The organism is Kribbella sp. NPDC056951 (assembly GCF_042674205.1).
Taxonomy (GTDB): Bacteria; Actinomycetota; Actinomycetes; order Propionibacteriales; family Kribbellaceae; genus Kribbella; species Kribbella yunnanensis.
In genome coordinates this window covers 1-56,420 of record NZ_JBHUQZ010000017.1, presented here as the reverse complement: position 1 = coordinate 56,420, position 56,420 = coordinate 1, and the positions used below count along the sequence as shown (strand labels likewise).

The window sequence follows — 56,420 nt, the reverse complement described above, 5'->3', positions numbered from 1 at the left end:
GCCGAAGCTCTTGCCGTCACCCCAGTTGTCACTCAGTACGCCGTCGGTCGCCTCGTTCCCCGAGTCCGGGAACCGCCCCGAGGGCGCAGTGTGGGTCGTCGCCTTGCCACCTGCGATGTCCTGCTGCAGCAGCAGGTTGCCGGCCACCTCAAGCGAGAGCAGCTGGTACGGCGTCGCACCGCCACTGGAGGCGGTTGCCTCGACCCGGACGTACCGCGCCTTCGCATTGAGACCGACGAAGTCATCTCCACCGGGCTTGGCCTTGTCGTCCTTCGGGTTGTCGGCGCGCGTTCCGGCCTCGGTCCACTTGGTGCCGTCGAACGAGGTCAGCACCCGGTACTTGCTCGCCCAGGTCGCACCCCACTGCAGCCGGACACCGTCCACCTGTGCCTGCCGGCCGAGGTCCACCTGCACCCAGTTGGTCCCACTGCCCGAGGTGGGCTGCCACGCCGTCGTACTGTCACCGTCGACAGCCTTGTTGGAGTCACCGCTGGAGGCAGCGGAGACGCGGTTCCGCGCCAGGTCCTTGGCGATCACCGGCAAACCACCGGCAGCGTCGAGAGCAATCCGTCGTACCCGCTGCATGTAGTCGACGTCCGGCGTGTAGGTGTCGCTCGCCTGCACCACAGCGTTGGCCAGGTCGTGTGCCAGCCCTGGATTGGTCTTGCCGAGCTTGTTGAGGACCTCCCAGTCCTCCATACCGTCCCGCAGCGACTCGTAGCGCGTCGACGACTCGATGGTGTGGTTGGCCTTGTCGGGCCGCACGATGTAGCCGTCGCCCTTGACGTCCTGAGCGTTCATGTCGAACTGCCAGTTGCCGTAGGCCCAGTGCAGGTAGCCGGTTGCACCCTTGTTGTAGGCCAGCCACATGGTCTGACGCTGACTCCACTGCGGCTGGTCGATGAACCTGTTCAGGTGGTTGCCGGCCGGGATGTTGCAGTTGTAGAACCACAACGGCTTCCCGCCCCGCCGGTCGTCGTCGAACAGGTTGCCGCCGTCGGGCTGGGTGACAGCGGTGTAGGTGTGCAGGTTAGGGATCACGATGTCGGTCTGGTCGGCTACGTGCTCGGCCTGCGCGTTGACCACCGCGTCACCGACCTTCGCCTCCGGCCAGTACTGCTTCAGCTTCTTGTAGATGCCGTCCCAGCCCTCGATCCCCGGGTTGGGCTCGTCACCGACGTGAATCCAGGACTTGTCCTGCCAGCCCTTGTCGATCATGTGCTGCCGCACCGCCGGGTAGAACTGCGCGTACCAGTTGTCGGCCTGAGGCGTGTTCCAGTACGGGTAGTCCGGGACCGCCTGGCTCGGGTTCTTCGGGATCACCTCGGTCATGTACCGCGGGTACTCCGGATTGTGTGCTGGATCCTTCGGGCCGGCGCCGGTGAAGAGCTCGAGCGTGTGCACGACGTCCTTGTCCAGGAAGCGCTGCGCCACCTCGTCGAACCTGCTCCAGTTGAACGTGTACTTGCCATTGGCATCGACCGTGCTACCGCCGTCGCGGAGCAGACTGAGCAGTGGCAACTGCAGGTTGTTCTGCCGGTACCGCTTCATGTACTCGGCCCAGTTGTCGATCAGCTGCCACCAGTCCGCCGAGTAGCGCTTGTACCCGTAGAACAGCTCGACCGTGTCGCCCTTGCCCGGGTCCCAGGACGTCAGACCGAGGAAGTTCGTCCACATCACGTTGGTGAACTCGCTCTGGTTGGCCGGCGGGATCACCACGTTGCGGGCGTTGACGGTGACCGGCACCGACAGGTCGCCGTTCGTCGTCTTCACGGTGGCCCGGCCGGTGTAGACACCACCTGCGGCCGTGGCGGGCACGTGCACGCGGACCCAGATCGACTGGGTCTGGTTGGCCGGTACGGCGATGGACTGCGCGTTCAGCAGGCGGTCCGGATAGTCATCGGCGCCCTTGCGAACCGTCGGGGTCACGAAGCTGTTGGCGTCCCAGCCAAGGACCGAGTTGTGGTTCAGGTACTCGTACCCGACCGGGTTGTAGCCGATCTCGCTGGCCGGTATGGCGTCCGAGGGCCCAGTCAGCGACGTGAACTCGATGCTGTTCACCGTGAACGCGGCGGACCCCCGCAGCACGATCTGCGCACCCTCGTAGTCGTTCTTCGCCGTGTCGAGACGGATGTCGTCGCGGGCCTCGGGAGAGCGCCCACTGTCCTTGAAGACCGAGTTGTACGCCGTCTCGGTCCACATACCCGGAAGAGCACCGGCCGCCTCCCTTGCCTGTGCCATCGGCGCCAGGGCCGCCGAAGTCACCAGGAGTGCGCCTGTCAGCACTGCACGTATCCACCGCATGCGGAACAGCCTCAGCGCCGATCCGGAGCCGGGCAATCCTTTAGATGGTGTTGGTATAGACCATTCGGCGGAACCTGGGACAAGTGGTGCAGGCGTTCACTTTCGGCAGGACGTAGAAGTAGCAGCACGACGTCCGCAGCTTCTGCTCCAGCGAGACGCCGAACGCAGCAGCCGCTTCATCGGCGTACGGCGCACTGTCCGGCAACCTCAGCGCGGACCGCACCTCATCGTCCACCGCTCCGAACCGTTGCAGTGAGCTGATCTTCACCCCGGGCCGGTACGAGTTCAGAAACGCCTTGGCATGCTGCTGAAGCTGCACTGCCGACGTCTGCACCGGTACGACGCGGTCGGACAGCAGAGCGACCTCGACCGGGTAGTGCGCCGTCGGATGCACCCGAAACGCCAGCGCCTCCGGGGAAACCTCTGGTGTGACGCCCACCGCCGCACCGAGCACTCCGGCCACCAGGGCCGGCACTTGGACGTACCACATCAGCGTGAACATCGCCGCGACCTGAACCGGCGGATCGATGCCGTAATCACGCGCATAGTCGGCCGCTACCCGACTACGCCACTCAAGAGTCGGATCACCGCCAGCCTGCTGCTCAGCGACGACCTGTGCGCAGGACACCCATTCCGGTCCCGGTACGGCATCCGCTGTCCGCACGGACAACCACTCGACCGAGTCGGCCAGGGTGTCCACGAGGGAACGAACGGAGTGGGTCACCCAGCAAGCCTACGATCCGGCACCACCACAGGTGCCCCACCGACCTCCACCACCGTGGCCTTCAATCCGAACACCTCATCCAGCAGCTCTTCGGTCAGTACGTCGGCCGGTCGCCCCTGCGCGGCGATCGCGCCGGCTCCCATCACCACCAGGTGATCGGCGTACTGCGCCGCCAGCGTGAGGTCGTGCAGCACGACCACGACCGTGCGACCAGAGGTGTGCGCTGCGGCGTGGACGACGTTCATCACGTCCACTGCGTGCGCCAGATCGAGGTACGTCGTGGGCTCGTCCAGCAGCAGATGTGCAGTCCCCTGGGCCAGCACCATGGCGATCCAGACCCGCTGCCGCTGCCCACCGGACAGCTGATCAACCGGACGATCCCGCAGCTCAGTCAGTTCGACCGCAGCCAAGGCCTCCTCGATCGCTACGTCATCTTCAGGAGTCAGCCGTCCGAAAAGACCGCGGTGCGGATGCCGGCCACGCGACACCAGCTCGGCCGCAGTGATGCCTTCCGGTGTCACCGGTCCCTGCGGCAACACACCCAGTCGCCGCGCCAGCTCACGGGCGGGCAGCTTGTGGATGTCCTCTCCGTCCAGCAACACCTGACCGCTCTGCGGAGGCATCAGTCTGCTCATGCCACGCAGCAGTGTGGACTTGCCGCACCCGTTCGGTCCGACGATCGTCGTCAACCGCCCGGCCGGCACCTCCAGCGTCAGACCGGTCACGACCGGCGCATCCGCGCCGTACGCGAGGGTGAGGTTCTCGACGTGCACTTCAGCGTCCCTTCTGCTGACGGCCGATCAAGTGAAGCAAGTACGGCGCTCCGGCTGCGGCGGTGAGCACGCCAACGGGCAACTCATACGGTCCGAAGTGGAGCCAGCCCAGACCGTTTCGTGCCAGCAGATCAGCCAGTACGACGAACACTGCGCCCAGCAACGCGGATGTCACCAGCGGCGGCCGTTCCATCCGGGTCAGCCGCAGCGCGACCTGCGGAGCCACCAGAGCGACGAAAGCGATCGGCCCGGCCCCTGCAGTCGCCATGGCGGCCAGTACCGTCGCCACGATCAGCAGGAGCAGCCGGATGCGAGCGACGCGCACGCCGAGTGAGGACGCTACGTCGTCACCGAGCACCATGGCCGACAAGTCGCGGTTGAACATGATTGCTACCGGCAACAGCACCACCACGGCAATCAGCACCGGGACGGCGTCGCTCCACTCGCGTGAGTTGAGCGAACCAGCCAGCCAGGCCGCTGCGCGACCCGCGTCATTCACGTCCCCGATGACCAGCATCCAGGCGACCAGAGAGTTCGCAGCGGCCGCAACACCCACACCGATCAACACCACCCGGCCACCGTCGACCTGGCCGCGCTGGATCGACAGTGCGCCCACAATCACAGTGGCGAGCAGTCCGCCGAGTACCGCGGCCAGTGGGATCCCGACCTGGCCTGCGAAGCCGGAGATGTTGCCACCACCGCTCCCGGCCAGCACGATCACTGCCACTGCTCCGGCAGAGGCACCCGAGTTCACACCGACGATGTCCGGACTGGCCAACGCGTTGCGGGACAGGGTTTGCAGAAGTGCACCGGACACCGCGAACGCGATCCCCACCAGCAGTCCGGTGGCGACTCGAGGCAGTCGCAGGTCCAGCACGATCAGTCGTTGCCCGCGGCGACCACCACCGAGTAGTACGTCGATCACATCAGCGAGCGGAACCTTCGACGTACCGATGCTCAATGACAGCAGGGCTACGGCGACTGCGAGTGCGGCGAGGACCAGGCTCAGCACGACGGTGCGGGACTTCACAGCACCACCGCCCGGCGACGTACCACCAGCACGAACAGGGGCGCACCGACGATGCCGAGCACCACACCGGCCTGCACTTCACCAGCACCGCCGATCAAGCGGCCGACCAGGTCGGCGAGCACCATGGTGCTCGCACCGACCAGTCCGGCGCCCGGGATCAACCAGGTGTTGCGAGAACCGAAGATCTGCCGAGCCACATGGCCGGACAGCAAGCCCAGGAAGCCGATCGGGCCACAGGCCGCCACTCCGGCCGCAGTGAGCAAGCCGATTGCGCCTAGCCCGATCAGGCGGGCTCTGGGGATCGAAAGGCCGAGTCCGGCAGCGACATCGTCACCGAGAGCCAGCAGGTCGAGATCACGTGCGTTGACCGCAGCGAGTGCCAGACCGACTACTGCGAACGGCAGCATCTGGCCAGCGACGTCCAGACCGCGTCCTGCCACCGATCCGACCGCCCAGAAGCGATAACTGTCCAGCGTGGTGCTGTCCAGCAGCACGATCGCCGAGGTCATCGCACCGAGCAGTGCGGCGACCGCAGCACCCGTCAGCGCCAGCCCGACCGGAGTGGCGCCACTCCCCCGCGACGCCAGCCGCTGCACGCCGTACGTGGCGAGTAACGCACCTGCGAGGGCTACCCACACTGTCTCCCCGACCGACTCGACGACTCCGAGCTGTAGTCCGAGGACTACAGCGAATGCAGCGCCGGCGCTCACACCGAAGATGCCGGGCTCGGCGAGCGCATTGCGCGTGTGGCCTTGCATCAGAGCGCCGGCGACACCGAGACAGAGACCGATGAGCACGGCAACGATCGTGCGCGGCGCCCGCAGACTCCGAATGATCACGTCCGGGTCAGAGCCGTTGTTCGCCGTCATGGCGTGCCAGAGCGCGCCCGGGCCGAGCCAACGTGACCCGAACGCCAGGCTGGCCACGAAGACCACAACGAGGACGATCGCCAACGTCACAAGGGATGCGGCGCGTCGAGCCGAGGGCGACATAGGTTAGGGTTGCCTTACTAGTCAGAGGTCGTCAGACACCCTACCTGGAGTAATCCGTGCGCCTGCACCGCATCACCGCTCTGTTCGCTGTCACCGCACTGGCCCTCACCGGCTGTGGCTCGTCCGACGAAGGCAAGACCCCGGAGGCATCCGGTTCGTCGTCCACCGGCTTCCCGCGGACCGTCGAGCACGCGATGGGCAAGACCGAGATCCCCGCCAAGCCGAAGCGGGTCGTCGCCCTGGACGCCAGTTTCGTCGACGCCACGCTGATCCTGGACACCCCGGTGGTCGGCTACACCGACTACCGCAGCATCAAGGACAAGCTGCCGGAGTACCTGGGTGCCGACCGGGACACACTCGGTAAGGACGCCCAGGCGGTCGGCACGCTGGCCGAGCCGAACCTGGAGAAGATCGCCGACCTCGACCCGGACCTGATCATCACCGCCAAGGTCCGGCACGAGAAGCTCTACGAGCAGCTGTCGAAGATCGCGCCGACCATTATGTCGGAGACCACCGGGCCGACCTGGAAGGACAACATCCGGCTCGAGGGCAAGGCGCTCGGCGAGGAAGCCCTGGCCGAGAACGAGATCTCGTCGTACGAGACCGCGGCCAAGACGGTCGGCGCCGCGATCAACGCGAAGGCGAAGAACCCGACGATCTCGGTGGTCCGGTTCCTCGACGGCCCGACCCGGCTCTACCAGCAGTCCACCTTCTCCGGCATCGTGCTGAAGGACGCCGGCCTGGCCCGGCCGAAGTCCCAGGCCGTCGACGGGTTCGCCCTGGAGATCGGCCCGGAGCGGATCAAGGACGCCGACGCGGACGCGATCTTCGTCACCACGTTCGCCGATGACAAGGGTGTTGGCGCGAAGACCGCCGCGGAGTTCAAGGCCAACCCGCTGTGGAAGCCGCTCGCGCCGAAGGTGCACGAGGTTCCGGACCTGACCTGGATGACCGCCGTCGGCCTGCAGGGCGCCTGGGTGATCCTCACCGACCTCGCCAAGACGTTCGGTGTGGATGCACCGGTCAAGGCCTGACTCGGTAGGGTCGTGGGCGTGACTGTTCTGACTCGGTGGCATGTCGGGCCGTGGACCACTCGGGGGACACTGCCGGGCATGCCATTCGAGCCAGGGCGGAAGCGCACCCCGGACGAGCTGAACTTCGACATCGTCGGACTGGCTCGCATCCTGGGGCGCCGGTTGTCCGGACGGGACGAACTGCAGGTCCGCCTCTGGCAGAACGAGCTCCGGCCGACGCATACGCGGCAGTGCGGAGTCCACACGCTGGCGGAGCCGGAGTCGCTGCGACAGACCGCCGACGAGGCCCTGGCTTGGCTGACCGCGCGGGCGCCCGCGGGGTACGAGTTCGTCCGCACGGACGCGGTTGAGCTGCGTCCGCTGCTTGATCTGACCGCTCCGGTCGTGGCCGTCGACGCTGTCATCCAGCTGGCCGGCCAGTACCTCCCGGCTGCGCGGCTGGCCGCCTCGCATGTACGGCGTTCTGCCGCCGGTGACTGGTATGCCGGCGACGCGGCCTGCAGGTGGTCCGGGCCGCACGAGACGGTCGAGGCCGCAGTGGCCGCCGTACAGGCTGCTCGGGCTGAGCTGGTCTCGCAGCTCATCGCAGCTGGTCGTGAGGACCTTGCTGCGACCGCACCGCGCTGGCCGGCGGTGCCCGTCAGCTGAAGCTGGCCACGAAGTACCCGACTCCGTACGGCGCCGCGTCGTACCGGAGGTCACCCCGCAAGTCGCCGAGCGCACCCGCCAGCACCTGCCAAGGCGCGCGGCCGGCAGCTTGTAGCTCTGTTGCGAGGTCCGGGTCTAGAGCGGCCAGTACGTCGGCATCCGCGGTGGCGAGTGCGGCGGCGACTGTCTGGTCGAAGATCTCGGCGCGGGGATGCAGGTGCACCGGCGAGTGCTCGCTGCGTCGGGGAGCACCGTCGCCCATCACCAGCAACCCGATGCGGTGGTTGCCCTGGGCAATGTTTCGCCCGAGCTCGACGCAGTCGGCAGGTGGAGTCGCGGGGTCGATCGCGCGGTAGGTGCGTGACAGGCCGGCAGCCTTGGACTGCTCAAGCAGCCACCCGCCGATCGCCAGCGAGAGCGGCAGCACCGCAGGCCCATCCCCGAACCGGACGGACGGAGCGCCGTACGCGCCGAACCCACCACCCGCCGAACCGTCGTACGAGGCTGCGCCCCCCGACCCCACAATCAGCACCTCGTCCGCGGCCGCTAGGTGGTTGACGGCTGCTAGGCAGGCGGCTCGGAGGGTGTCTAGGTCGGGGGCGGCGCCGGTGGCTACTTCGGGGACGAGGAGGGGTGGGTGGGGGCAGACTGCGGCGCTTACTACGGGCACGTCAGGACTCCCGGAGGTAGCGGAAGAAGAGGTAGTCGTCGGGGGCGGCGACCATGGTGGTGAGCTTGAGTTTGCGGGTGAGGGTGGTGGGGCGGCCGGCGGTGATGCGGCCGGAGCCGGGGCCGGCTAGGAGGGGGGCCAGGGCTAGACAGAGTTCGTCTACCAGGTCGGCGCTGGTTAGGGCGCCTAGGAGGTGTGGACCGCCTTCGCTGAGGACTTGGGGCAGGCCACGGGCAGCTAGCTCCTTGAGCACGGCCGGTAGGTCTACCTCGGCGGCACCTAGGACGATCAGGTCGGCGACCTCGGCCAGGGCCTCGCGGCGGTCGGTTGGGGAGGCTTCGTGGGTGACGATGATGGGGCGCACAGCGGACTGGAAGATCGGGTTGACCGGGCTCAGTTCCAGGCGGGAGGAGACGACCGCGAGGGTCGGGTTCTCGGGCAGGCCCTGAGCGGTTCGCCAGGTGCGGCTCGCGGCAGAGAGGCGGAGGGGGCTGTAGCCCTCGTCGCGGATGGTGCCGGCGCCGACCAGGACGACGTCGGCGAGGCGGCGGATCATGCTGAAGACGCGGCTGTCGGAGTCACTCGACAACGCCTTCGACTGGCCGTCGATCTCGACCGCGCCGTCCAGGCTGCTGACGAAGTTCGCCCGCAGGTGCGGTACCGATCGGTCCTCGACCTGGTAGACGTCGATCAGGTCGTCATCGGACAGTTCGTCCAGCTGGTGCATCAGGCCAGGCTCCTTCGGGTTCCCGCGGGCTGAGCGGTTCCGCGCAGTACGGCGATCAGGTCGAGCGCTTGCCGCGCGGCCGGTACGTCGTGTACCCGGAACACCCGGGCACCAAGCCACGCCGAGATGCTCAACGCGGCCAGCGTCCCGTTCCCGCGCTGGCCCGGTGGCAGTTCGAGCGTTTCGCCGATGAAGTCCTTGTTCGACACGGCGACGAGCACCGGCCAACCGGTCGCGGCCAACTCGTCCAGCCGGCGCGTCAGCTCGAGCGACTGCAGGGTGTTCTTGCCGAAATCGTGGGTCGGGTCGATGAGAATCCCGTCCGGCCGCACCCCGGCGGCAACCGCGCGATCGGCCAGGCCGGTCGTCGTACGGATGACGTCGGCGACCACGTCGTCGTACGCCATCCGGTGCGGGTCGGTGCGCGGCGAGAGTCCGCCGACGTGACTGCAGACGAGGCCCGCTCCGAACTCGGCCGCGGCGTACACGAGATCGGGATCGGACCCGGACCACGTGTCATTGAGGAGGTCGGCTCCGGCCTCGACCACGCGGCGTGCGACACCGCTGCGGTACGTGTCCACGCTGATCACCAACGACGGGTGCCGCTCGCGGATCCCGGCCACGAAATCGACCGTCCGCCGCAACTCCTCGTCCTCGCTGACCGGTTCGCCGTACCCGGCCTTCACGCCACCGATGTCGACCAGATCGGCGCCGTCCGCAACCGCCTGGTCGATCGCCGCGTACGCCGCGTCGGTCGCGTACGTCGCGCCCCGGTCGAAGAACGAGTCCGGCGTCCGGTTCACGATCGCCATCACCGCAAACTCACCGACCCCGAAGGTGCGTTGGCCCAGGCGCAGCGCGGTCATGGAGGCGACTGTATCGGGCGGACCGCTGACACTCACCAACCTCCCGCCAAGGCGTCTCGCGAGCGACCGCTGAGCGTGAGGTCCCCGGTACTCCGCGGTGTTAGTGAGTGGGGGCGGTCCGCACCCCCTGCCCAAGCGAACCCATATCCTATAGGATCCGTTCTGACAGTCCGCCCTCCGCAGCAGATCGGGTCACTCCATGGCACGTTTCACCGAGTTAGAGACGTACGACGTCCGCTTCCCCACCTCGCTGGACCTGGACGGCTCCGACGCGATGAACACCGATCCGGACTACTCGGCGGCGTACCTGATCCTGCGCACCGATGCCGGTGACGGGCTCGAAGGGCACGGGTTCGCGTTCACGATCGGCCGCGGGAACGACGTCCAGACCGCTGCCATCGAGGCGTTGCGGGACCACGTCGTCGGGCTCGACCTGGACGCGACGCTGAACGACCTCGGCGCCTTCTGGAAGTCGCTCGTGCACGACTCGCAGCTGCGCTGGCTGGGCCCGGAGAAGGGCGTCATGCACATGGCGATCGGCGCGGTCGTGAACGCGGTCTGGGACCTCGCCGCGAAGCGGGCCGGCGTACCGCTGTGGAAGCTGCTGTCCGATCTGACACCCGAGCAGATCGTCGACCTGGTCGACTTCCGCTACCTGACCGACGCGCTCACCCCGGACGAGGCGCTGGAGATCCTGCGCAAAGCCCAGGCCGGGCGGGGCGAGCGTGAGGCGCAACTGCGTGAGCGCGGCTACCCGGCGTACACGACGACGCCCGGCTGGCTCGGGTACGACGACGCCAAGCTGGTCCGGCTCTGTCGCGAAGCGGTGGCCGACGGGTTCACCCAGATCAAGCTCAAGGTCGGTGCGAACCTCGACGACGACATCCGCCGGATGCGGCTGGCCCGCGAGACCGTCGGCCCGGACATCCGGATCGCGATCGACGCCAACCAGCGGTGGGACGTCGCCGACGCGATCCGCTGGATCGAGGCCCTCGCGCCGTACGACGTCTGGTGGGTCGAGGAGCCGACCAGTCCGGACGACATCCTCGGCCACGCGGCCATCGCGAAGGCGATCGCGCCGACCCGGGTCGCCACCGGCGAACACGTCCAGAACCGGGTGGTGTTCAAGCAGATGCTGCAGGCCGGTTCGCTGGCCGTGCTGCAGCTCGACAGCGCCCGGGTCGCCGGGGTGAACGAGAACATCGCGATCCTGCTGCTGGCCGCGAAGTTCGGCGTACCGGTGTGTCCGCACGCAGGCGGGGTAGGACTGTGTGAGCTGGTCCAGCACCTGTCGATGTTCGACTACGTGGCGGTCAGCGGGTCGGTCGAGGACCGCGTGATCGAGTACGTCGACCACCTGCACGAGCACTTCCTGGACCCGGTCGTGATCCGGGCCGGGCACTACGTGGCACCGGTGAAGCCGGGGTTCGGCGCCGAGATGGATGCCGAGACGCTGACCGACTTCCGGTTCCCGGGTGGCAAGATCTGGAATGACTTGACGAAGGAGAACCAGTGAGCGACTTTGCCGGCCTGCGGGCTGTCGTCACCGGCGGTGCGTCGGGCCTCGGGCTCGCGGCCGCGACGTTGTTGGCCGCTCGCGGCGCGCGGGTGGCCGTGTTCGACCTGAAGCCCGATGTCCCCGAGCCGCTGACCGGGATCGCCGCCGATGTCACCGACGACGCCTCGGTCCGCTCCGCGGTCGCCGCGGCCGCGCTGAAGCTCGGCGGGATCGACATCGTGGTGAACAACGCCGGGATCGGCGCCGCGGGCAACGTCGCGGCGAACGACGACGACGAGTGGCACCGCGTGCTGGACGTCAACGTGGTCGGCATCGCCCGGGTCACCCGCGCCGCCCTGCCGTACCTGCGGAAGTCGTCCGCGGCCGCGATCGTCAACACCTGCTCGATCGCCGCCACCGCCGGTCTGCCGAACCGAGCCCTGTACTCCGCGAGCAAGGGCGCCGTACTGGCCCTGACGATGGCGATGGCGGCCGACCACGTCCGCGAAGGCATCCGGGTGAACTGCGTGAACCCGGGCACCGCGGACACCCCGTGGGTCGGGCGGCTGCTGGACGCGGCCACTGACCCGGAGGCCGAGCGGGCCGCACTCGAGGCCCGTCAGCCGATGGGCCGCCTGGTGTCGGCCGACGAGGTCGCGCTGGCGATCGCGTACCTGGCCAGCCCGCTGGCCGGATCAACCACCGGTACGGCGGTCGCTGTCGACGGCGGCATGCAGAACCTGCGGCTCCCGGCGGTGCGGTCGTGAAGATCTTCGGCGACTCGAAGATCGGGCTCGGTGGTGCACCGCTGGCCGGGTTGCGGACCGAGGTCACCGAAGCCGATGCGATCGCCACGGTGAAAGCGGCGTGGGACGCGGGGTGGCGGTTCTTCGACACCGCGCCGCACTATGGGCTCGGGCTGGCTGAGGAGCGACTCGGTCTGGGACTCGCTGGGAAGCCGCGCGATGAGTACGTGCTGTCGTCGAAGGTCGGCCGGATCATCTATGAGGCCGACACGGAGGAACCGGACGGCGAAGGCTTCGCTGTCGTCAGCAAGCGCCGCCGTCGCTTCGACTACAGCCGGGACGGGGTTCTGCGCAGTATCGAGGATTCGCTGCGCCGGATCGGTACTGACCGGCTCGACGTCGTCTTCGTGCACGACCCGGACGACCACTACGACGAGGCCGTCGGGACCGCGTTCCCTGCTTTGATCGAGCTGCGTGAGCAGGGTGTGATCGGGGCGATCGGTTCCGGGATGAACCAGAGCGCGATGCTCACCCGGTTCGTCACCGAGGTCGACATCGACGTGATCATGCTGGCCGGTCGCTATTCGCTCATCGATCCGGACGGACTGGACGACGTACTGCCGGCCTGCCTGGCGAACGACGTACAGGTGGTTGCTGTCGGCGTGTTCAACTCCGGCCTGCTGTCGCAGCCTCGGCCCGCGGTGGACGCCACGTTCAACTACGCGCCGGCCGACGCGGCGCTCATCGCCAAGGCGAACCAGTTGGCGGACGTCTGCGAGTCGCACGGCGTCACCCTGCCTGCGGCCGCCCTGGCCTTCCCTCGCTTCCACCCCGCCGTCGCCGGAATCGCCGTCGGGTGCCGGAACGCCGACGAGGTGCGGGTGAATGCTGCGCTGGATCAGGCGCAGGTCCCGGCCGCGCTCTGGTCGGACCTGAAGTCGGCCGGCCTGTTGCGCGCGGACGCCCCGACCGGCTGACGCGACACCGCCGTACGGACCCAGCGCCACGCCGCGGCAGCGATCGTACGGCGCGGCTCGGGCGCACGTCGGGTGGGCGCGTCCGGACCGGCCTGCGAGTGCCGGATGTCGTCCCTGACCTGGTTGGTGGCGATCAGCACGCTCAGAGCTTCCATGGTTCTTCTCCTGCTCGGAGCCTTCGGCGAAGGCCTTCACGCGGTACGTCGGAGCCCGGTCTCGCTTTTTGACATAGGTTTGCCGGTCATGGAGCTGAATGTTGACGCCGATCTGGCTGCGCGGCGGATCGCGGTGATCCAGGAGCACATGGACACCGAGGTGACGCAGGACTTCGAGCTGACGCTGGCGACGTTCGACGGTCATCCGCTGTACGAGATCGTGCCGACCGGGCAGCGGTTCGACGGCGCCGAGCAGGTGATGGCGTACTACACGCTGACCCGTACGGCGTTCCCGGACCAGCGCCACGACAACGCCCGGTTCCACGCAGCGGCCGACTCGGTGATCGTCGAGTTCGACCTCCTCGGCACCAACCTCGGCGAGTTCTACGGGCTGCCGCCGACGGGGAAGGCGTTCCGGGTGCCGGTGATCGCGGTCTTCTTCTTCACCGGCGACCGCATCACCCTCGAACGCGTCTACTTCGACACCGCCTCCCTCCTCCTCCAAATCGGCCGCCCCGAACTCCTGACCGCACCCCGCTAATGCGGGTCCACCACCTCAACTGCGGCTCGCTCCGCTTCCCCGGCGCGCCGCTCGTCTGCCACGTGCTGCTGGTCGAGTCGGCCGACGGGCTGGTTCTGGTGGACACGGGGTTCGGGTTGGCTGACATCGCGGACCCGTCGCGGCTAGGTCCGGTACGGCGGCTGATCCGGCCGGCGCTCGATCCGGCCGAGACCGCGATCCGGCAGGTCGAGCAACTGGGGTTCGCGGCGACCGACGTACGGGATGTGGTTCTCACGCACTTCGATCTCGACCATGTCGGTGGACTCGCGGACTTCCCCGAGGCCGCCGTACATGTGAGTGCGGTCGAAGCGCGGGCGGCGGTTCACGCCCCGTCGTGGCAAGAGCGGCGGCGCTACCGAGCCGCCCAGTGGTCCCACGGTCCCCACCTCGTCGAGCACCCGGCCGACGGCGACGCCTGGCACGGCTTCGCAGCCGCCCGGGGGATCCTGCCGGGAGTCGTCCTGATCCCCCTGCCCGGCCACACCCGCGGCCACGCCGCCGTCGCGGTCGACAACGGTCGCGGTTGGCTCGTCCATGCAGGAGACGCCTTCTTCCACCACGGCACCCTCGACGGCCGCCCAATCCCCTGGCCACTGCGCTTCAACGAACGAGCCGTCGCCTTCAACCTCACCCAAGTCCGCGCCAACCACACCCGCCTAGCCGAACTCCACCACCAGCCCGACCTAACCATCTTCTCCGCCCACGACCCCACCCAATTCGCCAGACTGTCGGCACCGACCTGAGCTAGCCCCCCTGCCCGACGCCGCGCCCCCTGGCCAACCGCCGCCCCGCCCACCCCTACCCCACCGCGACCATTTCAACGGATAACCCCAGAAGTGGACCCTTCTCCCTCCAACATTCGAGCGGAGAACGGGCAACACAGACGGATATCCGGCTCTTGTGACTTATCCGTGGGTGGTTCGGCGCGGCCGCGCCGAGCAGTTGCTGGGGGTGTGAACAGGACATGGTGGCCTTGAACAAGGCATGACCTGTTCAAGGGCCCCGCGCGCGGTATGCACCCCCGAGTTGTGTCCCGCCGACTCCCCGGAGCGAACCTGCGCCTGTGTCCAACCTCCTCCGGCCAACTCCCCTCGCACCGGTCTGCACGGTGGCTTCGCTCGCCGTGCAGTAACAGCCGGCCGGGTGCCGAGTGGAAGGAGATTGCCGCTAGAAATCGATATCCAGCTGCAGGGTTCTTTCAGTCGGCGACGCACTCCCCGCACTCGGCGATCACACCGGCCGAGCCCCGGCGATCGCAGGTGCCCGCCGGCCCGACAGACCCACGAACTACCCACAGATGGGTCAGGAGAGCCGGATATCGGTTCGCGTTGCCCTGGGGTGGTAGGGGCGGGGTTGGGCGTCGGGCAGGAGTTGGCGTGTCGGGTAGGACACGTGGTGGTGCCTGGGGGCGGCTGGGTGGGTGGGCGGGAGGGGTGGTGGGGGCGACTACTACGTGTTCTTGGCTACGAAGCGGGCTGGGTGGAGGTCTAGGCGGCGGAGGAGTTGGGCGTTTAGGGCGACCACGATTGTGGAGATTGACATGAGAAGGGCGCCTACGGCGGGTGAGACGAGGATGCCGGCGAAGGCTAGGACGCCGGCGGCCAGCGGGACGGTGATGACGTTGTAGCCGGTGGCCCAGACGAGGTTTTGCCACATTTTGCGGTAGCTGGCGCGGGACAGGTCGATGACCGACAGGACGGCGCGCGGGTCGTCGGCGGCTAGGACGACGCCGGCTGACTCGATTGCTACGTCGGTGCCTGCGCCGATTGCGATGCCGACTTCGGCTCGGGCTAGTGCGGGGGCGTCGTTCACGCCGTCGCCGACCATGGCTACCTTGAGGCCGCGGGCTTGTAGTTCGCTGACCTTGGCGTCCTTATCGCCGGGCAGGACCTCGGCGAACACCTCGTCGATGCCGAGTTCGCTCGCCACTGCCTCGGCCACCTGATGGGCGTCGCCGGTGATCATCGCGACCCGAACACCGCGCTTGTGCAGCGCGTCCACCGCCTGCCGCGACTCCTCGCGAACCGCATCCGCCAGCGCGATCGCGCCGACGACCTGCCGATCCCGCAGTACCTGCAGAATCGCCGCGCCCTGCGACTTCCACTCCGCAATGTGCGACTCAAGCTCAGCCGGTTCGGCCACGCCGTACTCCCGGAGTAACGCCGGCCCACCGACTGCAACTTCGTTGCCATCGACAACAGCCTGTACGCCGCGACCAGTCAGCGACCGGAATTCCGACGCGACGACGCGCGCCGCCGCACCGCCATCACCACCCGCCGCACCGCCGCTCACCACCCTGGCGCTCGCCGCGCGGACGATCGCCTTCGCGAGTGGGTGTTCGCTGTCCGCCTCAACCGCAGCGGCCAACTCCAGCAGTTCGTCCTCCGTCACCCCGTTCACCGGGGCAACACCGACCACCGCGGGCTCACCCTTCGTCAGGGTGCCGGTCTTGTCGAACAGGACGACATCGACGGTCCGCATCCGCTCCAGCGCCAACCGGTTCTTCACCAGTACGCCGGCCTTCGCCGCCCGCTCGGTGGAGATCGCGATCACCAGCGGAATCGCCAGACCCAAAGCGTGCGGGCAAGCGATCACGAGCACAGTCACCGTCCGAGTGACGGCCTGATCGAGTTCACCGAGCAACGCCCACACCACGAACGTGATCAGCCCGGCGATCGACGCGAAGTAGAACAGGAAGGCTGCAGCCCGATCGGCCAATGCCTGCGCCCGCGAAGACGACGCCTGCGCCTCAGCCACCAACCGTTGAATCCCCGCCAGCGCAGTGTCATCACCAACCGCAGTGATCTCGACCCGCAACGCGTTATCGGTCGCCACAGTCCCAGCCACAACAGAGTCACCGACCGCCCGCGACACCGGACGCGACTCCCCCGTGATCATCGACTCGTCGACCTCGGCCTGCCCCTCGACCACGGTCCCGTCCGCCGGCACGCGCCCACCGGACCGAACCAGTACGACGTCGCCCGTCTGCAGCTCGTGCAGCGACACCGCGACCACACCGTCGGCGGTAACCTTCTCGGCCTCGTCCGGCAGCAGCGCGGCCAGCGCATCGAGCGCCCCGGAGGCGGCACCGAGTGCACGCATCTCCAGCCAGTGCCCGAGCAGCATGATCACGATCAGCAGCGCGAGCTCCCACCAGAAGTCGAGATCGAAGCCACCGATCTCCAACGTGGTGATCCACGAGGCCACGAAAGCCACCGTGATCGCCATCGAGATCAGCAGCATCATCCCGGGCCGCCGCGACTTCAGTTCGCCCCAACCTCCGGTCAGGAACGGGCGCCCGCCGTACAGGAAGATGACGGTCCCGAGCACCGGGGCGATCCAGCTCGCGCCGAGGAAGTCGGGCCGCATGTACCCGAGCAGGTCGGCGAACATCTCGCTGAAGAACACCACCGGCACCGCCAGCGCCAGGCTGATCCAGAACCGGTCCTTGAACTGCGCCGCGTGATCCCCGTGCCCGGAGTGGCCGCCGTGCTCCATCGCCCCCGAATGCCCGGCCTGACCAGCCTGATCGACGTGTCCCACATGCTCATCCATACCCGCACCATACCCCCATGGGGTATCTATTCCAACCCCTGCCCACCCATGCGCGAACCCCCCACCTCGAGGGATGACCATCGAGTCGGGGGGTTGCCCCCTGAGATTCTCGAGGGGCAACCCCCGAACTCAAGGGGTAACCACCGGGGTGGGGGGTTGCCCGCCGGGGTGGGGGGTTGCCCGCCGGGGTGGGGGGTTGCCCGGTGGGGTGGGAGGGCGGGGCTTGGGGGTGTTAGAGGGGGTCGATGGTTTCGAGGGACTCGGGGGTTAGTTCGAGCCAGCGGGTGATGCCGATGTCGCGGAGGAACGGGAGGTCGTGGCTGGCGATGATCAGGGCGCCCTGGTACGACGCGAGCGCGTCCTTGAGTTGCGCGACGCTGGCGAGGTCGAGGTTGTTGGTCGGCTCGTCGAGCATCAGCAACTGCGGTGGCGGCTCGGCCAGCAGCAAGGCCGCCAGCGTCGCCCGGAAGCGCTCACCGCCGGACAGCGTGCTGACCAGCTGATCCGCAGCCCGCCCGCGGAACAGGAACCGGGCCAGCCGCGACCGCCGCTCCTGGTTTTCGTGGCCTGGGGCAAGCAATGCCACGTTGTCCACGATCGACAGGTCGTCCCGCAGCAGGTCGAGCCGCTGAGGCAGATAGCGGAACGGTACGACCGGCAACGACCCACTGGTGATCGAGTGCAGGAGCGTCGTCTTGCCCGCGCCGTTCGGCCCGGTCAGCGCGATCCGCTCCGGCCCACGGATCTCCAGATCCACCAGCGCACCGGTCCGCAACGAGTGCTCCTCGAGCCGCAGGACAACCCGCCCAGCCGGTACGGCGGTCTTCGGCAGATCGACGCGGATCGTCTCGTCGTCGTGGACCTTCGCCTCCGCATCGGCCAGCGCATCCTGCGCCGACTCCAGCCGATCGCTGTGCATCCCGATGTGCTTTGCCGCCGACACCTGCGCGGACCGCTTCAGGTTGCCGGCCACGATCTTCGGGATACCGCCCTTCTCGAACGCACGCTGACCCCGCGCCTGACGTTGGTCGGACTTCATCCGCGCCTCGATCAGGTCCTTCTTCTGCTTCCGCAGATCGGACTCGGCCGCCCGCACCATCCGCTCGGCCGCCTCCTGCTCAACCGCGACTGCGTCCTCGTACGCCGACAGGTTGCCGCCGTACCAGGTGATGTCGCCCTTGCGCAGGTCGCCGATCTGGTCGACCCGGTCGAGCAGATCGCGGTCGTGGCTGACGATCAGCAACGAACCGCGGAACTGGTCGACAGCGTCGTACAGGTGCCGCCTTGCGCGCAGGTCGAGGTTGTTCGTCGGCTCATCGAGCAGCAGTACGTCGGGCCGCCGCAGCAGCTCGGCTGCTAACCCGAGCAGGATCGTCTCGCCACCGGACAACTCGCCGACCGACCGGTCGAGGCCGATCGACCCGAGACCGAGCTTGCCGAGCAACGCCTCGGCCCGCTCCTCGGCATCCCACTCGTCGCCGACGATCGCGAAGTTCTCCTCCGAGGCATCGCCGGACTCGATCGCGGTGATGGCGCGCCGGACCGCGTCGATACCGAGTGCCTGGTCGACCCGCAGCGCGGTGTCCAGGGTCAGGTCCTGCGGCAGGTAGCCGAGCTCGCCGTTGACCCGGATCGTCCCGCGCTGCGGGTTGAGCCGACCGGCGATCAGGCGCAGCAGCGTGGACTTGCCGGTGCCGTTGCGTCCGACCAGGCCAGATCGCACCGGACCGGCGACGAAGCTGAGCCCGTCGAACAGCACATCGCCGTCAGGCCAGGCGAAAAAGAGGTCAGTACAAGACAGGGAATGACTCATCAGGTGCTCCAAGAGGTCTTCAAGGAGACCGCACAGATCCCGAGAACCGGGCAGCGGTCATCAACAGTCGAAGGAAGACCTCAGATGCGCAACCTGCACCCCTGTCTTAGGCAATGTGACCTGACTACTGTACGACGCCCGCCGAGCACGAACCAAGGTATTTACGGCGCTTGCCGCAGCCAGGTCTCGACACCGGCGATGTGCGCGGTCATCCAGGCCCGCGCGGCTTCGGCGTCGCCGAGCTGGATGGCGTCGAGGATGGCCGTGTGTTCGGCCAGCGTGCGTTCGACCGCACCGGCCTGGGTGACACCGCGCCAGATGCGGGCTCGCTGGGTCGCACCGGAGATGCCATCGAGCAGTGAGCAGACCACCTGGTTTCCGGTCGCCTCCGCGATGCCACGGTGGAAGCGCAGGTCGTTCGCGACCAGGTCCTCGACACCCGCATCCGGTGGCAGGTCGGCGCACAACTGCCGCAGCGACGACAGCTGCTCGGCCCCGATCCGCGCCGCCGCCAACGCAGCCACGCCGGGCTCCAGCAACCGCCGTACCTCGAAGAACTGCAGTACCGAGTCGTCGCGGTGCAGGTCCACCATGAAGTTCAAAGCGTCGAGTAGGTGTGCCGAGTCCAGACTGGTCACGTACGTGCCGTCGCCGTGCCGGACATCGAGCACATTGACCAGCGTCAGCGCCTTGACCGCCTCCCGCAGCGAGTTCCGCGACAATCCCAGCCGCGCGGCCAGATCCGCCTCTTTCGGCAGCCGGTCACCCGGCCCGAGCTCCCCCGAGGTGATCATCCCTTTGATCTTGACGATCGCCTCATCCGTCAGCGCCATTGCGTCAGTATGCCGTCAGCGCCTAGCCCGTCCCAGCGATGCGGGCCAGAAGTGCGCCTCGGGTCGCCGTACCGGTCTTCGCGAGCACAGCCTTCACGTGGTCGTTCACCGTGTGCTGGGACAGCACCAGGCGCCCGGCCAGACCGCGTGAATCGATCCCAGTGGCCAGCTCGGTGAGCACTTCTCGCTCCCGCGGGCTCAACCCGTGCGCCAGACCGAATACCTCGAGCCGCTCAGCCGGAGTCGAGTCCTCGATGCTGACCACGATGTCCGTCTGACCGGTGGCCCGGGCCGCACGCAGGGTGATCCAGCGCCCGGCCCCCAGGTGCACCCGGGACCACGCTGGTCCGACGGGCACCCCCTGCTCGGCAGCGATCAGCGCAGCCGCCAGGTTGTACGCCGCCGCCGGGATCGCCGGGATCGCCTCATCCGGTGGATTCAGCTGCTCCAACGCCTCCAGCGCAGCCGGCGTCCGCACCCTGACCGTCAGCTCAGGACCCAGTACGACGATCGCCGGGCCGCCCGACGCCCGCTGCGGTGCCGCGGCAAAGGTCCGCGCCTGCGCCCGCCGCAGCCCAGTAGTCAGTACGGGTGCCAGTGCGGCAAGGCACTCCTGCTCTGTCCGAGTGAATGGAGTGGAGCGCCACAGGTCGAGCCACGCCCAGCACCCGAACCGGTCCCAGCACGCCACGGTCAGGATCTCGGCGGACTCACCCCGGAACGCCATGACCGGCGTACCAGCAGCTCGTAGGTCGGTCCAGCGAGTCCCGCGCTCCAGATAGCGCCACCGCACCAGCCCCGGCAGGTCCTTCCACTGCAACCCCGGTACGTCGGCCAGGGGCGCCGTACCGACGCAGGTCACCGGATCGGTCAGCACCCAGACATGTCCGTCGAACGGCACGACAGGGCGCACCGCGGCCAGCACCTGCTCCCGCAGCGCCTTCGCATCGAGCGCGCCGGAACACAGCCGCTCCACCCGGTCCAGCACACCCCGAGCGTAAATCCCCAGCTTGGGGGATGGGAACGCACCGCACCCGGCGCGCACGCTGGCCGCATGATCACACTGCACATCGAGAACACCATCGAGGACTACGCCGCCTGGAAGGGCGCCTTCGACCGCTACGAGCGAGCTCGCCAGGACCACCACGTCCTCGCGTACCGGATCAGCCGGCCGGCCGACGATCCGCACCGGGTCTTCATCGACCTCGACTTCGACACCCGAGCCGACGCGACCGGGTTCATCGGACTGCTGGAGAAGATCTGGCAGACCCCGCAGTCCCATCAGGTCTCGGCCTCGCACGCTCCTCCGGAGCTACGCGAACTCCTCGAGCAGCACCAACCCGCACGCATCTGAAGGATTTCTGAAGGCAGCTCCGGAGACTCGCTCGGGGAGATACCGAACTCGTACATGGGGGCTGTCATGAAGTACCGGACGTTGGCGGTTGCCGCCGCCGTGCTCGCGACCACACTGGGGGTACCGGCCGGAGCCGCGGCGGCCCCGCCGACGGGCAGCGTCGATCCGGCCACGGTCGAGCTGACGCTCAGCCCTGGGCAGTCGGCCGCGATCGCTGCTCATGCGACCACACCGACCGTGCTGCCGCGGCCGGACATCGTCATCCTCGGCGACACGACCGGGGGCATGGATCCGGCGGTCGCCAACGTGCGGAACAACATCGACACGATCATCGATCGGGTCCGGGCCTCGCAGCCGACCGCACGGTTCGGCGTCGCGGGTTACAAGGAACAGGTGGACGGAGACAAGGTCTTCACGGTGTTCACACCGCTGACCGACGACCTGGCGCAGGTGCGTGCGGGGATGGACACCATGTCGCGCGACGTCTTCGGCGGCGGTGCACCGTGGACCGACTTCGTGAACGCGCAGTTCCGGATCGCCAACGGCGACGCCGGAGCCTGGCGGCCGAACGGCAGCCGGGTCATCCTCTGGTTCGGCGACGCGGCCTCACACGACCCGAGCATCGGTCACACCACGGCTGATGCCGCCGCTCGACTGCAGGCAGTCAATGCCCGCATCGTCGCCGTACCGGTCGTCGGCACCAGCGGCAACGGGCTCGACGCACTCGGCCAGGCCACACAGCTCGTCAGCGCAACAGCCGGTCGGCTGATGGCGAACTCCGCCGCCGATCAGGTCACCGACGCGCTACTGGCCGGGCTGGAGAACCTCAGCGTCGCCGTCGCACCGAAGGTGACCTGTGATGCCGGCGTCAGCGCTGGATTCGACACCGCCTCGCGCACAGTCCCATCCGGCACGGCGGTCGACTTCGGGGAGACGTTCGCGGTTGGCGCGACGACCGCGCCCGGCAACTACCACTGCACTGTCGACTACGCCGTGAACGGCGTACCTGCCGGGTTGGCCCAGTCCGTCACGATCCACGTCCCGGGACTCAGCGTGGCCGACGTCGCGCTCGACGAAGGCGACACCGGCACCAAGTCGGCCACCTTCACAGTCACCCTCGACCGCCCGGCCTCAACGGCGGTCACGGTCCATGCCGCGACCGCCGATGGCACGGCCACCGCGCCATCCGACTACACCGCGACCAGCGTCGACCTGACCTTCGCACCTGGCGAGGTGACCAAGCAGGTCACCGTCCCGGTCGTCGGCGACACCACCCAGGAACCCGACGAGACGTTCACGCTCAACCTGACCGGCGCCGCGATCACCGACGCGCAGGCGGTCGGCACGATCCGCAACGACGACGCGACGTCCGCCGTACCGGCGTTGTCGGTCAACGACACCACCGTGACCGAAGGGAACACGAGTACGACGCCCGCGACGTTCACCGTCAGTCTCGACCGGCCGGCCACCACCGCGGTCACCGTGCACGCCGCGACCGCCGACGGTACGGCGACCGCGCCGGGCGACTTCACCGCGACCGGCGTCGACCTGACCTTCGCGGTCGGCGAGCAGACCAAGCAGGTCGTGGTCCCGGTCGTCGGCGACATCGCCCGAGAAGCCGATGAGACTTTCACGCTGCAGTTGTCCGCCGCCGCCGGAGCCACGCTTGCCGACGCACAAGGGGTCGGCACGATCCGCAATGACGACAGTGGGGAGCCGCTGCCGCGGTTGCGGGTGGACGACGTGTCGGTGAGCGAGGGCGATCAGGGGACGGTGACGGCGTTGTTCCGCATCTCCGTGGACGACTTCGGACCGGCACCGGTCTCCGGGCGCGTGACGACCGCGGACGGTACGGCGACGTCTCCCGCCGACTTCACCGCGACGGGCGCCGACTTCACGATCCCGCTCGGCCAGGTGTCGACGCTGGTCGGAGTTCCGGTCGTCGGGGACACCGTCGACGAGTCCGACGAGACCTTCAGCCTGACCGTGACCGAGATCCACAACGCCGAGGTGGTCGACGGCGCCGGGGTTGGCACGATCCTGGACGACGACGAGCCGGTCGTCGTACCGGCGGTGTCCGTCAACGACGCGACCGCGGCCGAGGGTGATCCGGCGACGTTCACGGTCTCGCTGCACCAGGCCACGACGGTCCCGGTCTCCGTGCACGTCGCGACCGCGAACGGTACGGCGACCGCCGGCGCCGACTACGCGTCAACGAGCGCCGACCTGGTGTTCCAGCCCGGTCAGCGGACCCTGCCGTTCACCGTCGCCGGCGTCGAGGACACGGCCGACGAACCGGACGAGACGTATGCCGTCCGCCTGTCCGCGGCCTCCGGGGCAACCATTGCCGACGGCAACGGAGTCGGCACCGTCACTGATGACGACCGGAACGGCGTATTCAGCTGTCGCGCCGCCGCGGTCAACCTGCTCGGCAACGAGCCCGTCGTCGCGAACCGGCCCGGCACGCCGTGTGTCGACGCGTCCCAGACAGTTGCCGGGAGCACGCTCGGGAGCGGTCTCCTCGCCGTACGGCTCGGTGGCGGCAGGGTCCGCACGGACCAGACCCCGGACGCGCTCACCGCGCCACCGTCCGCGAACGACACCGCGCTGGCGGCGGCAGATCTGGCGACAACCCGGATCAGCACCCTCGGCGTCACGATCGAGCTCGGCGCGATCACCTCCCGCGCCACCGCCCGGTGCGTACCGTCCGGCGGCGGCCTGGTCCCGTCGTACGGCGGGAGTTCGACGATCGCCTCGCTCCGGGTGAACGGTCTGCCGATCCCGATCGGCACCGGACCGGTCACCATCCCGTTGGTCATCGGCAGTCTCGAACTGAACGCCACCACGACCACACCCACGTCAGTCACCCAACGCGCCGTCCGGCTGCACACCATCTTCGGTGACGTCACGCTCGGCGAGACCCGAGCCGGTACCCAAGGCAACCCCTGCGCGACTCGTTAGCATCGCTTCATGACCGCCACGCCGGGCTACTCCGGTAAGCCGCTGGCCGCGAAGCTCGGGATCAAGCCCGAGCACACGGTGCTGGTCGACAACGCCCCGGAGGGGTTCACGATCGAGGGGCTGCCCGCCGGTACGACGACAGTACGGCGGCCCGGGCGGTTGCCGTACCCGGTCGTGGTGATGTTCTGTCCGGATCGCGCTCGGCTGGCCGAACGGCTACCGGTGTTGCTGGAGCGGACCGAGACGGCCGGGATGATCTGGATCGCCTGGCCGAAGCGGTCGTCCGGCGTACCGACCGACCTGGACGAGAACGGAATCCGCGAACTGGCGCTGCCACTGGGCGTGGTGGACGTGAAGGTGTGCGCGATCGACGCCATTTGGTCGGGGTTGAAGCTCGTCCGACGCAAGGCCAATAGGTAGCAAGTGGACTGATCCGGAAGGTGAGCTTCACCACATCTTCACAATTCTTCACCGTTCACCCACGGCGGCGATGTGGTTGCATACAGTCGCCATTCAGGCTCAGCAGGTGACCCCACGTGACCGCTGGCGCGGCAGGAATCCCACCTGTACAACGGGTCCTGGAGTTGATCACAGACTCGGTCCGGACGTCCAGCGGGACCGGCGTACGGACCCCGCTGAAACACCTGCCAGGACAGTGTTTCAGGGCTCACACCACTTGGCACACTGGTCCGGTGATCCCGGGCTGTGGAACTTACCGCCGTGCTATTAGCCTTGCCCTCGGGAACCAACCCATAACTGCACAGGTCATAACCCGCGGTATCTGACCCGAGATCGGAAGAGGCGAACTGCCCAGTGGCCACCGAGCCATCAGACTCAAATCCCCTTGCAGCCTTCGGTGCGAACGAATGGCTGGTCGACGAGCTGTACGAGAAGTACCTGCAGGACCCGAACTCGGTGGATCCGGCATGGTTGGACTTCTTCAAGACGTACAAGCCCGGTGGTGACGCGAAGCCGGTGACGACCACCCCGGCCGACGCTCCCCGACCGGATGCCGTATCGGACAACAAGACACCGGAGGCCCCGAGTCGCGGCAGCGCGCCGTCCGTACCGGCCTCGAACCAGCCCGCAGCGGCCGCCGCCGCGGCTTCCGCACCGGTGGCCAAGCCGGCCGCTCAGCCCACGCCGGCCAAGGCCGTCGCCCCCACCGGAGGAACGGTGAACCAGCCGCCGAAGGCGCAGGCCAAGCCCGCGCCCGCCACCAGTACCGACGCCGAGCGGCAGATCCTCCGCGGCGCGCCGGCCCGGACCGCGCAGAACATGGAGACCAGCCTCACGGTCCCGACTGCGACCAGCGTCCGCGCAGTGCCGGTCAAGCTGCTGATCGACAACCGCATCGTCATCAACAACCACCTCAAGCGCGCCCGCGGCGGCAAGATCTCCTTCACCCACCTGATCGGGTGGGCGCTGGTGAAGGCGCTCAAGACGCTGCCCGAGATGAACGCGTCGTACGACGAGACCGAGGGCAAGCCGACGCACGTCCAGCCGGCCCACATCAACCTCGGCCTGGCCATCGACATGCAGAAGCCGGACGGCACCCGGCAGCTGCTGGTGCCGTCGATCAAGGCCGCCGAGGACATGACGTTCGCCGAGTTCTGGATGGCCTACGAGGACATCGTCCGGCGGGCCCGGGACAACAAGCTCGCGCTGCCGGACTTCCAGGGCACCACGATCAGCCTGACCAACCCGGGCACGATCGGCACCCAGCACTCGGTACCGCGGCTGATGACCGGCCAGGGCTGCATCATCGGCGTCGGCGCGATGGAGTACCCGCCGGAGTACCAGGGCGCGGCCGAGGAGACGATGGCCAAGCTCGCGGTGAGCAAGGTCATGACGGTCACCTCGACGTACGACCACCGGATCATCCAGGGCGCCCAGTCGGGTGAGTTCCTGCGCCGGATCCACCAGCTGCTGCTCGGCCAGGAGGGTTTCTACGACGAGATCTTCCAGAGCCTGCGGATCCCCTACGAGCCGATCCGCTGGGCCACCGACCTGCCGCACAGCCACGAAGAGGACATCAACAAGCAGGCCCGGATCCTCGAGCTGATCCACGCCTTCCGGGTGCGCGGCCACATCATGGCCGACACCGACCCGCTGGAGTACAAGCAGCGCAGTCACCCCGACCTCGACGTGGCCACCCACGGCCTGACGCTGTGGGACCTGGACCGCGAGTTCGCCACCGGCTCGTTCGGCGGCGACCGGCGGTTCATGAAGCTGCGCGAGATCCTCGGCATCCTGCGCGACTCGTACTGCCGGACCACCGGTATCGAGTACATGCACATCCAGGACCCCGAGCAGCGCAAGTGGCTGCAGGAGCGGATCGAGCGGCCGCACACCAAGCCGCCGCGCGAGGAGCAGCTCCGGATCCTGGCCAAGCTGAACGAGGCCGAGGCCTTCGAGACCTTCCTGCAGACCAAGTACGTCGGCCAGAAGCGCTTCTCGCTCGAGGGTGGCGAGACCACCATCCCGCTGCTCGACGAGCTCTGCGAGGAGGCGGCCGGCGCCGGCCTGGACGAGGTCGTCATCGGGATGGCGCACCGCGGCCGGCTGAACGTGCTGGCCAACATCGTCGGCAAGTCCTACGGGCAGATCTTCCGCGAGTTCGACGGCAACATCGACCCGCGGACCGTGCAGGGCTCCGGTGACGTCAAGTACCACCTGGGCGCGGAGGGCGAGTTCGTCTCCGAGTTCGGCGACAAGATCAAGGTGTCGGTGGCGGCCAACCCGTCGCACCTGGAGACCGTCGACCCGGTGCTCGAGGGCATCGTCCGGGCCAAGCAGGACATCCTCGACCGTGGCGCGGCCTTCCCGGTCCTTCCGGTCCTGGTCCACGGTGACGCGGCCTTCGCCGGTCAGGGCGTGGTGGCCGAGACGCTGAACCTGTCCCAGCTGCGCGGCTACCGCACCGGCGGCACCGTGCACGTGATCGTCAACAACCAGGTCGGCTTCACCACCTCGCCGGCCTCGTCGCGCTCGTCGATGTACTGCACCGACGTCGCGCGGATGGTCCAGGCGCCGATCTTCCACGTGAACGGCGACGACCCCGAGGCCTGTGTCCGGGTCGCCGACCTGGCCTTCGAGTACCGCCAGGCGTTCAACAAGGACGTCGTCATCGACCTGGTCTGCTACCGCCGCCGCGGTCACAACGAGGGTGACGACCCGTCGTTCACCCAGCCGCTGATGTACGACCTGATCGAGCAGAAGCGGTCGGTCCGCAAGCTCTACACCGAGGCCCTGATCGGCCGTGGCGACATCACGGTCGAAGAGGCCGAGCAGGCGATGCGCGACTTCCAGCAGCGCCTGGAGCGGGTCTTCACCGAGGTCCGCGAGGCGAAGAGCCAGCCGGACACCCCCGCGCCGTACGTGACCGTCCCGGTCTACCCGGACAAGCCGGAGGGCCCGGACGCGACCGCGACCACGCCCGAGGTGCTGAAGAAGATCGCCGACGCGTACACCACGCTGCCGGAGGGCTTCACCGTGCACCCGAAGGTGCTGCCGCAGCTGCAGCGCCGGGCCGCCGCGATCACCCAGGGCCCGATCGACTGGGCGTCCGCGGAGATGACGGCACTCGGCTCGCTGCTGCTGGCCGGTCGTCCGGTCCGGCTCGCCGGTCAGGACAGCCGCCGTGGCACGTTCGTCCAGCGGTTCGCCGCGATCATCGACCGGGTCAACGGCCAGGACTACGTCCCGCTGCAGAACCTGGACGCCGAGCAGGGCAACTTCTACGTCTATGACTCGCTGCTCAGTGAGTACGCCGCCCTCGGCTTCGAGTACGGCTACTCGGTGGCTCGCCCGGAGGCGCTGACGCTCTGGGAGGCGCAGTTCGGTGACTTCGTGAACGGTGCCCAGTCGGTCATCGACGAGTACATCTCGGCCGGTGAGGCGAAGTGGGGCCAGAAGTCCGGTGTCGTGCTGCTGCTGCCGCACGGCTACGAGGGCCAGGGCCCGGACCACTCGTCCGCGCGGATCGAGCGCTTCCTGGCGCTGTGCGCCGAGAACGCGATGACCGTCGCCCAGCCGTCGACCCCCGCGTCGTACTTCCACCTCCTCCGCCGGCACACGCTCGGCGAGGAGCACAACCCGATGATCGTCTTCACGCCGAAGCAGCTGCTGCGGCGCAAGGAGGCGGTGTCGTCGCCGGAGGAGCTCACCCACGGCACCTTCCGGCCGATCCTGGGCGACGCCGAGGCGGAGGCCACCGCGGCCACCGTCGAGCGCGTCATCCTCTCGTCGGGCCGGATCTCCTACGACCTGCTGGCCGAGCGCAAGAAGGCCGAGCCGGACAAGATCAGTACGGCGGTCATCCGGGTCGAGCAGCTCTACCCGCTGCCCGCCGAGGAGATCGTCGCCGAACTGGCGAAGTACCCGAACGTCACCGAGATCCGCTGGGTCCAGGACGAGCCCGCGAACCAGGGCCCGTGGCCGTTCATGGCCCTCAACCTGACCGAGCACCTCGGCGGCAAGCCGTTCTACCGGGTCTCCCGGCCGGCCATGTCGGCCACCTCGGTCGGCTCGATGGGCGCCCACACCGCGGAGCAGCAGACGCTGCTGAAGCAGGCCTTCAGCTGACGTGTACTTCACCGACCGAGGAATCGAAGAACTCGAGGGCCGGCGAGGCGAGGAAGACGTCTCGCTGGCCTGGGTGGCCGAGCGCCTCCGCGAGTTCGTCGACCTGAACCCCGACTTCGAAACCCCGATCGAACGCTTCGCCACCTGGCTCGCCAGACTGGACGACGAGGACGAATAACCCCCAATGCCCTTCGCCACCGGCGGAGGGCATTCGTCTGTTCGCTAGTCGGTGTGTGGAGGGCGGGTACGGCGGGGTGGGTCGGGGGCCAGGGAGCCGTCGGGGGCGATGTGCTCGAAGATCTGGTCGACCAGGTTGAGGACGTGCGGGTCGTCGACGGTGTAGATGTGCCGGCGGCCTTCGCGGCGGGCGGTGATGATGCCGGCCAGGCGGAGTTTGCCGAGGTGCTGGCTGGCGGTGGCGATGCTGACGCCTACGCGGTCGGCCAGCGTGCCGACGTCGTACTCGCCTTGGGCGGCGAGGGAGACCAGGTGCAGGCGCACCGGGGCGGACAGCATCGCGAAGGTACCGGCGGCGGATTCCAGCTGGGCCTTCGTGGGTTCGGGGAACGAAGTCGTCATCGCGCAGTCATTGTGACCGCTGAACGGGCCGTCCGGTGGCGCGCCGGGCCGTGGTGACGACGCTCTCACACTTTCGCAATTGCGAAAGTATCAAAATGGTGGCAGCCTGGAGGACATGGTCAGAGCGCTTCGCCCAGTGCTGTTGCTGCTACCGGTGGCGGTTCCCGCCGTCGCGCTGCGGCTGACCGGCACCCATCCGCCGGCACTCGCCTCGATCCTGGTTTTCGGGCTCGCGGTCGTCGCCGCGTCGTTCGTGCTCGCCTGGGCGGCCGAGGCGGCGGAGGTGGACATCTCCGGCGGCCTGGCGATCGCCCTGCTCGCCGTCATCGCCGTCCTGCCGGAGTACGCGGTCGACCTCTACTTCGCGCACACCGCCGGCAGCAACCCCGACTACGTGCAGTACGCCGCCGCCAACATGACCGGCTCGAACCGGCTACTCCTCGGCCTCGGCTGGTCGAGCGTCGTACTGATCAGCCTGTACGTCGCCTCTCGGCGGACCGGGGTCTCCATTCGCGAGCTAGTGCTGGAGTCGGGCTATCGCCGTGAGCTCGGGTTCCTCGCCATCGCCGGTGTGGTCGCGTTCGTGATCCCGGTGACCGGTGAGATCCACCTGCTGCTCGGTATCGCCCTGCTCGGCTTCTTCGCCTACTACCTGTACCGCGCTGCTGTCTCGGGTCACGACGATGATCCCGACCTGATCGGCCCGGCCGCGCGGATCGGCGGACTGCCGACCACGCAGCGGCGGATCGCGGTGATCGGGATGTTCGTGGTTTCGGCCGGGATCATCCTGGCCTCCGCGGAACCCTTCGCCGACTCGCTGGTCGAGGGCGGTCAGGCGCTCGGGATCGACCAGTTCCTGCTCGTGCAGTGGCTGGCACCGCTGGCCTCCGAGGCGCCGGAGTTCATCATCGCGATCCTGTTCGCCTGGCGCGGCAAGGGCGCGGCTGCGCTCGGCCTGCTGATCTCCGCCAAGGTGAACCAGTGGACGCTGCTGATCGGCAGCCTCCCGATCGCCTACGGCCTCGGCGGCGGCCCTGCCGCTCTCCACCTGGACGGCCGACAGATCGAGGAGTTCCTGCTCACCGCCACGCAGACCCTGCTCGGAATCGCGGTCCTGCTCAGCCTCCGCTTCCCCCGCTGGGCCGCCTGGACACTGCTCGCCTTGTTCGCGATCCAGTTCGCCGTACCGGGTCAGACCGGCCGCTACATCCTCTGCGCGATCTACCTGGTCCTCGCCATCATCGCCACCACCCGCAACCGCCACCACCTGGCCGCGACCCTGCGAGCGCCGTTCCGCAAGCCCGCCGTACCGGCGCCCGTCGACCGCACCCCCGACCTCGTCGACGCCTAACCCCATTTGGGACTCGCCGGGACGGGGACGGGGGCGAGAGGTGGGTTAGCTTGCCTGCTGTTCTGCGGCGACTTCGGGGATGCGGGTACGGCGTTCCTGGGGGCCGGGGCGGCCGCGGCGGCGGCCGGAGAGGAACTTCTCGCCGGCGGCGGTGCCGGTGAACTTGGTGCGGCGGGCCCATTCGCGGCATTCCTCGAGGACCGGGCACGAGGTCAGGCAGACCGCCTGCGCCTTGCGCTGCTCCCACTGGCTGGCGCTCTCGTCGTACGACGGGGCCTGGCCGACGCACGCGGCGCGGCTCATCCAGTTGTCGGCGGGGTCGACGATCACCGTCAAAAGCGGCCTCATGGGCACTCCTGCTCCCTCATCGATCGGGCGGATCGAATCCGCCAAGGGTTTCCCGGCGGTAGGAACAGCGTGCTCCACCCGCGTTGCCCCGGTGCGACGCCAATGTTTCCGGCGTGAAACGTAGACCAATTCATTCCGTAGTAATAAAACTACAAACAGTTGCGTTGAGTGGTGATTTAGTTACAGAATGATCAGGGTCCGCGACAGTCCGTGACAGCGAAGACAGGAGATCCGATGCGTCTTTCACGAGTTCTGGTTCAGTTGGTGGGTGGCGTGCTGCTCGCAGTCACCGCCTCGAGCGCCACGGCGGTTGCGCCGGCAGTCGCGGATGTTCGCAGCACCGTCGTCGCGGCGGCCAACGGTGAGATCGGCCAGGGCGAAACGCCGCCGGGAAGTAACTGCAACCCCTACGGCCCGTGCCAGGCCTGGTGCGCGCACTTCGCGACCTGGACCTGGCGCCAGGCCGGCATCAACATCCCGAACTACGGTTTCACCGGCGACATCTACACCTGGGGCACCCGCAACGGCCGGTCGCGTGCCACCAACACGGGGATGAAGCCCGGCGACATCGTGCTGTACGGCACGGGTCCGCAGAACACGAGCACGTCGGTGCACACCGGGGTTGTAGTTGCGGTGGGCAACGGAACCATCACCACCGTCGAGGGCAACTCGAACAACGCGGTCCGCAAGCACGGCCCGTTCGACCCGACCAGGGCCAAGGCCGCCGGTCGGCCCGGCAACATCTACGGCTGGGTCTCCGTCGTGGGATGAGCCGTCCGGACGAGCCGGATCTCCCATAGATCGAAGTACTCGTCGTGCTTGCGGGTGCCGTCCGGAGCGAACCCGTGCCGGCGGTAGAACCCGAGCGCCCGCTCGTTGTCCTCGAACACCCACAGGTACGCCGGATCCTTGCCAATAGCAACGTCCAGCAACCGCGTCCCCAGCCCGCTCCCCCACCAGGCCGCCCGCGTGTAGATCGCCTGCAACTCCAACGGCACCGGCGAATCCTCGTCCCGCCCCGGACTCGTCCCCACGAACCCGACCACCCGGTCCCGCATCGGCACCTCACCAGGGTTGATCGCGAGCCAGCGCGTCTTCCCATCCTGGATCGCCTGCGACCAGCGCTCGATCCGCTGGTCGACGTTCGCGGTTCGCTGGGCGAGTACGTCGGAGGGGGCGAGTCCGGCGTACGCCTCCTGCCAGCACTGGAGGTGGCACCAGGCGGCGGCTTCGGCGTCCTCGACCGTCGCCGGGCGGATCTCGGGAGTCATGTCAGACAGTGAAGACGATCTTCCCGAAGACGTCACCCGCATTCATCTTGGCGAACCCGTCCCGCGCGTCCGCCAGCGGCAGCACGGTGTCGATGTGCGGCGAGATCCCGGCGTTCGCCATGAACTGAACGAGCTCGGCCAGCTCGGTCCGCGTCCCCATCGTGGAGCCCTGCACCCGCAATTGTAGGAAGAAGATCCGGTTCAACTCGGCCGACTTCGGCGCCTGCCCACTCGTCGCCCCCGAGATCACCACCGTCCCGCCCTGCTTGAGCGACTTCAGCGAGTGCGACCACGTGGCCTGCCCGACCGTCTCCATCACCGCGTCCACCCGCTCCGGCAACCGCGCCCCGGACTCGAACACATCGTGCGCACCGATCTCCAGCGCCTTCGAACGCTTCGCCTCGTCCCGGCTGGTCGCCCAGACCCGAATCCCGGCCGCCCGCGCCAGCGTGATCAGCGAGGTCGCCACCCCACCGCCCGCGCCCTGCACGAGCACGGTGTCGCCCGGCTTCAGGTCGGACTGTGTGAACAACATCCGGTACGCCGTCAGCCAAGCGGTCGGCAGGCACGCCGCCTGCTCAAAGCTCAACCCAGCAGGCTTCGGTACGACGTTCCGCGCCGGAACCGACACCTTCTCGGCCAGCGTCCCGTCGTACCGCTCACTCAGCAGCGATCGCTTCGGGTCGAGCGTCTCGTCGCCCCGCCACTCCGGATCCGACACCACCGCATGCACAACCACCTCGTTGCCATCCGGATCGACCCCGGCCGCGTCACACCCGAGGATCATCGGCAGGTTCGCCTCGGCCAGCCCAACGCCCTTGAGCGACCACAGGTCGTGGTGGTTCAACGCCGACGCCTTCACGTCGATCGTCACCCACCCGTCCCGCACCTCAGGCTCCGGCCGCTCCCCCACCTCAAGAGCGGCCACTGGGTTCTCCGGGTCGAACTTCGCAGCGTAAGCAGCAAGCATGCAATCCACCCTAGGCTCTGATCCCACTCGAGACATCCGACCCCACCCCCACCCCTACCCACACCCCACACTCGCATGCTGGCTCCGGTCGCGGTGAGTCGCGGATCACGGTGGCTTCGGTCGCGAGGCACGGTGAGTCGCGGAGCACGGTGGCTTCGGTGGGCGGGGGTCGGGGGTCGGGGTGGGGTTGGGGTTAGGGGCGGGCGACGTTGTCGGTGTGGGCTGCGGCGGCTACCGCGGCGGCTACTGCGGGGGCGACTCGGGGGTCGAAGGGGGACGGGATGATGTAGTCGGGGCGCAGGTCGCCGGGGGCGATCAGGCCGGCCAGGGCGTTGGCGGCGGCCAGCTTCATGCCTTCGGTGATGCGGGAGGCGTTGGCGTCGAAGGCGCCGCGGAAGATGCCGGGGAACGCGAGCACGTTGTTGATCTGGTTGGGGAAGTCCGAGCGGCCGGTGGCGACGACTGCGGCGTGCCGGTGGGCGATGTCGGGGTGGACTTCGGGGTTCGGGTTGGCGAGGGCGAAGATCATCGCGTCGGGGGCCATCCGGGCGATCGCCTCCTCGGGAACCGTCCCGCCGGAAACACCCAGGAAGACGTCAGCACCATCGAGCGCATCCACCAGCCGACCGGACAGGCCGCCAGTGTTCGTGTCGCGAGCCAGCGAGAGCTTCACCGGGTTCAGGTCCGCCCGGTCCTCGTGCAGCACGCCCTTCGAATCCACCACAGCCAGGTCGCCGACACCCGCCTGCAGCAGGATCCGGGCACACGCGACCCCGGCCGCCCCGGCGCCCGAGATCACCACGCGGATGTCCGAGATCGACTTGCCGGTGACCCGGAGCGCGTTCTGCAACGCGGCCAGTACGACGACCGCCGTACCGTGCTGGTCGTCGTGGAAGACCGGGATGTCCAGCCGCTCCTTCAGCCGGCGCTCGATCTCGAAGCAGCGTGGTGCCGAGATGTCCTCGAGGTTGATTCCGCCGAACGACGGCGCCATCCGCGCGACCGTCTCGACGAACTCGTCCACGTCGGTGCAGTCGAGCGCGATCGGCACCGAGTCGACGCCACCGAACTCCTTGAACAGCAGCGCCTTGCCCTCCATCACCGGCAGTGACGCGGTCGGCCCGATGTCACCGAGACCCAGTACGGCGGTTCCGTCGGTGACGACTGCGACCACGTTCGACCGCCAGGTGTAGCGGCGGGCCAGCGACGGGTCCTCGGCGATCGCCGTACAGACGCGGGCGACGCCCGGGGTGTAGGCCTTGGACAGTTCGGCGGCGTCGGTGACGTGCACCGAGGACGTCACCTCGATCTTGCCGCCGACATGCAGCTCGAAGACCGGATCACCGGCGTACGGATCGGAGACAACAGGAGAAACAGGCTGGGCGACCATGACAGAACCCCTCGGGAAGGTGTGCGTACAAGACTGAGTGCGCCCGACGTTGATGCGTCGAAACGGCGCTGTTTCCAGGGGGTCACCCGTGCGGAATCGAGTAAACCACAGCGCCTACTGGTCTGCTGTGAGCGGCCCCACACAGATAACGATCCCGGTCAGCCCGGGGCCGCGAACTGCCCGCTGTGCCAGGATTCGGGGATCCAGACCCCTGTCGAGGAGTAATCGCGATGAACATCGTCCGCACTCTCCGTACGCATCGCCGGATCACCGCGGCGGTCGCCGTTTCGGCGCTCGCGCTCGCACTCACCGCCTGTGGCGGCGAGTCCGGCAGCGGTGGATCCGGCGACAAGGCCAAGGCTGCCGGGATCGACCTGGTGAAGTCCGGCCAGCTGACGATCTGTACCCACCTGCCGTACAAGCCGTTCCAGTACAAGGACGGCACCAAGGTCGTCGGCTTCGATGTCGACCTGCTGAACCTGCTCGCCGAGGACCTCGGCCTGAAGACCGACGTGGTCAACATCGAGTGGGCCCAGGTCACCTCCGGCGCCGCCTTCAAGGCGAAGAAGTGCGATATCGGCATGGGCGCGATGACGATCAACGAGCCGCGCAAGGCCGCGCTCAGCATCACCGACCCGTACATGGACGCCACTCAGGTGCTGATGGCCAAGAAGGACTCCGGCATCAAGGGTCTGGCCGACCTGAAGGGTAAGAAGCTCGGCGCCCAGGCCGACACCACCGGTAAGGACTACGCCGACAAGAACGCGGCCGCCAACGGCTACACGGTGATCCCGTTCAACGACCTGGCCCTGCAGGGCAACAACGTGAAGTCCGGCCGGGTGGACGCCGCGATCAACGACAACGGCGTGCTCTACGACTTCGTCAAGGACAACCCGGACATGGCCGTGGTGGCCGAGTTCGACACCGGCGAGCAGTACGGGTTCGCGGCGCTGAAGGACGGCACCGGCCCGAAGATCGTGGCCAAGTTCAACGAACTGCTGGCCAAGGCGAAGAGCGACGGCAAGTACAACGAGATCTACAAGACGTGGTTCGGGGTTGAGCCGAAGAAGTGAGTACTCCGGCCGACACCGTCGTACGTAAAGGGTTGAGTCCGCGCAAGCGGGCTCAGCGCTCCCGCCTGATCCAGTACGCCGTCCTCGTGGGCGTGGCCCTGTTCGCGCTGTTCAGCGCCGACTGGGGCCAGATCGGCTCGGTCTTCTTCAAGCCCGAGTTCATCAAGTCGACGTTCCAGGACGGCGTACTGCAGGCACTGATCAAGACGCTCGAGTACACCGCCGGCGCCTTCGTGATCGGCCTGGCCGGCGGCACGCTGCTGGCGCTGATGCGGCTCAGCAGCGTCGGCCCGTACCGGTGGCTCGCGACCGCCTACATCGAGTTCTTCCGCGGCCTGCCGGCGATCGTGGTCTTCATCGCGTTCAGCCTGCTGCCGCTGGCATTCGAGGGCATGACGATCCCCTGGGACCCGTACGGCGTCGTCTGGCTCGCGCTCGGAATCGTCGCCGCGGCGTACATGGCCGAGGTGATCCGGGCCGGCATCCAGGCGGTTCCGAAGGGCCAGATCGAGGCGGCCCGCTCACTGGGCATGCCGTCCGGTTTGGCGCTGCGCAAGATCGTGCTCCCGCAGGCCTTCCGGATCGTGCTGCCGCCGCTGACCAACGACCTGATCCTGCTGGTCAAGGACTCGTCGCTGGTCTTCATGATCGGTGTCGCGGCCGACGGCTACGAGCTGACCGGGTTCGGCCGGGACCTGGCCAACACCTATTCGAACCTGACCCCGATCGTGGTCTGCGGCTTCTGCTACCTGATCATCACCCTGCCGCTGGGCCTCCTGGTCCGCCGGCTCGAGGCGAAGGCAGCGAGGGCCCGCTGACATGGCACTGGTCGAAATCAAGAACCTCCACAAGTCCTTTGGCAGCAACCACGTTCTGCGCGGCATCGACTTCACCGTCGAGCAGGGCGAGGTCGTCTGTGTGATCGGCCCGTCCGGTTCGGGCAAGTCGACGCTGCTGCGCTGCGTCAACCTGCTCGAGGTTCCGCAGGAGGGTCAGGTGATCGTCCGCGGTGAGGAGATCACCGACCCGGACTGTCATCTGGACGCCGCTCGCGCGGGGATCGGCATGGTGTTCCAGCAGTTCAACCTGTTCCCGCACCTGAGCGTGCTGGCGAACTGCACGGTCGCCCAGACCACGGTCCTGAAGCGCAAGCCGGCCGACGCCGAGAAGATCGCGCGGGCCAACCTCGAGCGGGTCGGTCTGAACGAGAAGGTCGATGCGTTCCCGGCACAGCTGTCCGGCGGTCAGCAGCAGCGGGTGGCGATTGCCCGCGCACTGTCGATGGACCCGGCGCTGATGCTCTTCGACGAGCCGACATCCGCGCTCGACCCCGAGCTCGTCGGCGATGTGCTCACGGTCATGCGCAAGCTCGCCCTCGAAGGGATGACGATGCTCGTCGTCACCCACGAGATGGCCTTCGCCCGGGAGGTCGCCGATCGCGTGGTCTTCATGGACGGCGGCGTCATCGTCGAGCAGGGCCCGCCCGCCGAGGTGATCGGCAACCCGCAGCAGGAGCGCACCCAGCTCTTCCTCCGCCGGGTCCTCGACCCCACCCACGTCCAGGACCTCTGACCCGTACTTCGTCACGCTGCGTGCCCGGTCTGTCGACGGGCCGCACGCGTGGGGTTCACATCGGCTACGAATAGGTCTCCATTCCGGAGTTGACGCTGCGTCGGGGGCATCACCCTGTGTCAAGATGCGGACCACACGGCGCCGGAAACCGGCCGGCACCCCGGTATTGGAGGACTAGATGTCTGTCCTGCGGAGGACGCTCGTACTGTCGGGCGTTCTGGTTCTGGCGGCGGCGGGATGCGGTTCGGACTCGCTTGGCTCCGGCTCGAGCCCGAGTGCACCGAACAGTGCGTCCTCGAGTACGCCGACCAGCGGTGGGCCGGACCTGAGCGGCAAGCTGCCCCCGAAGATCGCGGCGGCGAAGAAGATCGTCGTCGGCGTCGACGCGAGCTACCCGCCGAACGAGTCGCTCCAGGGCGGCAAGACCGTGGTCGGCATGGATGTCGACCTGTTCAACACCGTCGCGGCCAAGTTCGGCGTCACCGTCGACTGGCAGCCGGCCGGCTTCGACACCATCATCACCGGTGTCCAGAGCGGCAAGTACGACGTCGGCGTCTCGTCGTTCACGATCAACGACAAGCGCAAGCAGCAGGTCAACATGGTCAGCTACTTCAGCGCCGGCACCCTGTGGGTGACCGCGAAGGGCAACCCGAAGGGCGTCAACCCCGACGACGCCTGCGGCAAGACGGTCGCCGTACAGAAGGGCACCACGCAGCTGGAGGACGACCTGCCGAAGCGCCAGGCCAAGTGCAAGGCCGACGGCAAGCCCGAGATCAAGCCGCTGGTCCGCGAGAAGCAGGACCAGGCGACCGCCGACCTGGTGGCCGGCAAGGCCGACGCGATGCTCGCCGACTCCCCGATCTCGCTGTACGCGGTCAAGCAGACCAACGGCGCGCTCGAGCAGCTCGGTGAGATCTACGACGCCGCGCCGTACGGCTATGTCATCCCGAAGGCGCAGACCGAGTTCGCGGAAGCGATCGTCGAGGCGCTGAAGTCGGCGGCGGCCGACGGCTCCTACAAGGCCGCACTGGCCAAGTGGGGCAACGAGTCGGGAGCGATCACCGACTTCGCGGTCAACCCCTGATGAGTGCGGAGACCACCTCGGACGGCACCCCGGCCGGTACGACGGACGTCCGGCCGGGCGCCATCAACGCCGTACCGGTGCGGCATCCGGGCCGGTGGGTCGCGATCGCGGTGATCGCGGTCCTGGCCGCGATGCTGGTGCACCTGCTGGTCACCAACAAGGCGTTCGACTGGAGCTTCGTCTTCCAGGCGATGAACCAGTCGCCGGTGATCAACGGATTCCTCAAGGGCACACTGCTGGTCACCGTGCTGGCGATGGTCGTGGGTGTCGGCGGTGGCGTGCTGCTGGCGACGATGCGGTTGTCGGACAACCCGATCCTGTCCGGGGTGTCCTGGCTGTTCACGTGGTTCTTCCGCAGCATCCCGCGGTACCTGCTGCTGTTCTCGATGGGCACGCTCGGTGTGCTCTTCCCGCAGGGCATCGCGTTCGGCATCCCGTTCGACTGGAAGATCATCGACTGGCTCGGGATGTCCGGTGACTGGCGGTTCCTGACCCTGGACGCGAACCAGGTGTTCACCGGACTCGTTGCCGGTGTCATCGGTCTCGGGCTGTCCGAGGCGGCGTACATGGCGGAGATCGCCCGGGCCGGGATCATGTCGGTGGACAAGGGCCAGGCCGAGGCCGCCGAGGCGCTCGGGATGAGCAAGGGCAAGGCGATGCGCCGGGTCGTGCTGCCGCAGGCGATGCGGGTGATCGTGCCGCCGACCGGCAACGAGACGATCGCGATGCTGAAAGATACGTCGCTGCTCCTCGCCGTCCCGGTGATCGGCGAGCTGTTCTATCAGCTGCAGTCGATCGGTTCGACGTACTACAAGACGTTCCCGATCGCGGTGGCCGCGACGCTGTACTACCTGGCCGCGACCAGTGTGCTGATGGTCGGGCAGTACTTCCTCGAGCGGCACTTCGGCAAGGGCTTCGGTACGACGGCGCCGCGGGCTGCCCGTCCGGCCGGGGCAGGGGGTGCCTGATGCCACTGGTTCATGCGGTCAACGTGAGCAAGTCGTTCCATCACAACGAGGTGCTCAAGGGCATCGACCTCGATGTCGACGCCGGCCAGGTCGTCTGCCTGCTCGGGCCTTCGGGTTCGGGTAAGACGACGTTCCTGCGCTGTATCAACCAGCTCGAGACGATCGACGGCGGCCGGATCTGGGTCGACGACGACCTGATGGGGTACGCCGACCGCGACGGCAAGCTGTATCGCCTGAAGGACAAGGAGATCGCGGCCCAGCGGCGCGAGATCGGCATGGTCTTCCAGCGGTTCAACCTGTTCCCGCACATGACCGCGCTGCAGAACGTGATCGAGGCGCCGGTCCAGGTCAAGGGCGAGTCGAAGAAGGCCGCCCGCGATCGGGCGCAGTCGCTGCTCGACCGAGTTGGCCTCGGCGACCGCACTGCGGCGTACCCGGCGCAACTGTCCGGTGGCCAGCAGCAACGAGTTGCGATCGCCAGAGCGCTGGCCATGCAGCCCAAGCTGATGCTGTTCGACGAGCCGACCTCCGCGCTCGACCCCGAACTGGTCGGCGAGGTGCTGTCGGTGATGCGCGAACTGGCCGCCGACGGGATGACGATGATCGTGGTCACCCACGAGATGTCGTTCGCCCGCGAGGTGGCCGACACCGTCGTCTTCATGGACGGCGGCGTGGTCGTCGAGGCCGGTCCGCCGGCCGACGTGATCGGCAACCCGCAACACCAACGGACGAAGACGTTCTTGTCACGTCTCAGGTCCGAACACAGCTGAGGATCTGGCGCCGTGCATCAAATGCGCTGAGAGTGGTAGATGTACGGCGTCAGTCCGATGCAGAGGAGACGAAGTGAGCAGCACGGGGCAATCCGCCGAGGTCCGCCTGAGTATCCCGGCCGACGGTGCGTACATCGCCGTACCGCGGTCGGTGGTGGGCAACCTTGCGGCCCGCAACGACTTCACCGTGGACGCGATCGACGATCTGCGGATCGCCGTGGACGAGGCGTGTTCACTGCTGCTGCCGCAGGCCACGGACGGCGTGCTGGACTGCGTCTTCGCGATCGACCCGCCGCAGCTCACGGTCCGCACGAGCGCCGTCGTACCGGCCGGCTGGACCCCGGACACGTCGTCGTTCGGCTGGACCGTGCTGACCGCACTGGTCGAGACCGCCGCCGTCGAGACGATCGACGGCCGGCTGACCATCACCGTGACGGCTACCGCCACCGCCACGGAGAAAGCGTGACAGACGACAGAGACCTGGGCGAATCCCAGGACCACCACTCCGATCTACGCACGCGGACGGCTGCCTTCTTCGCTGCGATGGCCGCGGCTGGCGCCGGTACGCCGGATCACACGGCCGCCCGCGATGGCCTCGTCTCGCTGCACATGCCGCTGGTCGAGCACCTGGCCCGCCGCTTCCGCAACCGCGGTGAGCCGTACGACGACCTCGTGCAGGTCGCGACGATCGGGCTGATCAAGGCAATCGACCGGTTCGACTCGGACCGCGGGGTCGAGTTCTCGACGTACGCGACACCGACGATTCTCGGCGAGATCAAGCGGTATTTCCGGGACAAGGGCTGGGCGATCCGGGTACCGCGGCGCCTGCAGGAGCTGCGGTTGTCGCTGACCGCGGCCACGGCCGAGCTGACTCAGGAGCTCGGTAGAGCCCCGACCGTGGCCGAGCTGGCGGTGCGTCTCAACCTCCCGGCTGACCTGGTGATCGAGGGGCTCGAGTCCGCAAACGCCTACAACACCTTGTCTTTGGACGCTCCCGATCAGAACGAGTCGGATGCGACCACGGTCCTGGACGGGCTGGGTGGCGAGGACGAAGCACTGGAGAGCGTCGAGTATCGCGAGTCGCTCAAACCCTTGCTGGCCCAGCTGGACACGCGGGAGAAGCGGATCCTCACACTGCGGTTTTTCCGCGGGATGACGCAGTCTCAGATCGCCGAGGAGATCGGCATCTCGCAGATGCACGTCTCCCGGTTGCTGGCCCGCACGCTGACCGAACTGCGGGCCGGATTGCTCAAGGAATAGCGCTACAGGACTGGCGGATGGTCTTTCTCGGGGTTGTCGGCAAGGGCTTCGGTGGATTCCTTGCGGAAGACCCCGACCAGTACGCCGGCCGCTGCCACCGCGAGCGCGATCGCGACCCCCTTGGTGCCGCCGCCCCAGAAGCTGTAGGCGATCAGGAGCTGGATCAGCTGGGCGAACACGGCTGGTCCACGGCTCCACGTCGACGCCCGGGACAGACCGCGCGCGACGACGGCCAGACCCCCGCCGTACAGCACGAAGAACACTGTCGTGGTCAGGCCGAGCACCAGGCGTGAGCCCTGAATCGTAAATGCTTCGGCAATTCCGAGAACGACGAGCACAAGCCCTTCCGCTGCGACCACCGCCGCGGCTAGCTTCAGTGCTCTAGGTACTACGGCAGCTGGGGAGTCGGTCGGCACTCCGCCAGCCTAGACGCTGTGCACCGAGGTTTTGGGTGGCGTAACCCCAGCCCTACAGGGATTCGAGGTTGTGCGTAACCAAAGCGTTGTCCGATCGGTTACTTGCAGTGAACGGGTGATTGCGAGTTCGCGCCTCTGTCCGGTTAACGGACGGGGAGCACCGTCACGCACCGGTTCGTAGTGTTAAGGAAGTGTTGTGATCTGATCGACAACTCCAGAACCCTTGTTTCACACGCCTGAGATTGGGAACATGGAGTCGTTCGTGAAAGCGTTCACAACTTGCCGCGAACATTCAGACCCTCGCCCGACGGTCCCCTCCGTCGCGAGAAGTACGACGAGTACAGCACCCGCTGATCGGGCACAGACCTAACCGACAGCGTACTTCCACTACTGAGAGAGATGGGATTCGCCATGGATTGGCGCCACCGGGCCATTTGCCTCGATGAGGACCCGGAACTGTTCTTCCCCATCGGCAACACCGGGCCCGCGATCATGCAGATCGAGGAGGCCAAGCAGGTGTGCCGCCGGTGCGACGTGCGTGAGCAGTGCCTCGCGTGGGCACTGGAAGCCGGCCAGGACCACGGTGTCTGGGGCGGCCTGAGCGAGGACGAGCGACGTGCGCTGAAGCGCCGTAACGCCCGTCAGCGCATCCGCACCGCCTGAGTGTTCTTCGTCGAGGCCCCGCGGGATCCGCGGGGCCTTCGCCATTTCAGCACTGCGCTATTCAGGCACCGGAATATCCAGCGTGACTTGAGTTCCGCTCTTGCCGTCACGGCGGGCGCCGAACTCCAACGTGCCGTCCAATTCACCCAGCACCAGGGTGCGGACGATCGACAGCCCCAGATTTCCGGACAGCTCGGAATCGAAGTTCGCGGGCAGACCTTGACCGTCGTCGATCACATCGACCCGCAGCCGGCCGACGGAACGTTCGGCCAGTAGCTCAATGGTTCCGGACGTTTCTTCTCCGTCACGGGTGCCGAACGCATGCTCGACCGAATTCTGCATCAGCTCGGTCAGGACCATCGCGAGCGGCGTGGCCTCGTCCGAATCCAGGACACCAAAACTTCCGGTCCGCCGGATCTCCACGGCAGTGGCAACGGTCGACACGTCGGCCACCATCGCCGCGACCCGATCCGCGACATCGTCGAAGTCCACATGCTCGTCGAACGACTCCGACAGCGTCTCGTGGACGATGGCGATCGACCCAACCCGCCGTACCGCTTCGGCCAGTGCCTCCTGGGCTTCCGGCACGGTGATCCGCCGGCCTTGCATCCGCAGTAACGCGGCGACGGTCTGCAAGTTGTTCTTGACGCGATGATGAATCTCCCGGATGGTCGCCTCTTTGGTGACCAGCTCCCGCTCCCGGCTCCGCAGCTCGGTGACATCCCTGAGGAGGATGAGCGCTCCCACATGCTGACCGTCGGCGCGCAACGGGATCGCCCGCAGGAACAGGGTCGCGTCGGCGTTCTCGATCTCGATCTCCTGCGCCGCGCGTCCGGTCAGCACGGTCGCGAGCACGTCGTCGACCTTGGTCCCGGTGTGCAGGAGCTCCGCGGTCACGTCCTTGAGGCGGCTGCCGACGAGGTCGGTGACCAAACCCATCCGCCGGTACGCCGACAACGCGTTCGGGCTGGCGAACGTCACCATCGCGTGCCGGTCGACCCTGATGCAGCCATCCCCGACTCGGGGCGACGTGGACAGCAGCCGCTCCCCGCCGTACGGGAAGATGCCGTCGGTGATCATCCGGGCCAGGTCGGTCGCGCTCTGCAGGTAGGCGATCTCGAGCCGGGACGGGGTCCGGACGCCGAGCAGGTTCGTGTTCCGGGCGATCACCGCGATCACCCGGGAGCCCCGCCGTACGGGGATCGTCTCGACCCGCACCGGTACGTCGTCGCGCCACTCCGGGTCGCCTTCGCGGCAGATCCGGCCCCCGTCGTACGCCTGGTCCAGCAGGTGCCGGCGGCCGCGCGGGATGAAGGAGCCGACGATGTCGTCCAGGTACGCCGTCGGTCCGGTCGTCGGCCGCATCTGGGCGCCGGCCCAGAATCCGAGGCCTTCGGTGTCGGGCAGCCAGAGGACCAGATCGGCGAACGACAGGTCGGCCAGCATCTGCCAGTCCGAGACGAGCAGCTGCAGGCGATCCAGGTCGGCCTGGTCCAGTGTTGTGTGGTTTCTGGCCACGTCACTCAAAGACGGCACAGCCCTGATGCTACCGACGGGGATACGACTCGACAGATGGGTGTAGACAGGTGTTTGATCTCAGACGGGCGGAAGGATGATCTTGGTGGAGTCGACGTACTGGCAGGACGTGATGGCCGCGGACTATGCGGTCCCTCACGACCGTGCGCTCAACGACCTCACCGAAGAGCTCGTGCGCGGCCTCGCGTCGACCAACCCGCAGGTGCGTGACGCACTGGCCTATCCCACTTTGGCGACCTGGCTCGAGCGCGGCGTGTACGACGACCTGCTGCCCGGCTTCGGCGACGGCCTCTGTGCCGGACTGTCCTACGGACTCGGCGAGGACGGTACGGACAGCGTCTTCCGGCGCTCCTTCACCGCACTGACCCTGGCTGAGGTCATCCACCGCGACAACGCCGAGTTCCTCGTCCACGACGAGGTGGTGATGCGCTGGGGCGACCGGCTGGCCACCTGGCTGCTGCGCGAGCGCGACCTGCGCGGTTACGTGCCGGACTGCGGCTGGGCGCATGCGGTTGCGCACGGTGCGGATGCGATCGGCGCACTGGCCCGGTCGCGGCACTGCGACATCGGCGTGCTTCGGGCACTGCTCGACGTACTGGCGGACCGGATCGTCAAGGACACGCAGTACCGCTGGGTGCACGAGGAGCACGACCGGGTCGCGCACGCGGTCATGACGATCCTGCACCGCAACATGCTCACCAGTGACGAGCTGGAGCGCTGGCTGAAGCCCATCGCCGCTACTGCGGCCCAGCAGCCGCTCATGCACGAGACGCTGCCGGAGTGGCCGACTCCCCCGGTCTTCAACGCCCGTGGGGTCCTGCACGTGCTGCTGAGCCAGCTGGCGATCGGAGTGAAGGGCTTCCCGATCCCTGGTGACGACGAACTGTTCGGACGGCCTATCGAGGCCCGTGCGGACCTGCTGCTGATGCTGACCGAGGCTGTCCAGGGCTCACAGCCCTACATCTACCGGCCGGCGACTAATCCGTCTTAGGTACTGCGACTGTTGCCACCACCGCGAGGTGGTCGGTGCCGGCGATCTCGTACGTCGCGAACTGGAGCGGCTGGATCGGCCGGGTGGCCAGGACGTGGTCGATCTGGGTCCGGGCGATGGCCGGCTGGTCGGACGGCCAGGTGCCTTTGAAGCCACCACCCACGGACGGTCCGACGCTGTGACAGTTCGAAGCGAGTGCCCAGCGGAAGTCCGCGTGGTCCAGGGTCGCGTTGAAATCACCGGCCACGATCGTCGGCGGGTCCTGCGCGCACCAGCGCCGTAGCTGCGTCAGATCGTGCTTCCACGGCGGCACGTCCTCCGGCAGCGGCGGGAAGCCGTGGTACGCGACCAGCCGCACCTCGCCCAGATTGCCGCCTGTCACCATCAGATTGCCGAAGCTGGTCGGAAGGTCCGGCTTGACCTGCACAGCGCCCAGAGAGGCCGCTACGAGCACGCTGGTGGCGCTCTCCACGGCTCTGGTGGGCTGTTCGGTGTAACCGGCGTACTTCAGGTCCTCGAGCTGTGCCCGGATCTCCTCGCGGACATCGACCTGTGCCTCCGGCAACGACACCAGGTCCGGTTTGCGCTCCCGGATGAGCTCCGCGACCGCACCGGCGCTGGCACCGCCACCCAGCACGTTGGCGACCATGATGGTCAGCACCCGGGTGTCGGCCGCCGGAGGCTTCGGATCACTCGTCACCCGCGGCAGAGTCAGCCCAGCACCGATCAGAGCCAGTACGGCGACCAGTCCGGCCGCCAGGCGCCAGCCCTTGCGGATGAGCATCAGCAGGGCCAGTACGAACACCAGGACCAGCCCCTGCGGCCGGAATGCGACCAGCTGGGCGAACGGCGTCACCTCGTCAAGACCGTACAGTTCCGGATACAGCGGGACGGCAACGATCACCACGAAGAGTACGGACAGCACGATCCGGCGTACCAGCCATGCCTTTTCGTTATCCACGCTCCACCCCGAACCTCTAGTCGCTTGTCCGGACGAAACGGTAGCGTGCTCCGTTGCGCCCGCTCTGTCCCGAGGAGGTTCGCAGTGTCCCGATTGTCCGCGGTGAAACCCGCGTACTGGATCGCCGGTGTACTACTGGCGGCCACGATCGTCGCCCCGCTCATCGTCTCGTCCTATGCCAAGGCCGAGCCGCGACTGTGGGGTTTCCCGTTCTTCTACTGGTACCAGCTGCTCTGGGTCGTCCTGTCGGTGTTCACCGTGGGGATCGCCTACAAGCTGGTGATGGGCGAGGAGCGCAAACGACGGGCTGCCCAGGGTCTCGGTGACCCGGACAAGCCGGCGAAGGGGGCAGAGCAGTGAACCACTCAGTCGACTGGGTGCAGTTGATCGTCGTCGTCCTGATCTTCGTCGCCGTCACGGTGATGGGCTTCATGGCGTCCCGCTGGCGGGCCGCCGCCTCGATGGACAACCTGGATGAATGGGGTCTGGGTGGCCGCGGCTTCGGCACCTTCATCACCTGGTTCCTGCTCGGCGGCGACCTCTACACGGCGTACACGTTCATCGCCGTACCGGCCGCGATGTACGCCACCGGAGCCGTCACCGGCTTCTTCGCGGTGCCGTACACGATCGTGGTCTACCCACTGATCTTCGTCTTCATGGCACGGCTCTGGTCGGTCTCGCACCGGCACGGCTATGTGACCCCGGCCGACTTCGTCCGCGGGCGCTACGGCAGCCGCTGGCTGTCGCTGGCGGTAGCCCTGACCGGCATCCTGGCCACCATGCCGTACATCGCGCTGCAGCTGGTCGGCATGCAGGCCGTCTTCGAGACGATGGGTCTCGGCGGCGACAACCTGCTGGCCAAGGACCTGCCGCTGCTGATCGCGTTCGCCGTCCTCGCGGCGTACACGTACTCCTCGGGTCTGCGGGCACCGGCGATGATCGCGTTCGTCAAGGACGGCCTGATCTACCTGGTGATCGGTGTCGCAGTCATTTACCTGCCGCACGCACTCGGCGGCTGGGAGGCCATCTTCGGTGCGGCCGAGAAGAAGTTGACCACGCCGAACCCGGCCACCGGCAAGCCGGTCGGCTCGTTCATCCCCGGCGTGACTGGGCACTCGGCGTACTGGACGCTGGCGCTGGGTTCGGCGCTCGCGCTGTTCATGTACCCGCACTCGGTGACCGCGGTGCTGTCCACCAAGAGCCGCAACGTCGTACGGCGGAACGCTGCGATCCTGCCGGCGTACTCGCTGCTGCTCGGTCTGCTCGCGCTGCTGGGCTTCATGGCCATCAAGGCGAACGTCAACATCACCGGCCTCGACGGGCTGCCGAACCCGCAGCTGGCGATCCCGCGGCTGTTCGACCAGGAGTTCCCATCCTGGTTCGCGGGCATCGCGTTCGCGGCCATCGCGGTCGGCGCGCTGGTGCCGGCGGCGATCATGTCGATCGCGGCAGCGAACCTGTTCACCCGCAACATCTACAAGGAGTTCCTGAAGAAGGACGCCTCGCCGGCCCAGGAGGCCAAGGTCTCCAAGCTGGCCTCGCTGCTGGTGAAGTTCGGCGCGCTGGTGTTCGTGCTCGGGATGGACAAGACGATCTCGCTCAACCTGCAGTTGCTGGGCGGTATCTGGATCCTGCAGACGTTCCCGGCGATCGTGGTCGGCCTGTTCACCCGCTGGTTCCACAAGTGGGCGCTGCTGGCTGGCTGGGCGGTCGCGATGGTCTACGGCACCATCGAGGCCTACAACGTGGTGAACCCGGCGACCAAGAAACACTTCGGCGGCTCGGTCACGAACATCCCGTTCACCGACACCACGGCGTACATCGGCCTGGTCGCGTTCGCGCTCAACCTGGTCATCGTCATCGTGCTGACGCTGGTCTTCCGGGCCCTCAAGGTCTCGGCCGGCGAGGACTCCACCCACGTGTCGGACTACACCGCCGACCGCGGTGACCCCGGCGTACACGACCTGCCCGACCTGCTCGACGAAGACGGCGCGGCTCCGGCCAAGTCCTAGCTGTTCCCCGGCGGCGGCCCTTTGCTGGGCCGCCGCTTTCTTTGTCCTTACGTTACGTTTTGCCACCATATCGACACGCTGCGCGGTCAGCTTGCCCGAATTCGGGCTGTAGGGGCGGCAGAATCGCGAGCGTGTTGCTGGTCCTCCTCGTCATGGCGCTCGCCGCCCTCGCGGCGCTCGCCACGGGCGGACGCCTTGGTCGGCTGGCCGACCACGCCCTGACCGGCCTGCACTGGCTGGCCGCAGCCGCCATCGGCCAACTCCTGGGCTCCCTCTTCGGCGGTACGGCGTACCCCGTAGGCCTGATCGGCTCCGCGGTCTGCATAGCAGTCTTCCTCCGCGAGAACCTGCGCCAGCCCGGCGTAGGCCTCCTGGCCCTGGGCTTCTTCTCCAACGCCGCCGTAGTAGCCCTGAACGGCGCCATGCCCGTCTCAGCCGCCGCCCTGACCCGAGCAGGCCTGTCTCCTCAGGTCGCCGGCCCGCGCCACGAACTCGTCACCGCCACAACCACGTGGCCCTGGCTGGGCGACGTCGTACCGGTAGCCCTCCCCGGCCTGGGCCAAGCCGTCAGCCCCGGCGACATCCTGATAGCCGCCGGCGCAGGCCTGCTGCTCTACACCGGCATGGGCGGCTCCGGCCGAGTAGCCACCGACATGGCCCCCGCCTGGGACGACCTGGAACCCTCAAGAGCGAACCCAGCCATCCGGATCCGCCGTCGTTCAGAACCGGAATCCACGCCCGATCACCCGACGGAGTGAGTCGACCACCACTGGGTCGTACTCCGCCCCGATCCCCAACCCGATCGACTCCATCGCCTTGTCCGGCGACTGCCCGCCGCCTTCCCCCACCAACTGCTCATAAGCCAACGCCACATTCACAATCCCGCTCTCCACCGGAATCTCCGCGTTATTGGCCCGCCCATGCCGATAAGGATCATTGGAGTGCCGCACAATCTCCGCCACATGATCCAGCACCCCCGACCGCTCAATCACCGAAGCCCCAATCTCCGCCGCCCGCTGCCGCTCCTCCCGAGTCCTGAGCAAACTCGCCCCACCCGGACTAGGATCCGCCAACGCCAACTGCCCCACCCCAGACAACAAAGCGGCGTACTCCAACGCCTCGATGCGGGCCGGCGTCAGACCAAGGTCGTAGCCCATGGCAACTGCCAGCTGGGAAGTCCGGCCGTTCTGTCCGGGACTGCTGAAGCCTGCGATCTCCGTACTTCGCGACATCGAACGCACCGTGGTTCGGTACGTCCGCTGGGCCGAGGCGAACCGGCGGAAGGCGAACTGAGTGAGCAGCAGTGGAACAACCACGAGCGGCGGGCCCCAGAGCCCCAGCAGCGACGTGCTGATCGCCAGCAGGATCCCGCTGATCGCCATCGCCATCCCGATCCGCGCCGCGATCACCACCTCGTCCCGCAGAGCTGCCGGGAAGGGCTGATTGAACTTCTCGGTGGCCTGCCCGGCGCCGACCAGGGCGTCCATCACGGCAGCGGTGAGAACCGCCAGCAGCATCGCCCCGGTCAGAGCGATCCCTGAAAGCCAAGTGCCGTCCCAGTACAGATCGGACGGAGTCACCGCGATGAAGACCGCAGCCGCGGCGGCCACCGACAGCACCCGCCGCGACGACACCACCAGGTCCCAGCGAAGGCCGGCCAACATTCGGGGAAGAATTCCGACCAGGGTCGCGAGGCCGGCGACCGCAACGACCTGCGCGAGGTCAGGAGGGATGGAGACCTCCGGCGGGCGCAGCAACACATACCCCAGCGCCGCGCTGGTCGCGATCGGCGCGCGGTTGCGGCTCCGGTCGACCCGGAACTGCACCATCTCGCCGATGGCGATCAGGAGCGCGAACGTCAAGGCGTACGGCCATTCGGTCACGCCGTTGCGAACCGTCAGAGCGAGGGCTGTGAGGCCCAGCAGCCCGCCCGACACGACGATCACGGCGCCACTGCCCAGCCGGCGCATCTCCACTCGCTCCGACGTGACCATCTACGCCTCCGGTCCAGCCGCGGACCCCGAAGCGCCGCCACCACTACCGAGGCTGAGATCGTCGTGGTCTATCGCTGCCTGGACTGTTTCGTCGGGGGCCGGCTGATCCGCAGCGGCCGCCTTCCAGCCGTCCCGGCGGATGACCTCGACGAAGGAGTCGACCAGCTGAGGATCGAAGTGGGTGTAGCGATCCTGCAGGAGAATCTGCAACGTCTCCTCGACACTGCGCGCCGGACGGTAGGAGCGAGTCGAGGTGAGACAGTCGAACGCGTCCACGATGCCGATGATCCGGGCGAAGTACGGGATGTTGGTTCCGCTCAGCCCGGCCGGGTAGCCGGACCCGTCGTACTTCTCGTGGTGATGCAGGACCGCGGACTTGACCTCCTCGAGGAACGGGATGTTGCCGATCAGCTCGACACCCCGCGCGGGGTGGAGCCGGATCGCGTCCATCTCGGAGTCGTCCAGGCGTCCGGGCTTCTGGATGATGCGCGTCGGTACGCCGACCTTGCCGACATCGTGCAGTAGTCCGGCGTGCTCGAGGGCGAGTTGCCGGTCCTCGTTGAGCTGGAGATGCCGGCCGAGCATCCCGACGCCTTCGCTGACCCGCTCCGAATGGCCGCGGGTATAGAGATCCTTGGTCTCGATGACCTGGATGAACGCGCGCATCGTCGCGGCCTGAGCGTTACGTTCCGCTTCGTAGAGCGACAGTGCCCACCTGGCGACGACCAGCGGGACAAGGACCAGCAGTACCGAGATCGGGCCGAGGCCGCCGATCCAGACCACGGCCAGCAGGATCCCGAGGAGGCCATAGCCGGTCATCGGCAGCGCGCTGGCGCCGGCGACCTTCCGGAGGAAGGCGAGCGGCGTGGGGCCACTCCCGTCCAGCCACAGCACCAGACACATCAAGGCGGCATTCACTGTCAGCCAGGCCACAATTGCGGCGAAGCCGGAAACCGTAGCGTGGCCCGGTGCGTCCAACACGGCATCGCCACGGACGCCGCCCGTGGTGACGTACACGAATCCGGCGGCAGTGGCGCACAGAACAGCCTGCGCGCCATTGAAAACCCGCCGCATCAAGGGCAACCGACGATCTTGTGTCAAGGGCAACAGAACGGCGACAACGACGGTGGCCGCAGGCCCTGACAACAAGAGAAGAGCAATACACACCACGTGATCGAGGACGGCCCGAACCGGACCCATCCGCGAACGCAACACAGCGCTCATGAGCAGTAGGAGACCCAGCGTCACGGTCGGCACATCGACGCGAGTCTGGAACAACGCAACCACGACAACCAGCACGGCGAGGGCCGTGCATATCGCCACTGTCAGGCGAAGTGGCCAGCGGCTGTTCACCGCTGAACTCTAACCTTCACCACTCCCAACCGTCAGCACCAAACATGAAACGTCACCTCCGATCAGCGGTCGCAGTCTTGTCCGCATCGACGATGGGGACAGGGGGGCTAGACAGCACGTCGCTGACTCGTCTGAATTTTGCTCATACAGGCTGCGCCGAAACACTGTAAGCCAGACCGTGACCCACCGCCGGACACGATCAACTGGGGGTGGTATGAGAGACTGTGACTCTTTGCAGTTGTTTCTAGGAGGCTTTGAAATGGGCAAGACTGGCCGCAAGCGTCGTGCGCGCAAGAAGAAGGGCGCGAACCACGGTAAGCGCCCCAACGCCTGACCCCAGGCGACTACGCAAAGCGAGGACCCCGGCCCCAAGCCGGGGTCTTTGCAATTTGGTCACAACGCAGGCCAGACCACCTTTCACAGAGGTCCTGTATTCGGAGCGTCTCCACACGCATACCGAAAGCGATCTTCAAACGCCTGTTGGGCTATTCTTTTGCACGAAATCGTGCGGAAACGTGAGAGGCCTACAGCCGACCTCGGAGAGCCCTCGGCGACCCGGGTGTGGATAACTCCAGCGAACCGTCGGCGGGGACTCCTATTGTTAGCCCCGGACCACCCGCCCTGGCCGTCACCCAGGAGTGGGCTGATTGCAGGAGGGAGGTGGGTCAGCTGACCGGCGAGAGCTTGAGTGATCTACTGCGCAAGTACCGGGGACGCGCCGGACTGACCCAGGCCGCACTTGCGGCCAAGGCCGGATTGAGCGACCAGGCCATCAGCGTCCTGGAGCGCGGCACCCGCCGCCGCCCCCGCATCGACACCATCCGCGCGCTCATCAAGGTGCTTCGCCTGGACAAGGCCGAAGCCGCCGAGTTCCTGGCCGTTGCGCGGGGCAAGAGCCCCTCGGCCGAGCCCGATGCGGAGGCGGTTCCGGCGGGTGAGGTGCTGCCGATGCCGTGGCAGCTGCCACCGGCGGTCTCCGACTTCACCGGCCGAACTGCCCAGATCGAGGCAATTCTGGATGTTCTGCGGCTGCCCGAGGGAATGGACAGTACGGCGGTCGGGCTGGTGGCGGTCACCGGAATGGGCGGTATCGGGAAGACGACGCTGGCCGTGCATGCCGCGCACAAGTTGGTCGCGAGTTATCCCGACGGTCATCTTTATGTGAATCTTCGCGGATATGGCCCTGGGCAGCCGATGTCGACCGCGGATGCGTTGCGCAACCTGCTGCGCTCTCTCGGTGTGGAACTGCAGCTCATTCCCGACGAGGTCGAGGAAGCCGCGGCCTTGTTGCGTTCACAGTTGACCGGGCGCCGGTTCCTGCTGTTCCTGGACAACGCGGCCGATGTGCAGCACGTGATGCCGTTGCTTCCGGGCAGTCCCGGGAGTTCGGCGATCATCACCAGCCGTGGTTCGCTGGCGAACCTTCCCGGCGCGCGTCAGGTCCGACTCGACGCCCTGTCGGAATCGGAGTCGGTGGCGTTGCTGGCCGGCGTCGTCGGGCGGAGCCGGGTCGCTGCCGAGCCCAAGGCCGCCGAGGTGCTGGCGGCCTTCACCGGCCGGCTACCGCTGGCGGTGCGGCTCATCGGTGGCCGGCTGGCCGCCCGGCCGAACTGGCCGATTCAGCACCTGGTCGACCTCCTCGAGGACGAGGACCATCGGCTGGACAGCCTGGGCTCGGACGAGACCGGGGTCCGGGCCAATATCGCCAGCTCGTTCGACTTCCTGCAGACCAGCGACCGCCCGCTCGACCGGGACGCCGTACGTGCACTTCCGCTGCTCAGCATCCCCGACGGCTCGGACCTGCGAACCCCGGTCGTCGCCCGACTACTCGACGTACCGGCTCGGAAGGCCGACGCACTGCTGGAGCGTCTCGCCGACCTCAATCTGCTGGAGTCCCTGGCTCCTGAGCGTTATCGCCTGCACGACCTGATTCGTGCCTACGCTCGCGAGCTTGCCGAGGAGACGCTGACGTCCGCCGAGCGGGACGCCGCGCTCGAGCGCATCCTGCGTTTCTACGTCGGCTTCGCCTGGGCCTGTCAGGCGCTGACCCACCGCACCAGTCCGCGGCTCGCGTTCGCCACCATCGCGCATACGCCGCCACCGACTGTCAACGACGTGGTCAAGTCGCTGGACTGGCTTGATACCGAGCACCAAAACGTCGTGGACCGGTGGCAGCAGGCCCTCGGCTCGACGCTGGCCGATTCACCGTTGATCCCGGAACTGATCCTGGCCCTGTTCGGGTACCACGAGTCGCGGTCGCGCTGGGTCGAGATGCGTGACATGCATCGCGGTGTCGCCGAATTGGCCGAGAAGAACGGGCTGGGCAGTATGGCGGCCTGGCTGCAGCACGACACGGCCATCCCGGAAGTGGAGAACGGCAGCCTCGAGGACAGCGTCCCCATTCTGCTGAAGGCTCTCGACATGTTCCGGGCGATCGGCGATCTGCGCGGACAGGCCCGGTGTGCGTCCTCGGTCACCCACGTCCTCGGCCGGCTCGATCGGCTGGACAAGGCACTCGAGCTCGGCAACGAGGCCCTGCGGCTGAGCCAGGAGATCGGCGACAAGACTGTCGAAGGGGTGACCCGGGTCGCGCTCGGTGGACTCTACGACCGGCACGGAGACTACGTCCGAGCCGATGAGGCGTTCCGGTACGGCGTGCGGCTCGCCGAGGAGACCGGCGATCTTCGGTCCATCGGCAAGCGGAACCTCAACACCGGCTTCTCACACCTGCTGGTCGGACGCCTCGACGACGCCGAGGAACCGCTGCTGAAGTGCATCGAGGCCGGCAAGAAGCTCGGCAACGACGACGTCGAGTCGCAGGGCTGGCAGTGCCTCGCCGCGCTGTACGCGGCGCAAGGAAAGTACCGGCAGGCTCACGAGAGCATCGACTCCGGCATGGCGCTGATTCGCAAGCACCGCCTCCGCGAAGGCGCGTTCCTGCTGGAACACGCGAAGGTCAGCGCCGCCGAGGGCGACCACGCCGCCGCCCTCTCCTACCTCAAGTCCGCAATGCCCGTCCTGCAAGGGATATCGCCGCGACTCGAGTCCACCGCGCAGGAGCTTCTTCAGCTCGCCCAGCGCGGCAGCCCGTACACCTACACCGTGGACAACAACCAGCTCAGCTGACGCAACCGTCAGTCGGTGGTGATGATTGTTGTTTCTACCTGGATCTGGGTGAGGCGGAGGAGGATTTTCTGGCGGAGGGCGTCGGGGGCGTGGTCGGAGCCGCAGGAGCGGTGGACCAGTTTCTTGATGCAGCGTTCGAGGTCGTACTCGTCGAGGCAGGGGGCGCATTCCTCGAGGTGCTGACGGATCTCCTCGGTGCTGGCGCCTTCGATCTCGTTGTCGATGAAGACGTAGACCCGCTGGAGGATCTCGTTGCAGTCGACGTCGTGGTCCTCGCCGCAGCTCACGACTCCTCCTTCTTCGCGGTCGCTTCGTCGTCCGTGGCGGCGATCAGGCCGCGGTCGCGGGCGTAGTCGGCCAGCAGTTCGCGCAGCTGGCGCCGGCCACGGTGCAGGCGTGACATCACGGTGCCGACCGGCGTACCCATGATGTCGGCGATCTCCTTGTAGGCAAAGCCCTCGACATCGGCCAGGTAGACGGCCAGCCGGAAGTCCTCGGGGATCGACTGCAGCGCCGACTTCACGTCGGAGTCGGGCAGATGCTCGAGCGCGACCGCCTCGGCCGACTTCAGGCCGCCGGGGGTGTGGGACTCGGCGGCGGTGAGCTGCCAGTCCTCGATCTCCTCGGTCGGTGACTGCGTGGGCTGGCGCTGCCGCTTGCGGTAGCCGTTGATGAACGTGTTGGTCAGGATCCGGTACAGCCACGCCTTCAGGTTGGTACCGGGCGTGAACTGGTGGAACGAGCTGTAGGCCTTCGCGAAGGTGTCCTGGACCAGGTCCTCGGCGTCGGCCGGATTCCGGGTCATCCGCATCGCGGCGGCGTACATCTGGTCGAGGAACGGCAGCGCCTCGCGCTCGAAGCGCGCGGTCCGCTGCTCGGGTGTCTCGGTCGTGGTCGGTGTCGGCATCGTGATCGAGAATACCGGGGCCAACCTAGTGCTCTGTCCAGTCTTCCGCGCCGGAGCCACCGTCGTTGCCGTCATGCTGATCACAACACGCCCGGTAGCGGGGTAATTCCCGCCTAGCGGGCGACCACTATCCGGACACTTCCCGGACGACCCACTCGAACACAGCTTCGACCAGAAGGTCGTAGGACTCGTCCTGGCTGAGCTCAGCCTTCTTCGGCACCTTGAAGGAGTGGTCGGCATCCGGTACGACGGCCATCTCGGTCAGCGGCGGAAATTCGTCAGGTGTGCCGAACGTGTCCCGCTCCCCCTGTACGACGAACGTCGGCAGCCCGGCACCCTGCAACTCGGCCACCCGCGACTTCTCCGGCTTCCCCGGAGCGTGCAGCGGAAACGCCAACGCCAGTACGCCGGATGCCCCAAGACTGCTCGCGGTCCGGCAAGCCACCCGCGCACCCGCACTCCGGCCACCGATCACCAGCGGCGTGCGGATCCGCAACTGCCCGACGATCGCGATCCACGCCTCGTCCAGGATCTTCGGCGCCGGCGCAAGCTTCTTACCCGCCCGTCGCCACGGCTGCTCGATCAGAAAGACGTTGATGTCCTGCTTCGGCAATCGCGCCGCCAGCGCCGCCAGATCAGGCGCCTCGATCCCCCCACCGGCCCCATGACCGAGCGCCAACGTCGCCACCGGCCGCCGAGCCCGGTGCGCCACGATCCGCGCTTCCCCGTGCGGCGTCCCCACAATCCGTTCGTCGGTCACCCGCCCCATCCTGTCATCCACACCCACGAACCCCGCACCTCCACCGCGCGGGTCGGCCACCTTGAGCCCCGATCAACCATCCCCAGCCAACCGCCACGATCGACACGAGCCCAACGCGACACCCACCGAACACCTTGAGCACAGTGATGATGGTTGTGGCCCTTGGCGGATGACTCGCTTGAGCACTGACGACGCTGTCTTTGATGGGATCCGTCTTCGTCAGGGGCCGCACGCACCGGCCGGACGGAGCGTGACC

The 56,420-nt window shown here is 67.6% G+C and carries 54 protein-coding genes (1 of these 54 running past the window's edge); 29 read left to right on the top strand and 25 right to left on the bottom strand.

Annotation, left to right across the window (positions count from 1 at the left end):
- The 5 genes in view from ACFTSF_RS38345 to ACFTSF_RS38325 are tightly spaced (at most 40 nt apart) and all read right to left on the bottom strand, a layout consistent with a single transcriptional unit that may run on beyond the window.
- Nucleotides 1–2,304: the 5' portion of a glycoside hydrolase domain-containing protein gene (locus tag ACFTSF_RS38345; RefSeq protein ID WP_380160132.1), read on the bottom strand. The gene continues 1,323 nt to the left of window position 1, outside the view; the window shows 2,304 of its 3,627 coding nt (coding positions 1–2,304); it begins with the start codon at nucleotides 2,302–2,304; the stop codon falls past the left edge of the window.
- Nucleotides 2,305–2,344: 40 nt separating this feature from the next.
- Complete coding sequence (locus tag ACFTSF_RS38340; protein ID WP_380160130.1) at nucleotides 2,345–3,028, bottom strand: (2Fe-2S)-binding protein; 684 nt, start codon at nucleotides 3,026–3,028, stop codon at nucleotides 2,345–2,347.
- The gene (locus tag ACFTSF_RS38335) at nucleotides 3,025–3,801 is read right to left on the bottom strand and encodes an ABC transporter ATP-binding protein (protein ID WP_380160128.1); all 777 of its coding nucleotides are present in this window, start codon (nucleotides 3,799–3,801) and stop codon (nucleotides 3,025–3,027) included. The genes ACFTSF_RS38340 and ACFTSF_RS38335 overlap by 4 nt, the downstream gene beginning before the upstream one ends.
- A 1-nt stretch (nucleotide 3,802) precedes the next feature.
- On the bottom strand, nucleotides 3,803–4,831 hold the full coding sequence (locus ACFTSF_RS38330; protein WP_344166033.1) for an iron chelate uptake ABC transporter family permease subunit: 1,029 nt from the start codon (nucleotides 4,829–4,831) through the stop codon (nucleotides 3,803–3,805).
- Nucleotides 4,828–5,790 carry a FecCD family ABC transporter permease gene (locus ACFTSF_RS38325; RefSeq protein ID WP_380160126.1) on the bottom strand — a complete coding sequence of 321 codons (963 nt, stop codon included), beginning with the start codon at nucleotides 5,788–5,790 and terminating at the stop codon, nucleotides 4,828–4,830. Before ACFTSF_RS38325 ends, ACFTSF_RS38330 begins: the two co-directional genes overlap by 4 nt.
- 89 nt (nucleotides 5,791–5,879) lie before the next feature.
- Here ACFTSF_RS38325 and ACFTSF_RS38320 point away from each other — a divergent pair, with 89 nt between their 5' ends.
- Complete coding sequence (locus ACFTSF_RS38320; protein ID WP_380160124.1) at nucleotides 5,880–6,857, top strand: ABC transporter substrate-binding protein; 978 nt, start codon at nucleotides 5,880–5,882, stop codon at nucleotides 6,855–6,857.
- A 78-nt stretch (nucleotides 6,858–6,935) separates the two neighbouring features.
- Nucleotides 6,936–7,505 (top strand): hypothetical protein, encoded by a 570-nt coding sequence (locus ACFTSF_RS38315; RefSeq protein WP_380160122.1) that lies wholly within the window; start codon nucleotides 6,936–6,938, stop codon nucleotides 7,503–7,505.
- Here the strand turns inward: ACFTSF_RS38315 and ACFTSF_RS38310 are convergent.
- Genes ACFTSF_RS38310 through folP form a run of 3 tightly spaced genes read right to left on the bottom strand, consistent with a single transcriptional unit; the run spans nucleotide 7,498 to nucleotide 9,768 of the window.
- The gene (locus tag ACFTSF_RS38310) at nucleotides 7,498–8,175 is read right to left on the bottom strand and encodes a class III extradiol dioxygenase subunit B-like domain-containing protein (RefSeq protein WP_380160120.1); all 678 of its coding nucleotides are present in this window, start codon (nucleotides 8,173–8,175) and stop codon (nucleotides 7,498–7,500) included. The genes ACFTSF_RS38315 and ACFTSF_RS38310 overlap by 8 nt on opposite strands.
- 1 nt (nucleotide 8,176) lies before the next feature.
- Nucleotides 8,177–8,902 carry a pyrimidine reductase family protein gene (locus ACFTSF_RS38305; RefSeq protein WP_380160118.1) on the bottom strand — a complete coding sequence of 242 codons (726 nt, stop codon included), beginning with the start codon at nucleotides 8,900–8,902 and terminating at the stop codon, nucleotides 8,177–8,179.
- A complete protein-coding gene (gene folP / locus ACFTSF_RS38300; RefSeq protein WP_380160116.1) occupies nucleotides 8,902–9,768 on the bottom strand; it encodes a dihydropteroate synthase in 867 nt (288 codons plus the stop codon). The genes ACFTSF_RS38305 and folP overlap by 1 nt, the downstream gene beginning before the upstream one ends.
- A gap of 199 nt (nucleotides 9,769–9,967) precedes the next feature.
- On the opposite strand from folP, the gene ACFTSF_RS38295 reads away from it, so the two are divergent.
- From ACFTSF_RS38295 to ACFTSF_RS38275, 5 genes are all read left to right on the top strand, one after another.
- A complete protein-coding gene (locus tag ACFTSF_RS38295; protein WP_380160114.1) occupies nucleotides 9,968–11,284 on the top strand; it encodes an L-fuconate dehydratase in 1,317 nt (438 codons plus the stop codon).
- Entirely contained in the window at nucleotides 11,281–12,033 is a 753-nt protein-coding gene (locus ACFTSF_RS38290) for an SDR family NAD(P)-dependent oxidoreductase (RefSeq protein WP_380160112.1), read from the top strand. Before ACFTSF_RS38295 ends, ACFTSF_RS38290 begins: the two co-directional genes overlap by 4 nt.
- Nucleotides 12,030–12,989: an aldo/keto reductase gene (locus ACFTSF_RS38285; RefSeq protein WP_380160110.1), complete on the top strand. Its 960-nt coding sequence runs from the start codon at nucleotides 12,030–12,032 to the stop codon at nucleotides 12,987–12,989. Before ACFTSF_RS38290 ends, ACFTSF_RS38285 begins: the two co-directional genes overlap by 4 nt.
- A 243-nt stretch (nucleotides 12,990–13,232) precedes the next feature.
- The gene (locus ACFTSF_RS38280; RefSeq protein WP_380160108.1) at nucleotides 13,233–13,685 is read left to right on the top strand and encodes an ester cyclase; all 453 of its coding nucleotides are present in this window, start codon (nucleotides 13,233–13,235) and stop codon (nucleotides 13,683–13,685) included.
- Nucleotides 13,685–14,449, top strand: a complete 765-nt coding sequence (locus ACFTSF_RS38275) for an MBL fold metallo-hydrolase (protein WP_380160106.1) — start codon at nucleotides 13,685–13,687, stop codon at nucleotides 14,447–14,449. Before ACFTSF_RS38280 ends, ACFTSF_RS38275 begins: the two co-directional genes overlap by 1 nt.
- Before the next feature lie 706 nt (nucleotides 14,450–15,155).
- On the opposite strand, the gene ACFTSF_RS38270 is transcribed toward ACFTSF_RS38275, so the two are convergent.
- From ACFTSF_RS38270 to ACFTSF_RS38255, 4 genes are all read right to left on the bottom strand, one after another.
- The gene (locus tag ACFTSF_RS38270) at nucleotides 15,156–17,261 is read right to left on the bottom strand and encodes a heavy metal translocating P-type ATPase (RefSeq protein WP_380160104.1); all 2,106 of its coding nucleotides are present in this window, start codon (nucleotides 17,259–17,261) and stop codon (nucleotides 15,156–15,158) included.
- A 232-nt stretch (nucleotides 17,262–17,493) separates the two neighbouring features.
- On the bottom strand, nucleotides 17,494–19,074 hold the full coding sequence (locus tag ACFTSF_RS38265; RefSeq protein ID WP_380160103.1) for an ABC-F family ATP-binding cassette domain-containing protein: 1,581 nt from the start codon (nucleotides 19,072–19,074) through the stop codon (nucleotides 17,494–17,496).
- Between the two features lie 161 nt (nucleotides 19,075–19,235).
- Nucleotides 19,236–19,907, bottom strand: coding sequence for a FadR/GntR family transcriptional regulator (locus ACFTSF_RS38260; protein WP_344144195.1), 672 nt, complete (start codon nucleotides 19,905–19,907; stop codon nucleotides 19,236–19,238).
- Between the two features lie 22 nt (nucleotides 19,908–19,929).
- The gene (locus ACFTSF_RS38255; RefSeq protein WP_380160101.1) at nucleotides 19,930–20,895 is read right to left on the bottom strand and encodes a LuxR C-terminal-related transcriptional regulator; all 966 of its coding nucleotides are present in this window, start codon (nucleotides 20,893–20,895) and stop codon (nucleotides 19,930–19,932) included.
- Nucleotides 20,896–20,961: 66 nt separating this feature from the next.
- Between ACFTSF_RS38255 and ACFTSF_RS38250 the strand changes: the two genes are divergently transcribed.
- From ACFTSF_RS38250 to ACFTSF_RS38230, 5 genes are all read left to right on the top strand, one after another.
- Nucleotides 20,962–21,261 (top strand): hypothetical protein, encoded by a 300-nt coding sequence (locus tag ACFTSF_RS38250; protein ID WP_380160100.1) that lies wholly within the window; start codon nucleotides 20,962–20,964, stop codon nucleotides 21,259–21,261.
- Between the two features lie 66 nt (nucleotides 21,262–21,327).
- A complete protein-coding gene (locus ACFTSF_RS38245) occupies nucleotides 21,328–24,222 on the top strand; it encodes a Calx-beta domain-containing protein (RefSeq protein ID WP_380160099.1) in 2,895 nt (964 codons plus the stop codon).
- 9 nt (nucleotides 24,223–24,231) lie between these two features.
- On the top strand, nucleotides 24,232–24,642 hold the full coding sequence (locus ACFTSF_RS38240; protein WP_380160097.1) for a DUF3052 domain-containing protein: 411 nt from the start codon (nucleotides 24,232–24,234) through the stop codon (nucleotides 24,640–24,642).
- Between the two features lie 393 nt (nucleotides 24,643–25,035).
- Nucleotides 25,036–28,809, top strand: coding sequence for a multifunctional oxoglutarate decarboxylase/oxoglutarate dehydrogenase thiamine pyrophosphate-binding subunit/dihydrolipoyllysine-residue succinyltransferase subunit (locus tag ACFTSF_RS38235; protein ID WP_380160095.1), 3,774 nt, complete (start codon nucleotides 25,036–25,038; stop codon nucleotides 28,807–28,809).
- A 1-nt stretch (nucleotide 28,810) separates the two neighbouring features.
- The gene (locus ACFTSF_RS38230) at nucleotides 28,811–28,987 is read left to right on the top strand and encodes a DUF6104 family protein (protein ID WP_344144184.1); all 177 of its coding nucleotides are present in this window, start codon (nucleotides 28,811–28,813) and stop codon (nucleotides 28,985–28,987) included.
- A gap of 44 nt (nucleotides 28,988–29,031) precedes the next feature.
- On the opposite strand, the gene ACFTSF_RS38225 is transcribed toward ACFTSF_RS38230, so the two are convergent.
- On the bottom strand, nucleotides 29,032–29,388 hold the full coding sequence (locus ACFTSF_RS38225; RefSeq protein ID WP_344144182.1) for a metalloregulator ArsR/SmtB family transcription factor: 357 nt from the start codon (nucleotides 29,386–29,388) through the stop codon (nucleotides 29,032–29,034).
- A 115-nt stretch (nucleotides 29,389–29,503) separates the two neighbouring features.
- Here ACFTSF_RS38225 and ACFTSF_RS38220 point away from each other — a divergent pair, with 115 nt between their 5' ends.
- Nucleotides 29,504–30,739, top strand: a complete 1,236-nt coding sequence (locus ACFTSF_RS38220) for a sodium:proton exchanger (RefSeq protein WP_380160092.1) — start codon at nucleotides 29,504–29,506, stop codon at nucleotides 30,737–30,739.
- 45 nt (nucleotides 30,740–30,784) lie between these two features.
- On the opposite strand, the gene ACFTSF_RS38215 is transcribed toward ACFTSF_RS38220, so the two are convergent.
- Nucleotides 30,785–31,087: a WhiB family transcriptional regulator gene (locus tag ACFTSF_RS38215; protein WP_344144177.1), complete on the bottom strand. Its 303-nt coding sequence runs from the start codon at nucleotides 31,085–31,087 to the stop codon at nucleotides 30,785–30,787.
- Nucleotides 31,088–31,321: 234 nt separating this feature from the next.
- Between ACFTSF_RS38215 and ACFTSF_RS38210 the strand changes: the two genes are divergently transcribed.
- Complete coding sequence (locus tag ACFTSF_RS38210; protein WP_380160090.1) at nucleotides 31,322–31,858, top strand: CHAP domain-containing protein; 537 nt, start codon at nucleotides 31,322–31,324, stop codon at nucleotides 31,856–31,858.
- Here the strand turns inward: ACFTSF_RS38210 and ACFTSF_RS38205 are convergent.
- The 3 genes from ACFTSF_RS38205 to ACFTSF_RS38195 all read right to left on the bottom strand — a co-directional run bounded on the left by ACFTSF_RS38205 (nucleotide 31,831) and on the right by ACFTSF_RS38195 (nucleotide 34,718).
- Entirely contained in the window at nucleotides 31,831–32,358 is a 528-nt protein-coding gene (locus ACFTSF_RS38205) for a GNAT family N-acetyltransferase (protein ID WP_380160088.1), read from the bottom strand. The genes ACFTSF_RS38210 and ACFTSF_RS38205 overlap by 28 nt on opposite strands.
- A 1-nt stretch (nucleotide 32,359) precedes the next feature.
- Nucleotides 32,360–33,328: a zinc-binding dehydrogenase gene (locus ACFTSF_RS38200; RefSeq protein ID WP_380160086.1), complete on the bottom strand. Its 969-nt coding sequence runs from the start codon at nucleotides 33,326–33,328 to the stop codon at nucleotides 32,360–32,362.
- A gap of 193 nt (nucleotides 33,329–33,521) precedes the next feature.
- Nucleotides 33,522–34,718, bottom strand: a complete 1,197-nt coding sequence (locus tag ACFTSF_RS38195; protein WP_380160084.1) for an NADP-dependent malic enzyme — start codon at nucleotides 34,716–34,718, stop codon at nucleotides 33,522–33,524.
- Between the two features lie 230 nt (nucleotides 34,719–34,948).
- On the opposite strand from ACFTSF_RS38195, the gene ACFTSF_RS38190 reads away from it, so the two are divergent.
- The 8 genes from ACFTSF_RS38190 to ACFTSF_RS38155 all read left to right on the top strand — a co-directional run bounded on the left by ACFTSF_RS38190 (nucleotide 34,949) and on the right by ACFTSF_RS38155 (nucleotide 41,445).
- A complete protein-coding gene (locus ACFTSF_RS38190) occupies nucleotides 34,949–35,791 on the top strand; it encodes a transporter substrate-binding domain-containing protein (RefSeq protein ID WP_380160082.1) in 843 nt (280 codons plus the stop codon).
- Nucleotides 35,788–36,609 (top strand): amino acid ABC transporter permease, encoded by an 822-nt coding sequence (locus ACFTSF_RS38185; RefSeq protein WP_380160081.1) that lies wholly within the window; start codon nucleotides 35,788–35,790, stop codon nucleotides 36,607–36,609. The genes ACFTSF_RS38190 and ACFTSF_RS38185 overlap by 4 nt, the downstream gene beginning before the upstream one ends.
- A gap of 1 nt (nucleotide 36,610) precedes the next feature.
- On the top strand, nucleotides 36,611–37,363 hold the full coding sequence (locus tag ACFTSF_RS38180) for an amino acid ABC transporter ATP-binding protein (RefSeq protein WP_380160079.1): 753 nt from the start codon (nucleotides 36,611–36,613) through the stop codon (nucleotides 37,361–37,363).
- A gap of 178 nt (nucleotides 37,364–37,541) precedes the next feature.
- Nucleotides 37,542–38,447, top strand: a complete 906-nt coding sequence (locus ACFTSF_RS38175; protein WP_344144160.1) for an ABC transporter substrate-binding protein — start codon at nucleotides 37,542–37,544, stop codon at nucleotides 38,445–38,447.
- Nucleotides 38,447–39,415: an amino acid ABC transporter permease gene (locus ACFTSF_RS38170; protein ID WP_380160077.1), complete on the top strand. Its 969-nt coding sequence runs from the start codon at nucleotides 38,447–38,449 to the stop codon at nucleotides 39,413–39,415. Before ACFTSF_RS38175 ends, ACFTSF_RS38170 begins: the two co-directional genes overlap by 1 nt.
- Nucleotides 39,415–40,185 (top strand): amino acid ABC transporter ATP-binding protein, encoded by a 771-nt coding sequence (locus ACFTSF_RS38165; RefSeq protein ID WP_380160075.1) that lies wholly within the window; start codon nucleotides 39,415–39,417, stop codon nucleotides 40,183–40,185. Before ACFTSF_RS38170 ends, ACFTSF_RS38165 begins: the two co-directional genes overlap by 1 nt.
- Nucleotides 40,186–40,258: 73 nt before the next feature.
- Nucleotides 40,259–40,651 carry an anti-sigma regulatory factor gene (locus tag ACFTSF_RS38160; protein WP_344144154.1) on the top strand — a complete coding sequence of 131 codons (393 nt, stop codon included), beginning with the start codon at nucleotides 40,259–40,261 and terminating at the stop codon, nucleotides 40,649–40,651.
- Nucleotides 40,648–41,445: an RNA polymerase sigma factor SigF gene (locus tag ACFTSF_RS38155; RefSeq protein ID WP_380160073.1), complete on the top strand. Its 798-nt coding sequence runs from the start codon at nucleotides 40,648–40,650 to the stop codon at nucleotides 41,443–41,445. The genes ACFTSF_RS38160 and ACFTSF_RS38155 overlap by 4 nt, the downstream gene beginning before the upstream one ends.
- Nucleotides 41,446–41,447: 2 nt before the next feature.
- Here ACFTSF_RS38155 and ACFTSF_RS38150 read toward each other — a convergent pair whose 3' ends face one another.
- A complete protein-coding gene (locus ACFTSF_RS38150) occupies nucleotides 41,448–41,861 on the bottom strand; it encodes a hypothetical protein (protein WP_380160071.1) in 414 nt (137 codons plus the stop codon).
- Between the two features lie 411 nt (nucleotides 41,862–42,272).
- On the opposite strand from ACFTSF_RS38150, the gene ACFTSF_RS38145 reads away from it, so the two are divergent.
- Entirely contained in the window at nucleotides 42,273–42,524 is a 252-nt protein-coding gene (locus ACFTSF_RS38145; RefSeq protein WP_132169366.1) for a WhiB family transcriptional regulator, read from the top strand.
- Nucleotides 42,525–42,581: 57 nt separating this feature from the next.
- On the opposite strand, the gene ACFTSF_RS38140 is transcribed toward ACFTSF_RS38145, so the two are convergent.
- Entirely contained in the window at nucleotides 42,582–44,060 is a 1,479-nt protein-coding gene (locus ACFTSF_RS38140; protein WP_344144147.1) for a histidine kinase N-terminal domain-containing protein, read from the bottom strand.
- 85 nt (nucleotides 44,061–44,145) lie between these two features.
- Here ACFTSF_RS38140 and ACFTSF_RS38135 point away from each other — a divergent pair, with 85 nt between their 5' ends.
- Nucleotides 44,146–45,051 carry a DUF2785 domain-containing protein gene (locus ACFTSF_RS38135; protein WP_380160069.1) on the top strand — a complete coding sequence of 302 codons (906 nt, stop codon included), beginning with the start codon at nucleotides 44,146–44,148 and terminating at the stop codon, nucleotides 45,049–45,051.
- Here ACFTSF_RS38135 and ACFTSF_RS38130 read toward each other — a convergent pair.
- Nucleotides 45,038–46,012: an endonuclease/exonuclease/phosphatase family protein gene (locus tag ACFTSF_RS38130; protein WP_380160067.1), complete on the bottom strand. Its 975-nt coding sequence runs from the start codon at nucleotides 46,010–46,012 to the stop codon at nucleotides 45,038–45,040. The genes ACFTSF_RS38135 and ACFTSF_RS38130 overlap by 14 nt on opposite strands.
- Before the next feature lie 84 nt (nucleotides 46,013–46,096).
- Here ACFTSF_RS38130 and ACFTSF_RS38125 point away from each other — a divergent pair, with 84 nt between their 5' ends.
- From ACFTSF_RS38125 to ACFTSF_RS38115, 3 genes are all read left to right on the top strand, one after another.
- A complete protein-coding gene (locus ACFTSF_RS38125) occupies nucleotides 46,097–46,372 on the top strand; it encodes a DUF3311 domain-containing protein (protein ID WP_344144140.1) in 276 nt (91 codons plus the stop codon).
- 62 nt (nucleotides 46,373–46,434) lie between these two features.
- Nucleotides 46,435–48,024 (top strand): monocarboxylate uptake permease MctP, encoded by a 1,590-nt coding sequence (mctP, locus tag ACFTSF_RS38120; protein WP_380160283.1) that lies wholly within the window; start codon nucleotides 46,435–46,437, stop codon nucleotides 48,022–48,024.
- Nucleotides 48,025–48,155: 131 nt separating this feature from the next.
- Complete coding sequence (locus tag ACFTSF_RS38115; RefSeq protein WP_380160064.1) at nucleotides 48,156–48,782, top strand: DUF5317 domain-containing protein; 627 nt, start codon at nucleotides 48,156–48,158, stop codon at nucleotides 48,780–48,782.
- Here the strand turns inward: ACFTSF_RS38115 and ACFTSF_RS38110 are convergent.
- Together ACFTSF_RS38110 and ACFTSF_RS38105 are read right to left on the bottom strand one after the other, a co-directional pair.
- Nucleotides 48,744–50,018 (bottom strand): HD-GYP domain-containing protein, encoded by a 1,275-nt coding sequence (locus tag ACFTSF_RS38110; RefSeq protein WP_380160062.1) that lies wholly within the window; start codon nucleotides 50,016–50,018, stop codon nucleotides 48,744–48,746. The two genes, ACFTSF_RS38115 and ACFTSF_RS38110, sit on opposite strands and share 39 nt — an antisense overlap.
- The gene (locus ACFTSF_RS38105; RefSeq protein ID WP_380160061.1) at nucleotides 50,019–51,092 is read right to left on the bottom strand and encodes an HD-GYP domain-containing protein; all 1,074 of its coding nucleotides are present in this window, start codon (nucleotides 51,090–51,092) and stop codon (nucleotides 50,019–50,021) included.
- Between the two features lie 538 nt (nucleotides 51,093–51,630).
- On the opposite strand from ACFTSF_RS38105, the gene ACFTSF_RS38100 reads away from it, so the two are divergent.
- Both ACFTSF_RS38100 and ACFTSF_RS38095 read left to right on the top strand, forming a co-directional pair.
- A complete protein-coding gene (locus ACFTSF_RS38100; RefSeq protein WP_369759046.1) occupies nucleotides 51,631–51,705 on the top strand; it encodes a 50S ribosomal protein bL37 in 75 nt (24 codons plus the stop codon).
- A gap of 326 nt (nucleotides 51,706–52,031) precedes the next feature.
- On the top strand, nucleotides 52,032–54,497 hold the full coding sequence (locus ACFTSF_RS38095) for an ATP-binding protein (RefSeq protein WP_380160059.1): 2,466 nt from the start codon (nucleotides 52,032–52,034) through the stop codon (nucleotides 54,495–54,497).
- Between the two features lie 8 nt (nucleotides 54,498–54,505).
- Here the strand turns inward: ACFTSF_RS38095 and rsrA are convergent, their stop codons facing one another.
- From rsrA to ACFTSF_RS38080, 3 genes are all read right to left on the bottom strand, one after another.
- Nucleotides 54,506–54,784, bottom strand: a complete 279-nt coding sequence (rsrA, locus tag ACFTSF_RS38090) for a mycothiol system anti-sigma-R factor (RefSeq protein WP_344144127.1) — start codon at nucleotides 54,782–54,784, stop codon at nucleotides 54,506–54,508.
- Nucleotides 54,781–55,404, bottom strand: a complete 624-nt coding sequence (locus ACFTSF_RS38085) for a sigma-70 family RNA polymerase sigma factor (protein WP_344144125.1) — start codon at nucleotides 55,402–55,404, stop codon at nucleotides 54,781–54,783. The genes rsrA and ACFTSF_RS38085 overlap by 4 nt, the downstream gene beginning before the upstream one ends.
- Before the next feature lie 127 nt (nucleotides 55,405–55,531).
- Nucleotides 55,532–56,173, bottom strand: coding sequence for an alpha/beta family hydrolase (locus ACFTSF_RS38080; protein ID WP_344144122.1), 642 nt, complete (start codon nucleotides 56,171–56,173; stop codon nucleotides 55,532–55,534).
- Between the last annotated feature and the right edge of the window lie 247 nt (nucleotides 56,174–56,420).

Excerpts from the sequence above, each read along its gene's own strand:
- ACFTSF_RS38315 (WP_380160122.1), top strand. The coding sequence starts at position 6,936 with ATGCCATTCGAGCCAGGGCGGAAGCGCACCCCGGACGAGCTGAACTTC.
- ACFTSF_RS38305 (WP_380160118.1), bottom strand. The coding sequence starts at position 8,902 with ATGCACCAGCTGGACGAACTGTCCGATGACGACCTGATCGACGTCTAC.
- folP (WP_380160116.1), bottom strand. The coding sequence starts at position 9,768 with ATGACCGCGCTGCGCCTGGGCCAACGCACCTTCGGGGTCGGTGAGTTT.
- ACFTSF_RS38295 (WP_380160114.1), top strand. The coding sequence starts at position 9,968 with ATGGCACGTTTCACCGAGTTAGAGACGTACGACGTCCGCTTCCCCACC.
- ACFTSF_RS38280 (WP_380160108.1), top strand. The coding sequence starts at position 13,233 with ATGGAGCTGAATGTTGACGCCGATCTGGCTGCGCGGCGGATCGCGGTG.
- ACFTSF_RS38275 (WP_380160106.1), top strand. The coding sequence starts at position 13,685 with ATGCGGGTCCACCACCTCAACTGCGGCTCGCTCCGCTTCCCCGGCGCG.
- ACFTSF_RS38270 (WP_380160104.1), bottom strand. The coding sequence starts at position 17,261 with ATGGATGAGCATGTGGGACACGTCGATCAGGCTGGTCAGGCCGGGCAT.
- ACFTSF_RS38265 (WP_380160103.1), bottom strand. The coding sequence starts at position 19,074 with ATGAGTCATTCCCTGTCTTGTACTGACCTCTTTTTCGCCTGGCCTGAC.
- ACFTSF_RS38260 (WP_344144195.1), bottom strand. The coding sequence starts at position 19,907 with ATGGCGCTGACGGATGAGGCGATCGTCAAGATCAAAGGGATGATCACC.
- ACFTSF_RS38250 (WP_380160100.1), top strand. The coding sequence starts at position 20,962 with ATGATCACACTGCACATCGAGAACACCATCGAGGACTACGCCGCCTGG.
- ACFTSF_RS38245 (WP_380160099.1), top strand. The coding sequence starts at position 21,328 with ATGAAGTACCGGACGTTGGCGGTTGCCGCCGCCGTGCTCGCGACCACA.
- ACFTSF_RS38240 (WP_380160097.1), top strand. The coding sequence starts at position 24,232 with ATGACCGCCACGCCGGGCTACTCCGGTAAGCCGCTGGCCGCGAAGCTC.
- ACFTSF_RS38225 (WP_344144182.1), bottom strand. The coding sequence starts at position 29,388 with ATGACGACTTCGTTCCCCGAACCCACGAAGGCCCAGCTGGAATCCGCC.
- ACFTSF_RS38220 (WP_380160092.1), top strand. The coding sequence starts at position 29,504 with ATGGTCAGAGCGCTTCGCCCAGTGCTGTTGCTGCTACCGGTGGCGGTT.
- ACFTSF_RS38215 (WP_344144177.1), bottom strand. The coding sequence starts at position 31,087 with ATGAGGCCGCTTTTGACGGTGATCGTCGACCCCGCCGACAACTGGATG.
- ACFTSF_RS38210 (WP_380160090.1), top strand. The coding sequence starts at position 31,322 with ATGCGTCTTTCACGAGTTCTGGTTCAGTTGGTGGGTGGCGTGCTGCTC.
- ACFTSF_RS38205 (WP_380160088.1), bottom strand. The coding sequence starts at position 32,358 with ATGACTCCCGAGATCCGCCCGGCGACGGTCGAGGACGCCGAAGCCGCC.
- ACFTSF_RS38200 (WP_380160086.1), bottom strand. The coding sequence starts at position 33,328 with ATGCTTGCTGCTTACGCTGCGAAGTTCGACCCGGAGAACCCAGTGGCC.
- ACFTSF_RS38195 (WP_380160084.1), bottom strand. The coding sequence starts at position 34,718 with ATGGTCGCCCAGCCTGTTTCTCCTGTTGTCTCCGATCCGTACGCCGGT.
- ACFTSF_RS38190 (WP_380160082.1), top strand. The coding sequence starts at position 34,949 with ATGAACATCGTCCGCACTCTCCGTACGCATCGCCGGATCACCGCGGCG.
- ACFTSF_RS38180 (WP_380160079.1), top strand. The coding sequence starts at position 36,611 with ATGGCACTGGTCGAAATCAAGAACCTCCACAAGTCCTTTGGCAGCAAC.
- ACFTSF_RS38175 (WP_344144160.1), top strand. The coding sequence starts at position 37,542 with ATGTCTGTCCTGCGGAGGACGCTCGTACTGTCGGGCGTTCTGGTTCTG.
- ACFTSF_RS38170 (WP_380160077.1), top strand. The coding sequence starts at position 38,447 with ATGAGTGCGGAGACCACCTCGGACGGCACCCCGGCCGGTACGACGGAC.
- ACFTSF_RS38165 (WP_380160075.1), top strand. The coding sequence starts at position 39,415 with ATGCCACTGGTTCATGCGGTCAACGTGAGCAAGTCGTTCCATCACAAC.
- ACFTSF_RS38145 (WP_132169366.1), top strand. The coding sequence starts at position 42,273 with ATGGATTGGCGCCACCGGGCCATTTGCCTCGATGAGGACCCGGAACTG.
- mctP (WP_380160283.1), top strand. The coding sequence starts at position 46,435 with ATGGGCTTCATGGCGTCCCGCTGGCGGGCCGCCGCCTCGATGGACAAC.
- ACFTSF_RS38110 (WP_380160062.1), bottom strand. The coding sequence starts at position 50,018 with ATGGTCACGTCGGAGCGAGTGGAGATGCGCCGGCTGGGCAGTGGCGCC.
- ACFTSF_RS38105 (WP_380160061.1), bottom strand. The coding sequence starts at position 51,092 with ATGCGGCGGGTTTTCAATGGCGCGCAGGCTGTTCTGTGCGCCACTGCC.
- ACFTSF_RS38085 (WP_344144125.1), bottom strand. The coding sequence starts at position 55,404 with ATGCCGACACCGACCACGACCGAGACACCCGAGCAGCGGACCGCGCGC.
- ACFTSF_RS38080 (WP_344144122.1), bottom strand. The coding sequence starts at position 56,173 with ATGGGGCGGGTGACCGACGAACGGATTGTGGGGACGCCGCACGGGGAA.